This is a genomic window from Actinomadura spongiicola, from assembly GCF_003432485.1.
GTDB classification, from domain to species: domain Bacteria; phylum Actinomycetota; class Actinomycetes; order Streptosporangiales; family Streptosporangiaceae; genus Spirillospora; species Spirillospora spongiicola.
In genome coordinates, this window is sequence record NZ_QVNQ01000007.1 from 345544 (window position 1) to 401835 (window position 56292).

General features: G+C 71.6%; 52 protein-coding genes (2 of these 52 cut by a window edge). 30 read left to right on the forward strand and 22 right to left on the reverse strand.

Features of this window, described 5'->3' with window-relative positions; genetic code table 11:
* The 5 genes from ettA to D0T12_RS23590 form a co-directional block, all read left to right on the forward strand.
* Position 1: a 1-nt sliver of an energy-dependent translational throttle protein EttA gene (gene ettA / locus D0T12_RS23570; protein WP_117401842.1), read on the forward strand. It extends 1664 nt beyond the left edge of the window; a 1-nt sliver of its 1665-nt coding sequence is all that appears in the window; its start codon lies off the left edge, out of view; the stop codon is cut by the window's left edge — 1 of its three bases falls inside, at position 1.
* A 660-nt stretch (positions 2 to 661) separates the two neighbouring features.
* Positions 662 to 1099 carry an acyl-CoA thioesterase gene (locus D0T12_RS23575; RefSeq protein ID WP_117401843.1) on the forward strand — a complete coding sequence of 146 codons (438 nt, stop codon included), beginning with the start codon at positions 662 to 664 and terminating at the stop codon, positions 1097 to 1099.
* Entirely contained in the window at positions 1096 to 1707 is a 612-nt protein-coding gene (locus D0T12_RS23580; RefSeq protein ID WP_117401844.1) for a GNAT family N-acetyltransferase, read from the forward strand. The genes D0T12_RS23575 and D0T12_RS23580 overlap by 4 nt, the downstream gene beginning before the upstream one ends.
* Positions 1708 to 2101: 394 nt before the next feature.
* Positions 2102 to 2323, forward strand: coding sequence for a hypothetical protein (locus tag D0T12_RS23585; protein ID WP_117401845.1), 222 nt, complete (start codon positions 2102 to 2104; stop codon positions 2321 to 2323).
* A gap of 163 nt (positions 2324 to 2486) precedes the next feature.
* A complete protein-coding gene (locus tag D0T12_RS23590; protein ID WP_233526249.1) occupies positions 2487 to 3860 on the forward strand; it encodes a S28 family serine protease in 1374 nt (457 codons plus the stop codon).
* A gap of 74 nt (positions 3861 to 3934) precedes the next feature.
* Here the strand turns inward: D0T12_RS23590 and D0T12_RS23595 are convergent, their stop codons facing one another.
* From D0T12_RS23595 to D0T12_RS23610, 4 genes are all read right to left on the reverse strand, one after another.
* Complete coding sequence (locus D0T12_RS23595; RefSeq protein WP_117401847.1) at positions 3935 to 5506, reverse strand: glycoside hydrolase family 13 protein; 1572 nt, start codon at positions 5504 to 5506, stop codon at positions 3935 to 3937.
* Between the two features lie 18 nt (positions 5507 to 5524).
* Complete coding sequence (locus D0T12_RS23600; protein ID WP_117401848.1) at positions 5525 to 5908, reverse strand: globin; 384 nt, start codon at positions 5906 to 5908, stop codon at positions 5525 to 5527.
* A gap of 52 nt (positions 5909 to 5960) precedes the next feature.
* Positions 5961 to 6956: a mechanosensitive ion channel family protein gene (locus tag D0T12_RS23605; protein ID WP_117401849.1), complete on the reverse strand. Its 996-nt coding sequence runs from the start codon at positions 6954 to 6956 to the stop codon at positions 5961 to 5963.
* A gap of 306 nt (positions 6957 to 7262) precedes the next feature.
* Positions 7263 to 7544 carry a hypothetical protein gene (locus D0T12_RS23610; protein WP_117401850.1) on the reverse strand — a complete coding sequence of 94 codons (282 nt, stop codon included), beginning with the start codon at positions 7542 to 7544 and terminating at the stop codon, positions 7263 to 7265.
* 390 nt (positions 7545 to 7934) lie between these two features.
* On the opposite strand from D0T12_RS23610, the gene D0T12_RS23615 reads away from it, so the two are divergent.
* Positions 7935 to 9581, forward strand: a complete 1647-nt coding sequence (locus tag D0T12_RS23615) for an XRE family transcriptional regulator (protein WP_407642105.1) — start codon at positions 7935 to 7937, stop codon at positions 9579 to 9581.
* Between the two features lie 6 nt (positions 9582 to 9587).
* Complete coding sequence (locus D0T12_RS23620; protein WP_117401851.1) at positions 9588 to 10187, forward strand: GNAT family N-acetyltransferase; 600 nt, start codon at positions 9588 to 9590, stop codon at positions 10185 to 10187.
* Positions 10188 to 10266: 79 nt separating this feature from the next.
* Here D0T12_RS23620 and D0T12_RS23625 read toward each other — a convergent pair whose 3' ends face one another.
* Positions 10267 to 12357, reverse strand: a complete 2091-nt coding sequence (locus D0T12_RS23625; protein ID WP_117401852.1) for a prolyl oligopeptidase family serine peptidase — start codon at positions 12355 to 12357, stop codon at positions 10267 to 10269.
* A gap of 277 nt (positions 12358 to 12634) precedes the next feature.
* On the opposite strand from D0T12_RS23625, the gene D0T12_RS23630 reads away from it, so the two are divergent.
* Both D0T12_RS23630 and D0T12_RS23635 read left to right on the forward strand, forming a co-directional pair.
* The gene (locus D0T12_RS23630) at positions 12635 to 13144 is read left to right on the forward strand and encodes an HNH endonuclease (protein WP_117401853.1); all 510 of its coding nucleotides are present in this window, start codon (positions 12635 to 12637) and stop codon (positions 13142 to 13144) included.
* Positions 13145 to 13159: 15 nt separating this feature from the next.
* Complete coding sequence (locus D0T12_RS23635) at positions 13160 to 13375, forward strand: FmdB family zinc ribbon protein (RefSeq protein ID WP_117401854.1); 216 nt, start codon at positions 13160 to 13162, stop codon at positions 13373 to 13375.
* A 15-nt stretch (positions 13376 to 13390) separates the two neighbouring features.
* Here D0T12_RS23635 and D0T12_RS23640 read toward each other — a convergent pair whose 3' ends face one another.
* From D0T12_RS23640 to D0T12_RS23650, 3 genes are all read right to left on the reverse strand, one after another.
* Positions 13391 to 13747, reverse strand: a complete 357-nt coding sequence (locus D0T12_RS23640) for a DUF1330 domain-containing protein (protein ID WP_117401855.1) — start codon at positions 13745 to 13747, stop codon at positions 13391 to 13393.
* A gap of 79 nt (positions 13748 to 13826) precedes the next feature.
* Positions 13827 to 15689 (reverse strand): dihydroxy-acid dehydratase, encoded by a 1863-nt coding sequence (gene ilvD, locus D0T12_RS23645; protein WP_117401856.1) that lies wholly within the window; start codon positions 15687 to 15689, stop codon positions 13827 to 13829.
* Between the two features lie 363 nt (positions 15690 to 16052).
* Entirely contained in the window at positions 16053 to 16886 is an 834-nt protein-coding gene (locus tag D0T12_RS23650) for a nuclease-related domain-containing protein (protein ID WP_233526251.1), read from the reverse strand.
* A gap of 226 nt (positions 16887 to 17112) precedes the next feature.
* Here D0T12_RS23650 and D0T12_RS23655 point away from each other — a divergent pair, with 226 nt between their 5' ends.
* The gene (locus D0T12_RS23655) at positions 17113 to 18537 is read left to right on the forward strand and encodes an amidase (RefSeq protein ID WP_199487644.1); all 1425 of its coding nucleotides are present in this window, start codon (positions 17113 to 17115) and stop codon (positions 18535 to 18537) included.
* 31 nt (positions 18538 to 18568) lie between these two features.
* The gene (gene malQ / locus D0T12_RS23660) at positions 18569 to 20728 is read left to right on the forward strand and encodes a 4-alpha-glucanotransferase (RefSeq protein ID WP_117401990.1); all 2160 of its coding nucleotides are present in this window, start codon (positions 18569 to 18571) and stop codon (positions 20726 to 20728) included.
* On the opposite strand, the gene D0T12_RS23665 is transcribed toward malQ, so the two are convergent.
* Positions 20709 to 21719 carry a hypothetical protein gene (locus D0T12_RS23665; RefSeq protein ID WP_117401858.1) on the reverse strand — a complete coding sequence of 337 codons (1011 nt, stop codon included), beginning with the start codon at positions 21717 to 21719 and terminating at the stop codon, positions 20709 to 20711. The genes malQ and D0T12_RS23665 overlap by 20 nt on opposite strands.
* Positions 21720 to 21841: 122 nt before the next feature.
* Positions 21842 to 24379: an aminopeptidase N gene (pepN, locus tag D0T12_RS23670; protein ID WP_117401859.1), complete on the reverse strand. Its 2538-nt coding sequence runs from the start codon at positions 24377 to 24379 to the stop codon at positions 21842 to 21844.
* A gap of 167 nt (positions 24380 to 24546) precedes the next feature.
* Between pepN and D0T12_RS23675 the strand changes: the two genes are divergently transcribed.
* From D0T12_RS23675 to D0T12_RS23705, 8 genes are all read left to right on the forward strand, one after another.
* The gene (locus tag D0T12_RS23675) at positions 24547 to 25161 is read left to right on the forward strand and encodes a mycothiol-dependent nitroreductase Rv2466c family protein (RefSeq protein ID WP_117401860.1); all 615 of its coding nucleotides are present in this window, start codon (positions 24547 to 24549) and stop codon (positions 25159 to 25161) included.
* 214 nt (positions 25162 to 25375) lie between these two features.
* Positions 25376 to 26104 (forward strand): energy-coupling factor ABC transporter permease, encoded by a 729-nt coding sequence (locus tag D0T12_RS23680; protein WP_199487646.1) that lies wholly within the window; start codon positions 25376 to 25378, stop codon positions 26102 to 26104.
* Positions 26105 to 26117: 13 nt separating this feature from the next.
* Positions 26118 to 26468 carry a PDGLE domain-containing protein gene (locus D0T12_RS35965; RefSeq protein ID WP_199487647.1) on the forward strand — a complete coding sequence of 117 codons (351 nt, stop codon included), beginning with the start codon at positions 26118 to 26120 and terminating at the stop codon, positions 26466 to 26468.
* A complete protein-coding gene (cbiQ, locus tag D0T12_RS23685) occupies positions 26468 to 27244 on the forward strand; it encodes a cobalt ECF transporter T component CbiQ (protein WP_117401861.1) in 777 nt (258 codons plus the stop codon). Before D0T12_RS35965 ends, cbiQ begins: the two co-directional genes overlap by 1 nt.
* Positions 27241 to 28020, forward strand: a complete 780-nt coding sequence (locus D0T12_RS23690) for an energy-coupling factor ABC transporter ATP-binding protein (RefSeq protein ID WP_117401862.1) — start codon at positions 27241 to 27243, stop codon at positions 28018 to 28020. Before cbiQ ends, D0T12_RS23690 begins: the two co-directional genes overlap by 4 nt.
* A gap of 191 nt (positions 28021 to 28211) precedes the next feature.
* Entirely contained in the window at positions 28212 to 29159 is a 948-nt protein-coding gene (locus D0T12_RS23695) for an ATP-binding protein (protein ID WP_117401863.1), read from the forward strand.
* Positions 29160 to 29203: 44 nt separating this feature from the next.
* Positions 29204 to 30220 carry a hypothetical protein gene (locus D0T12_RS23700; RefSeq protein WP_117401864.1) on the forward strand — a complete coding sequence of 339 codons (1017 nt, stop codon included), beginning with the start codon at positions 29204 to 29206 and terminating at the stop codon, positions 30218 to 30220.
* A 43-nt stretch (positions 30221 to 30263) separates the two neighbouring features.
* A complete protein-coding gene (locus tag D0T12_RS23705) occupies positions 30264 to 30740 on the forward strand; it encodes a ribose-5-phosphate isomerase (RefSeq protein WP_117401865.1) in 477 nt (158 codons plus the stop codon).
* 211 nt (positions 30741 to 30951) lie between these two features.
* Here the strand turns inward: D0T12_RS23705 and D0T12_RS23710 are convergent, their stop codons facing one another.
* Entirely contained in the window at positions 30952 to 31197 is a 246-nt protein-coding gene (locus D0T12_RS23710) for a hypothetical protein (RefSeq protein WP_147339612.1), read from the reverse strand.
* A 123-nt stretch (positions 31198 to 31320) separates the two neighbouring features.
* Between D0T12_RS23710 and D0T12_RS23715 the strand changes: the two genes are divergently transcribed.
* Positions 31321 to 32439 carry a PP2C family protein-serine/threonine phosphatase gene (locus D0T12_RS23715; RefSeq protein WP_117401867.1) on the forward strand — a complete coding sequence of 373 codons (1119 nt, stop codon included), beginning with the start codon at positions 31321 to 31323 and terminating at the stop codon, positions 32437 to 32439.
* A gap of 16 nt (positions 32440 to 32455) precedes the next feature.
* Here the strand turns inward: D0T12_RS23715 and D0T12_RS23720 are convergent, their stop codons facing one another.
* Complete coding sequence (locus D0T12_RS23720; protein WP_158581612.1) at positions 32456 to 33511, reverse strand: serine/threonine-protein kinase; 1056 nt, start codon at positions 33509 to 33511, stop codon at positions 32456 to 32458.
* A 410-nt stretch (positions 33512 to 33921) separates the two neighbouring features.
* Between D0T12_RS23720 and D0T12_RS23725 the strand changes: the two genes are divergently transcribed.
* The gene (locus D0T12_RS23725; RefSeq protein ID WP_117401869.1) at positions 33922 to 35280 is read left to right on the forward strand and encodes a sensor histidine kinase; all 1359 of its coding nucleotides are present in this window, start codon (positions 33922 to 33924) and stop codon (positions 35278 to 35280) included.
* A 53-nt stretch (positions 35281 to 35333) separates the two neighbouring features.
* Here the strand turns inward: D0T12_RS23725 and D0T12_RS23730 are convergent, their stop codons facing one another.
* Positions 35334 to 36752, reverse strand: a complete 1419-nt coding sequence (locus tag D0T12_RS23730; RefSeq protein ID WP_117401870.1) for an amidase — start codon at positions 36750 to 36752, stop codon at positions 35334 to 35336.
* A gap of 81 nt (positions 36753 to 36833) precedes the next feature.
* Between D0T12_RS23730 and D0T12_RS23735 the strand changes: the two genes are divergently transcribed.
* Together D0T12_RS23735 and D0T12_RS23740 are read left to right on the forward strand one after the other, a co-directional pair.
* Positions 36834 to 38306, forward strand: a complete 1473-nt coding sequence (locus D0T12_RS23735) for an acetyl-CoA carboxylase carboxyltransferase subunit alpha/beta (protein WP_233526252.1) — start codon at positions 36834 to 36836, stop codon at positions 38304 to 38306.
* Positions 38303 to 38923: a class I SAM-dependent methyltransferase gene (locus D0T12_RS23740; protein WP_117401871.1), complete on the forward strand. Its 621-nt coding sequence runs from the start codon at positions 38303 to 38305 to the stop codon at positions 38921 to 38923. The genes D0T12_RS23735 and D0T12_RS23740 overlap by 4 nt, the downstream gene beginning before the upstream one ends.
* A 6-nt stretch (positions 38924 to 38929) precedes the next feature.
* On the opposite strand, the gene D0T12_RS23745 is transcribed toward D0T12_RS23740, so the two are convergent.
* Positions 38930 to 39244 carry a hypothetical protein gene (locus D0T12_RS23745; protein WP_117401872.1) on the reverse strand — a complete coding sequence of 105 codons (315 nt, stop codon included), beginning with the start codon at positions 39242 to 39244 and terminating at the stop codon, positions 38930 to 38932.
* A gap of 181 nt (positions 39245 to 39425) precedes the next feature.
* Between D0T12_RS23745 and D0T12_RS23750 the strand changes: the two genes are divergently transcribed.
* Positions 39426 to 40136, forward strand: a complete 711-nt coding sequence (locus tag D0T12_RS23750; protein WP_117401873.1) for a type 1 glutamine amidotransferase — start codon at positions 39426 to 39428, stop codon at positions 40134 to 40136.
* Here the strand turns inward: D0T12_RS23750 and D0T12_RS23755 are convergent.
* Entirely contained in the window at positions 40090 to 40815 is a 726-nt protein-coding gene (locus D0T12_RS23755) for a gamma-glutamyl-gamma-aminobutyrate hydrolase family protein (RefSeq protein WP_117401874.1), read from the reverse strand. The two genes, D0T12_RS23750 and D0T12_RS23755, sit on opposite strands and share 47 nt — an antisense overlap.
* Positions 40812 to 42281: an aldehyde dehydrogenase family protein gene (locus D0T12_RS23760; RefSeq protein ID WP_117401875.1), complete on the reverse strand. Its 1470-nt coding sequence runs from the start codon at positions 42279 to 42281 to the stop codon at positions 40812 to 40814. Before D0T12_RS23760 ends, D0T12_RS23755 begins: the two co-directional genes overlap by 4 nt.
* Positions 42282 to 42389: 108 nt before the next feature.
* Between D0T12_RS23760 and D0T12_RS23765 the strand changes: the two genes are divergently transcribed.
* From D0T12_RS23765 to D0T12_RS23775, 3 genes are read left to right on the forward strand one after another with little or no spacing between them, the layout of a single operon-like run.
* Positions 42390 to 43838, forward strand: a complete 1449-nt coding sequence (locus tag D0T12_RS23765; RefSeq protein WP_117401876.1) for an aldehyde dehydrogenase — start codon at positions 42390 to 42392, stop codon at positions 43836 to 43838.
* Entirely contained in the window at positions 43826 to 44728 is a 903-nt protein-coding gene (locus tag D0T12_RS23770; protein ID WP_117401877.1) for a 3,4-dihydroxyphenylacetate 2,3-dioxygenase, read from the forward strand. The genes D0T12_RS23765 and D0T12_RS23770 overlap by 13 nt, the downstream gene beginning before the upstream one ends.
* Positions 44729 to 45574, forward strand: a complete 846-nt coding sequence (locus D0T12_RS23775; RefSeq protein WP_117401878.1) for a fumarylacetoacetate hydrolase family protein — start codon at positions 44729 to 44731, stop codon at positions 45572 to 45574. It abuts the gene before it with no gap.
* 82 nt (positions 45575 to 45656) lie between these two features.
* Here D0T12_RS23775 and D0T12_RS23780 read toward each other — a convergent pair whose 3' ends face one another.
* The 3 genes from D0T12_RS23780 to D0T12_RS23790 all read right to left on the reverse strand — a co-directional run bounded on the left by D0T12_RS23780 (position 45657) and on the right by D0T12_RS23790 (position 48118).
* Entirely contained in the window at positions 45657 to 46589 is a 933-nt protein-coding gene (locus D0T12_RS23780; RefSeq protein ID WP_117401879.1) for a TIGR03619 family F420-dependent LLM class oxidoreductase, read from the reverse strand.
* A gap of 49 nt (positions 46590 to 46638) precedes the next feature.
* Positions 46639 to 47211 carry a MarR family winged helix-turn-helix transcriptional regulator gene (locus D0T12_RS23785; RefSeq protein ID WP_117401880.1) on the reverse strand — a complete coding sequence of 191 codons (573 nt, stop codon included), beginning with the start codon at positions 47209 to 47211 and terminating at the stop codon, positions 46639 to 46641.
* A 121-nt stretch (positions 47212 to 47332) separates the two neighbouring features.
* A complete protein-coding gene (locus D0T12_RS23790) occupies positions 47333 to 48118 on the reverse strand; it encodes an acetoacetate decarboxylase family protein (RefSeq protein WP_117401881.1) in 786 nt (261 codons plus the stop codon).
* A 162-nt stretch (positions 48119 to 48280) separates the two neighbouring features.
* Between D0T12_RS23790 and D0T12_RS23795 the strand changes: the two genes are divergently transcribed.
* Positions 48281 to 49621, forward strand: coding sequence for a glutamine synthetase family protein (locus D0T12_RS23795; RefSeq protein ID WP_199487648.1), 1341 nt, complete (start codon positions 48281 to 48283; stop codon positions 49619 to 49621).
* A gap of 64 nt (positions 49622 to 49685) precedes the next feature.
* A complete protein-coding gene (locus D0T12_RS23800; protein ID WP_233526253.1) occupies positions 49686 to 50939 on the forward strand; it encodes a cytochrome P450 in 1254 nt (417 codons plus the stop codon).
* 6 nt (positions 50940 to 50945) lie between these two features.
* Here D0T12_RS23800 and D0T12_RS23805 read toward each other — a convergent pair whose 3' ends face one another.
* On the reverse strand, positions 50946 to 51935 hold the full coding sequence (locus D0T12_RS23805) for a sigma-70 family RNA polymerase sigma factor (protein WP_117401882.1): 990 nt from the start codon (positions 51933 to 51935) through the stop codon (positions 50946 to 50948).
* Positions 51936 to 52058: 123 nt separating this feature from the next.
* Here D0T12_RS23805 and D0T12_RS23810 point away from each other — a divergent pair, with 123 nt between their 5' ends.
* Positions 52059 to 53504: an MFS transporter gene (locus D0T12_RS23810; protein WP_117401883.1), complete on the forward strand. Its 1446-nt coding sequence runs from the start codon at positions 52059 to 52061 to the stop codon at positions 53502 to 53504.
* 7 nt (positions 53505 to 53511) lie between these two features.
* On the opposite strand, the gene D0T12_RS23815 is transcribed toward D0T12_RS23810, so the two are convergent.
* Together D0T12_RS23815 and D0T12_RS23820 are read right to left on the reverse strand one after the other, a co-directional pair.
* Positions 53512 to 54939 (reverse strand): aldehyde dehydrogenase family protein, encoded by a 1428-nt coding sequence (locus D0T12_RS23815; RefSeq protein WP_117401884.1) that lies wholly within the window; start codon positions 54937 to 54939, stop codon positions 53512 to 53514.
* Positions 54940 to 54943: 4 nt separating this feature from the next.
* On the reverse strand, positions 54944 to 56292 hold the 3' portion of the coding sequence (locus tag D0T12_RS23820) for a PucR family transcriptional regulator (RefSeq protein ID WP_117401885.1). It continues 130 nt past the right edge of the window; 1349 of the gene's 1479 nt are visible here — the last part of the coding sequence; its start codon lies beyond the right edge, outside the window; its stop codon occupies positions 54944 to 54946.

Sequence of the window (56292 nt, forward strand, 5' to 3'; positions counted from 1 at the left end):
ACCCCGTCGGCCCGCCCCACCTTCCGGTCGGGCGGGCCACCGCCACCCAACCCCGACACGCACCACAGGCTTTTTCGCATACCGCCCAGCGGCCCGGCATGCCACACCGACGTGCGAACCCCCTTCGGCTGTCCGCTCGGGCAGCCGCCGCCTGCCCAGACGGCGTCATGCGCTGCAGGCTCGCCCGCGATTGACCGCCCGTTGGTCCGCCCCACCGCTCCGGTCGGTCGGGCCGCCGTGCGGTCGGCCCGCCGCCTGCCGGGACTGCGTCATACGCTGCGGGTTCGCCTGCGGCTGCCCCCGTCGGCCCGCGCCACCACCTCGTTCTGGCGGGCCGCCGCTCGCTCGGGCCGCGTCATGCGCTGCGGGTTCGCTCGCGGCTGACCGTCTGGTGGGGGTCGCGCTGTTCCAGTTCGGCATAGCGTCGTTTGGCCGTCTGGCTGCTCTGTGCTGGTGGGGTGGAGCGCTGGTCACTGTTTTGTGCTGTTTGGGTCGGTGTTCCGGTGTGTTGTTGCGGGCGGGGGGTTTGGTGGTCCGGCGTATCGTTTCGGGCTGGGGTGGCTTCCGTTCTGGTGGGGACGGGGGGGAGCGTGCCGGGGTGGTGTATCGGCGGCCGGTAACATCGGGCCGGACGGATCCCCGTACCCCCCCAGGCGAGGACATGCAGCAGACCGATCTGCCCGCGACCGACTACCGGCACGTCTACGAGTTCCATGTCCGGTTCGGCGACATCGACTCCCAGGGACACGTGAACAACGTCAAGTTCCTCGGCTACCTGGAGGACGCGCGGCTGGAGATGTTCCACGGCGACCCGGTCCGCAAGGGGGAGCAGCCCGTCCGGGGGATGGTGATCTCGCGGCATGAGATCGACTACCGGCGGCCGTTGCTTCCGACCGTCTACCCGATTCGGGTGGAGTCGTGGGTGACGGAGGCCCGTGCCGCCTCGTTCACGCTGGCCTACGAGGTGCGGGACGACGAGAACGTCTACGCCGAGGCCGTCTCGACGCTCGTCGCGTTCGACCCGGAGCGGAACCGGGCGCGCCGTTTCACGCCGGAGGAACGGAAGTTCATCAGGCGTTACACGGCCCCGACGGCATGACGGCGCTCGCCGGCCCGCCCTCCCCGCTGAACGATCGCCTCCAGCCGGGGGTGCGGCTTCGTGTCGTCCAGATGGCGGACGCGGAGGCGCTCGCCGCGCTCTGCGAGGCGAACCGTGACCATCTGCGTCCATGGGAGCCGGAACGCGACGACGCGTACTTCACCGTCGAGGGGCAGCGCGACAACCTTCATGCCCTGGTGGAGGCGTACGCGGTGGGGGAGATGTGGCCGGGCGTCATTCTGGTGGACGGTGACATCGCCGGACGGATCACGCTGAACAACGTGCTGCGTGGGCCACTGCAAAGTTGCTTTGTCGGCTATTGGGTGGCGCGGGCGCACACCGGGCGCGGTGTCGCGACCGAGGCGCTGCGGCAGGTGCTGGACGTGGCGTTCACCGACCTGGGGCTCCATCGTGTCGAGGCGTTCACCAGGGTCGACAACCATGCGTCCCAGCGCGTCCTGGAGCGGAACGGTTTCACGGCCGTGGGAACGGCTCGCCGGCACATCCACGTCGACGGGCGCTGGCACGACGAGCGACTCTTCGAACGCCTGGCCCCCTGGGACGACGGGATCGCACTCGCCCCGCCCTTCTCGAACCCGTCCGGCTGACGTCGTCCGCGACGACCACGCCTACTTCGTCGACGCGTTCCGCAACCACCCCGAATTGTAGAGACGGTCATCTTGGCGTTGCGGGGGCCGAGCGTGACTCTTGGTCTCGGCGAACTGCGACTCGTCCGGGGCGATGGCCTTCCCGGACGGGAGACCAGCACTTGTTGCCCGCGCCCCTGACATCCGCGCGTTTGTGGTCTGCGTGTTTGTGGTGGTTCGTGTTTGACGTGGTGGCCGTGGTTCGGTGCCTGTGGCTTGGGGGTTGTCATGACGCTCGCGGGCGTTCCAAGGGGCCGTCGTTTGGTGCGCGTGTGCTTGGGGCGGGAGTACTAGGGATCATTGTTTCCGGGTATTACCGGAAAGAATTGGTTCGTCCTCGTCAGGGAAACGGCGCATGTCCCCCTATCTCGCCGCATGGATTTTCTGGATCCTGATGTTCTTCGCCATTGAGCTGCCCGCCGTGTTCAACCGGCAGGCCGGTGACACGCTCTCCGAGCTCGTCTGGAACGTGTTCGCCATTCGCGGGAAGCCCGTCGGGTGGCAGGTGCGTCGGCTGGCCCTCGTGCTCGGGCTCGGGTGGCTGGTCGCCCATTTCCTCACCGGTGGTGCCGTCTGACCCGGATGCTGCCTGACTGTCCCGGTGACAACCGGGCTGTCACGGATAGGTAACAAGCGCAACAGCGATCCGTTTTCCGCCCACGTCTCGCTCTAGGGTCGCGACGCGAATGTGGAGATCCCACGTGGAAGGGGCACAAATGCGGCGCGTCTCACGAGGAGCGATGGCACTGCTGCTCGCCGCGGGTATGACCGGGACCGGCGCTCTCGCGGCGCAGGCGGGCACCGTGAACGGTGACATCCTTGAGCGGCTCAAGGCGATCCCCGGTATGGAGGTGACGGAGAAGACCTCGACACTGCCCGGCTACCGCTGGTTCTGGCTGGAGTACAAGCAGCCTGTCGATCACCGTAACCCGAAGGGGCAGTGGTTCGAGCAGCGCGTCATGCTGCAGCACAAGGCCACGGACCGGCCCATGGTGCTCTACACGAGCGGCTACAACACGCCGGAAGTGATGTTCACGTCCGAGCCGACCGCGCTCGTCGACGGCAACCAGATCTCGCTGGAATACCGGTACTTCACCCCGTCCCGTCCGGAACCGGCCGACTGGACGAAGGACACGATCTGGCAGGCCGCCACCGACGAGCACCGGCTCATCCGGGAACTGAAGAAGATCTACAGCACGAAGTGGATCTCGACGGGCGCGAGCAAGGGCGGCATGACCGCCGTCTACCACAAGCGGTTCTACCCGCATGACGTCGACGGCAGTGTCGTGTACGTGGCGCCGAACGACCACGACAACGATGACGATCGTGCCTACGACAAGTTCTTCAAGACGGTGGGTGACGATCCCAAGTGCCGCGCCCACCTCCAGGGGCTCGCGCGCAAGTTCCTCGAACGCCGCCCCGCGATGCTCGAACGGCTCAAGGCCGCCGCCGAGAAGGGCGGCTGGACGTTCGACATCCTCCGTTCGGAGGACCGCGCGTTCGAGAACTCGGTGATGGACTACGAGTGGGCGTTCTGGCAGTACAGCCTCCAGTCCGACTGCGCGAACCTTCCGGCGCTGGACGCCTCCGACGACGACCTTTACAAGTCGCTCGACACCATCGCCGGTCTGTCCTTCTACAGCGACCAGGGGCTCGCCCCGTACATCCCGTACTTCTACCAGGCGGGCACCGAGCTCGGTTGGCCGTCACCGAAGTTCAAGCACCTGCGCCCGCTGCTCCGGTACGAGGACAGTTACCAGCCGCGCACTTATGTGCCGCGTGACATCCGTATGCGGTTCGACCACGGCCGCGCCATGCGCGACATCGACCGCTGGGTGCGCCGGAACGCGCGTCAAATGCTGTTCGTGTACGGCGAGAACGACCCGTGGGGATCCGAGCCGTTCCGGCTGAGCAAGGGCAGCCGTGACTCGGCCGTCTACGTCGCGCCGGGCATGAACCACAGCGCTCGCCTCATCGACAAGCTGCCTCCCGAGGAGAAGGCCAAGTCGATCGCGTCCGTCAAGCGCTGGGCCGGTGTCGACCCCGACGCGCCGACGCTCAAGACCGCTCCGGCGGCCGACGACCCGCTCCAGTTGCAGCGTCCGCCGCTGTAACGACGGTGTAGCAAGACCCGCGGTGTGCCGGTCCGTGCGCTGACCCCTGCACGGCCGGTACACCGCTTCTTGATTCACGGGGTGGTGAGCCAGGCGGCGGCGTTGCCGGGAAGAGTGGCCCCGTGGAGTGGGGCGCTGGTCAGGATCGGGGTGCCGGACGGCAGGCGGAGCGGGTTCTCACCGCAGTTGAGGACGCAGATGAGCGGGCCGCGTCTGAAGGCGACCCCCGTGTCGGGGGAGTCGAGCCACTCCAGGTCGTCCGGGAGGTCGTCCAGTAGGCGGCGGCGCAGCGCCAAGGCCTTGCGGTAGAACGCCAGCATGGAGGACGGGTCGGACGACTGCGCCTCGACGGTCATGGGCGCCCACCGGTCCGGCATCGGCAGCCAGGGGCGGGCACCGTCGGGGGAGAAGCCGTAGGGCGCGGTGGTGCCCGACCAGGGGAGCGGCACCCGGCAGCCGTCCCGGCCTGGCAGTTCCCCGTTCGTGCGTTTCCAGATCGGGTCCTGCCGCGCCTCGTCGGGAAGGTCGGTCACTTCGGGGAGCCCGAGTTCCTCTCCCTGGTACAGGTAGGCCGATCCCGGCAGCGCCAGAAGCAGCAGTAGCGCCGCCTTGGCTCTCGCGTGGCCGACGCCCGGCCCGCCTTCCGGTTGCTCGTACCGGGTGACGTGCCGGACGGCGTCGTGGCTGGACAGTACCCAGGTCGGCGCGGCGCCGGTCGGTGTGACGGTTTCGAGCGCGGCCGTGATGACGTCGCGGAACGCGTCGGCCGACCAGGGAGCGAGTTGTAGGTCGAACTGGAACACCTGGTGGAGTTCGTCTGGACGCAGGTAGAGCGCGAGGTCTTCCGGCCCGTCCGTCCACACCTCGCCGATGGCCATGCGGTCGCCGTCGTACTCGTCGAGGATCTGCCGCCACCTTCGGTACACGTCGTGGACCTCCGGCTGGCCGTACATGGGGCCGTTCAGGATGTGGCGGCCCCCTTCGCCGAGGTCGCGGAACGACTCGTCCTTGAACAGGCCGGCCGCCACGTCGATGCGGAAACCGTCCACACCCCGGTCGAGCCAGAACCGCAGGATGTCCTCGAACTCGCGCTGGACCTCGGGGTTGCGCCAGTTGAAGTCCGGCTGCTCGGGGGCGTACAGATGGAGGTACCAGTCGCCGTCGTCCACACGCGTCCAGGCCGGGCCACCGAACGCGGACGGCCAGTCGTTCGGTGGGACCTCCGGGCCATAACGATCTCCTTCCCTGTCCGAGCGGAAGATGTAGCGGGAACGTTCGGGTGATCCGGGCGGTGCCGCCAGTGCCTTCTCGAACCAGGGATGCCGGTCGGACGAATGGTTCGGCACGATGTCGACGATCATGCGGAGTCCGTGGGCGTGCGCGTCCGCGAGCAGGGCGTCGAAGTCGTGGAGCGTGCCGAACCGCGGGTCGACGTCGCGGTGGTCGGCCACGTCGTACCCGCCGTCCGCCAGGGGCGAGGTGTAGAAGGGCGTCAGCCAGAGCGCGTCCACCCCCAGGTCGCGCAGATGACCGAGACGGGACCGGATCCCCCGGAGGTCGCCCTCACCGTTCCCGTCGGAGTCGGCGAAGCTGCGCACGTAGATCTCGTACACGACGGCGTTGCGCCACCACGGGATTCGCGTCATACAGGGCGAACTACCCGCTTACGTCGGGGCGTTCACCAGACTCTGGGCGGCCATCGTGAAGTAGTCCCAGAGCTGCTTCTCCAGAGGCTCCGGAAGCCCCAGCTCGTCCACCGCGACGCGCATGTGCCGCAGCCACGCGTCGCGCTCCGCCGAGCCGATGACGAAGGGGACGTGACGCATCCGCAGGCGGGGATGTCCGCGGCGCTGACTGTAGGTGGTCGGGCCGCCCCAGTACTGGATCAGGAACAGCCGCAGCCTCTCCTCGGCGGGACCGAGGTCCTCCTCGGGGTAGAGGGCGCGAAGGTCGGGGTCGTCCGCGACGCCCTGGTAGAAGCGGTGCACCAGCCGGTGGAAGGTCTCCTCGCCGCCGACCGCTTCGTAGAAGGTCACCTTTTCAGCCATAGCGTCCCCACCCTATGCGAGAGCCCGACGTCCGCGCGCCCGGCCCGATCCGCTACGGGGCGGGGGTGGCGACCGTCACACCCGCCTCGTCGAAGGCGTGCTTGACGCGTTCGCGCAGCTCGCGGGCGATGTCGCCCTGTTTGCCCGGGGCGGTCTTCAGCACGACGCGGATGACGAGGGCGTCCCCGGCGAGCGCCTGCACGCCCCACACCGACGGCGGTTCCAGGACGAAATCCTTCCAGCCTTCGTCGGCGGCCAGCACGTCCGCGGTGGACTGCAGGATGTCCTTGACCTTCTCGGTGTTCTCGTTGATGTCGACGGGAATGTCGAGGACGGCCCGGCCCCAGTTCTGCGACTCGTTGCCGACCTTCTTGATCTCGCCGTTCGGGACGTACCAGACGACGCCGTCGACGTCCCGCATCCGGGTGACCCGCAGCGTCACCGCCTCGACCGTCCCCTTGGCGGTGCCCACGTCGATGAAGTCACCGACGCCGTACTGGTCCTCCAGCAGCATGAACAGCCCGGCGAGGAGGTCCTTGACGATGTTCTGCGCGCCGAAGCCGACCGCGACGCCGATGACGCTCGCGCTGGCCAGGATCGGCGCGAGGTTCAGCCCGAGGGAGCCGAGGATGCTGAACGCCGCCGTCCCGAGGATCAGGACGGACGCGATGGAGCGCAGCACCGAGCCGAGCGTCTGGGCGCGCTGGGCCCGCCGCTTGTTCAGCACGGCGGGGGTGCCCTCGAAGACCGTCCGGGACCGTTCCCGGGCCCGTTCGGTCATCGTGCCCTCGGCCATCCGCACCGTCACATTGGTGATCATGCGGTGCGCGATCCGCCGCAGGATCATGGCGATCACGAACGTGATGACGACCAGGATGAGCGTGCTGATCGGCCGGTCGAGCCAGGTCGAGTAGAACCTGGTGAACCCCGTGTGCTGCGAGATGTTCCAGACGAGCCGGCACGACGTGCTGGGCGTGGGATCCCCGCAGACGGCCTCGGGGGTGCCCTCCTCTGCCCACGGCACGAACGCAGCGACGGCGAGCGACATGCGAGAAACCCTCCCCGGCCATTGAACCCTTTCACCCCGCCCGCCCGCAGCGGCATGGCGCGTGCGCGTCGGACGGGAATGAAACCGTTCACTGTGGCGCCCCGGCACCTCGCCGTGGACCTGCGGCGGGTTCGAGCCGATCGTAGGGGACGTGTCCGACCGGTTCGTACGACCGCCCGCGAGGTGCCGCGGCGCCGGCCGGGGAGGGCTGGTCCCGTGAGCGTGCCCCGCGTGCTCCGGAACCGCCGCGCCGGTTCCGGACCACGCGGGACACGCCCGGTTCGGGGGCGACCGCTCGGGGGCGCCTCAGCGGCGGAGCGGCTGGAGGACGTGCGCCAGTTTCAGCGCGGCGCCGCCGACGTCGTCCACGCGGTGCATGCGTTCCCCCCAGGACCACCAGAAGTAGTGGTCCGTGCTCTCGGGAGCCGGGGCGCACGTGACGTCCTCGGCGAGGCTCCCGGCCTCGGGGTTCACCACGCGCAGGAACGCCGGACCCGAGCGGGTCCTGACGACACGGGCCACGAGGCCCCGCGTGTCCAGTTCGTGCTCCAGTGCCTCCAGGTAGCCGACGCGTCTGTCGCTGACCACCTTCGCACCCCCTCCGTCGGCGAGTACTGGTCAACTGATACCGGTCAACTGACCAACTCTGTGCGTCCGTTCGGTCACTCGCGGCGAGACTCGCAACTCTCACGGTGCCGGGTCAAGTGACCGCCCGCCCACCGAAGAACCGGATTACCCCACCTCAGGGGAAGTCTTCACCCCTCCGGAGGAAGAATCTCTACCCGCGTTATGTGGGTCGCCCCCTGACCGCCTCTTCTTCTCCGGAATCGCTTGGCGGGCCATGTGACGAGGGTTACGCTGCGTGCGCAAGAGATTATCTGTCGTGGCCATGCCCCAACCAGCGGTCGCCGTGGCAGGGAGCGCCGTCCTTCCCCGGGGGACGGCGGCCCGGCCCGACGGTGAGGAGGCCGGAGTCCGATGTCGGATCCCCCCCGGAAAGAGACGGACGTGGCTCGCCGGATCCGCGCGGCCGGTCTGGCCCGGGGCCGCGCGCCCGTCGATATCGCACAGGAGATCTACGAACAGTGCGGCCCGCTGTTCGGCACCAGCCGGGTCAAGGCGCACAGGCTGGCCCACGGCGTCGCGCTGTCCGACATCGTCGCTCAGGTCAAGGCGCTCTACGAGGTGGACGGCAAACCGCCGCCCCGGCTCGGGGAGACGCTGCTGTCCGCCTACGAGAGCGGCTACAAGAGACCCGGCCCCGAATATCTGCACTATCTGTGCGCCGTGTACCGGGTGGAGCCGGACGCCCTCGACTACCAGAGCCCCTGTATCTGCGGGCGCGGCCATGCCGGCCGTCCCGCCGCCGGGGGCGTTCCGAAACCACGGCCGCCGGAGCGCGGAACCGTGACCGGCCCCGACGCGCTCGTGGGGGCGATCGTCCCCAGGTCCGACACACGGCCTCGGGCAACCGTCAACGACCCACGGGGCCCGGACCGCGCCGACGGCCCTCTGAACATTGATGTGGGAGAGGAGGACATCGTGCTTCGTAGGACCCTTCTGCAACTTCTGGCCGGAGCGGGCGTGGCGCTCGACGGCCAGTTCCTCGGTGCGGTCGACAACCTTCGCCGCAAGATGGACGACACGCTCGTCGGCGCGACCGTCTCGCCGACCATGCTCGACCAGTGGGAGGAGACCACCTACGGCTACGGCCGGCAGTACCAGGCGACACCCTCGCTCCGGATGCTGTGCGACGTCCTGTTGGACTTCAGCGAGGTGCGGCGCATGTGCGACAAGCGCCAGCCCATCGAACTCCAGGAACGGCTGTGCCGGATCGCCGCGCAGCTGTCCGGGCTGTCGGGTCTCATAATGATCAACCTTGGTGATCACCGGTTGGCCCGTTCGTTCTTCCGCACCGCGCGCACCGCCGCCGACGAGACCGGCGACCGGCAGTTGCGGGCCTGGGTGACCGTACGGGAATCACTGGTCCCGATGTACTACGGCGACCCCCGCGAGGCGCTGCACCTGGCCCGCAAGGCCCAGGACCTCGCCGGACGGACGCCCAGCGTCGCCGCGGCCATGGCGCCCGCGGTGGAGGCCCGCGCGCTCGGCATGCTCGCCCTGCGCGGACGCAGCGACGCCGCCCCCAGCGCCCGGCGCGCCCTCGTCCGCGGGCGCTCGGTGTTCGACCAGCTCTCCAAGACCGACACCGGCGACCTGGTGTACGGGTTCACCGACCGCCAGATGGCCTTCTACGAGGGCGACACCTTTACCAGCCTCGGCGACCACAAGCACGGCGACGAGGTGCTCAGCCACGCCCTGACCCTGTACTCGCCCACCGACCGCGTCGACCTGACCCTGGTGCGCCTCGACCGGGCGATGTGCAAGCTCCACGCCGGTCACCCGGACGCCGCGCTGGCCGCCGGACAGGAGGCCATCCACGACCTTCCGCCCGACCACCGATCCGACATCCTCGTGCACCGCGCCCGCCAGATCGGCGTGGCCGTCGCCGCCAAGCACGGCGAGATCTCGGGGCTCAAGGAGTTCAACGAGAACCTCGCCGGGCCGTGGGTGACGAGCCCCGCGCAGGAACGCCCGTCCGTGCCTCCGGCCGAGCAGGTCTGACCCGGCATGGGCGCCCCCTGGCAGGACCATCCCGCCCGTGCCCTCGTCCGCCTCCAGGACGAGCCCCCCGTGTGGCGCTTCGGCCATCTCCGGCTGCGCCGCTACCACGCCGCCGACCACGACACCGTCCTCGCCCTGCATCGCGAAGGCCTCGCGCAGGTCGGCCTTCGTCCCGGTGACGGCGTCTACTACGACCACGACTTCTTCCGCATGGAGGACATCTACCTCCGCAACGACGGCGAGTTCCTCGTCGGCGAACTCGACGGCCGGATCGTCGCGATGGGCGGCCTGCGCCGCGCCGACCTCGTCCCCGGCGGCCGGGCCCGCGCGTTCGGCGGCTACGCCCCCGGTGACCCCGCACTGGACGCCGCGGAGATGGTCCGGCTCCGCGTCGTGCCCGCCGCGCAGCGCCGCGGCTACGGCACCGCCGTCGTCCAGGCACTCGAAGAACGGGCCGTGGAGTACGGCTACCGCATCCTGCGCGCCGACACCACCGAACTCCAGGCACCCGCCCTCGCCCTCTACGGCAAGTTCGGGTGGCGGGAGACCCGCCGCGAGACCATCGGCGGCATCGTCAACATCTATATCGAGAAACCACTCCGCTGAAGACACCCGAGCCGCGGGAGCGTCCCGCCGGTGGCGCGGCCCGGCGAGACCCCCGCGGCTCGGGGCAGGACGTCCCCGGTCAGTCCGCGAGCAGCTCGCGCGGCCGGTCGTCGGAGAGCGACAGGCCCGTGTGCGCGGCCATGAACGCGAGGGTGTCGGCCATCAGGTCGGCGGAGCGGCTCACCGAGCGGGAGGAGTGGCCGACGTCCGACTCGTTGCGGAGCAGGACCGGCGCGTCCGACGCGGTGGCGTGCTGGAGCACGGCGCACATCTTCCGGGCGTGCAGGGGGTCGACGCGGGTGTCGCTGCCGAAGGTGGTGAACAGCACGGCCGGGTAGGCGGTGCCCGCGTGGACGTGATGGTACGGGGAGTAGCGGATCAACCAGCCGAACTCCTCCGGGTCGTCGGCGGTGCCGTACTCGTCGTTCCAGGTCTCGCCCAGCCCGAACCTCTCGTACCTGACCATGTCGAGCAGCGGCGCCGAGCACACGACCGCGCTGTACAGGTCGGGGCGCTGGGTCAGGGCCGCGCCGACCAGCAGGCCGCCGTTGGAGCCGCCGGAGATCGCCAGTTGCGCCGGGGTCGTCAGGCCGTCCGCGATGAGCCTCTCCGCGGCGGCGTGGAAGTCGTCGAACACGTTCTGTTTGCGGTCGCGCATCCCGGCGCGATGCCATTCCTCGCCCTCCTCCGACCCGCCGCGCAGGTTCGCGACCGCGTAGACGCCGCCCGCCTCCACCCACGCCAGGATGCTCGCCGAATAGGCCGGGGTGAGAGAGATGTTGAACCCGCCGTACCCGTACAGGATCGTGGGGCGGGGGCCGGTGAGGCCGGGACGCGACGCGACGAGCATCCGCACCTCGGTCCCGTCCCGGGACGTGTAGGTCACCTGGCGGGTCTCGATCTCCGGGACGTCGACCGTTCCCGGGGCGGACGCCCACGGCGTCGTCTCCCCGGTGCGGGTGTCGTAGCGCAGCACCGAGGACGGGGTGACGTTGTCGGTGTAGCCGAACCACGCCTCGTGGCCGCCCTCGGGCCGTTCGACGATTCCGCCGATCGACCCCAGCCCGGGGGTGGGCACGGTCCCGATCCGTTCTCCGGTCTTCAGGTCGTGGACGGTGATCTCGCTGATCGCGTGGCGCGTCCAACCGGCCAGGAGGACGTCGTCGAGAAGCGCGTAGTCGGTGAGGACGGCCTCCGGGTCCTCCGGGACGAGGTCTCGCCAGGTGTCGTAGGAGGGGGCGGCGGGATCGGTGACGCAGAGGCGGGAACGGGGCGCGTCGCGGTCGGTGAAGACGTAGGCGCGGCCGTCCCGCCCGATGTGCAGGCCGGTACTGGCGTCCACGCCCTCCTGGACGGCGCGGAGCCGGGGCGCCTCGGGCGACGACGCGGCCAGGTCGGCGATCCACAGGTCGTTGCGCGGCGCGGTGCCCTGCGACGCCGAGATCGTGAGCCAGCGCCCGTCCCGGCTGATCCCGACCCCGTAGTAGTTGGTCTTGTCCCGCCCGTCGCCGAAGATCAGCACGTCGTCGGTGTCGGGTTCGGTGCCGACGCGGTGCAGGTAGACGCGCCGGTGGTACTGCTCCTCGCCTTCCGGGACGTCCCGTGCCGCGAGGCGGCGGGTGTAGTAGTACGCGTCGCCGCCCGGTAGCCAGGCGATGGAGGAGTACCGCGCCCGGTCGATGGGGCCCTCCACCCGTTCGCCGGTCGCGACGTCGAGGACGTACAGGAGCGACTCCTCGTCCCCACCGGACGAGATCATGTACGCCAGCAGGCGGCCCTCCTTGTCGGGCTGCCAGCCGTCCAGCGTCGTCGTGGCGTCGGGGGCGAGGGCGATCGGGTCGAGGAGGACGCGCTCCGAACCGTCCGGATCCACCGTGTACAGCACCGGATGCTCCTGGTCGGCGGCGCGGCGCGTGAAGAACCGGCGCTCGCCCCGCCAGATCGGCGAACCGACGCTGCCGGCGCCGAGGAGTTCGCCGAGCCGCCGCCGCAGCCCGTCCCGGCCCGGCAGCGCGTCCATGACCTTGTGGTAAAGCCGGTCCTGTGCGGCGAGCCATTCCCGGGTGTCGTCGGTGTCGGCGTCCTCAAGCCAGCGGTACGGGTCGGCGACCCGGTGACCGTGCAGGTCCTCGACGATGTCCTGGCGCTGAGCAGGCGGATACGGCGTCATAGGTTGCACTGTATTGGCCGTTCCGGCCTGCCCGTCGCATACACTTCGAACCGCCGCGAACGGCTGTTTGCGTTCGATCGGCCGTCCGAGGGGGGATTATTGGGGGTAGCGGGCGGCCTCCCTCAGACGCCACACTGATCTGGGTCGGTTCGCCCCGGGGAGGTCCTCATGGCGAGTGCGCAGGTACCGGAGACAATAATCGGGCCTCGGTGCGAGGCGCGCCCAAGCGCGTCCACCGGGGCGAACGAACAACTGAAACCGGTGGAGGGCGTCTGAGATGCGGCAGGTCCTCCTCCTGAACGCGACGTACGAACCACTCACCACGCTCCCGCTGCGGCGGGCGGTCTGCCTCGTGCTTCGGGAGAAGGCCGAGATCGTCCACCATGACACCTCGGGCGCGGTCCTGCACTCGGCCACGGTGACGGTCGAGGTCCCGTCCGTGATCCGTCTTCGCCGGTACGTGCGCATCCCGTACCGCACCCGCGTCCCCCTCACCCGCGCCGCGCTGATGCGCCGCGACAACTTCCGCTGCGTCTACTGCGGCCGCCGCGCCGAGACGATCGACCATGTCCATCCGCGCAGCCGCGGCGGCAAGCACGTCTGGGAGAACTGCGTCGCGTCCTGCATGACCTGCAACCACCGCAAGGCCGACCGGCTCCTCGAAGAGCTCGGCTGGACGCTCAGTGTCACGCCCGGCGTCCCCCGGGGCGCCCACTGGCGCCTCATCGGCCTGATCCACGACGGCGACCCCCAGTGGGCCGCCTACGTGTCCGAACCGGCCGCGTGACCGTATCCTGGTTCCGTGCCTCGTTATGACTATCGTTGCCGCGCCTGCGGGTCGACCTTCGAGGTCTCCCGCTCGATGATCAACGCGTCGGATCCGGCGCCGTGCCCGGAGGGGCACGACGACACGGTCAAGCTGCTGTCCACGGTCGCCGTCACCGGCACGTCCCGGGGCGGCTCCCCGCGGCCTCCGGCGGGAGGCGGCGGCTGCTGCGGGGGCGGCTGCTGCTCCTGACCCCGGGCCGGGTGATCATCCGGCCTGCGCGTTCTGCGCCGCGCGCATGAGCGCGCCGGTCTGGGCGGGGTCGTAGTCCTCGGCGACGCCGTGCAGGAGGACGGCCGTGCCCGCCATGTTGTCGGTGCGCATCGGCAGGATCGCCTGGTAGCCGTCCGACGCGTACCAGGCGCGGGCCTTGTCGATGTCGGGGAACTCGATCAGGACGTAGGCGCCGTCGACCGGGCCCTCCATCACCTCGGGGAGGCTGCCGTGGACGAGGAAACGGCCGCCGAACGGGTCCAGGGTGGCCTGGATGCGCTCCATGTAGACGAAGACGTCGTCGTGGACCGTGGGCGGCGGGTTCAGGTGGGCCAGGGCGTAGGCGGTCATCGCGATCTCCTTCGGTCGATGTCGTGCCCCCACCCTGGCGCAGGAGGGGGAACGAAGGCGATTACCCGCCAGGTAATGCTCAGCCGTTGAGACGATCGAGCTGGGACACGTCCCGGGCGGCGCCGGTGGACGCCGAGGTGGCCATGGCGGCGTAGGCGCGCAGCGCGGCGCTGACGGGGCGGTGCCGGTCGCGGGGCCGGTAGCCGCCGAGGTCGGCGAGGAGCTTCTCGCGCCGGACGTCGAGCTCGTCGGACGGGACGTCGAGTTCGAGGATCCGGTTCGGGATGTCGATGACGACGCGGTCGCCGTCCTCGACGAGGGCGATGATGCCGCCGCCCGCGGCCTCGGGGGAGGCGTGCCCGATGGACAGCCCGGACGTGCCGCCGGAGAAGCGTCCATCGGTGATCAGCGCGCACGCCTTGCCGAGGCCGCGGCCCTTGAGGAAGCTCGTCGGGTACAGCATCTCCTGCATGCCGGGACCGCCCTTGGGGCCCTCGTAGCGGATCACGACGACGTCACCGGCCTTGACCTTGCCGCCGAGGATGCCCTCGACGGCGTCGTCCTGCGACTCGAAGACGACGGCGGGGCCGGTGAACGTCCACAGTTCCTCGTCCACCCCGGCGGTCTTGACGATGGCGCCGTCGGGGGCGATGTTGCCGCGCAGGACGGCGAGGCCGCCGTCGGCGGTGTAGGCGTGTTCGACGGAGCGGATGCAGCCGTTCTCGCGGTCGAGGTCGAGGGACTCCCAGCGGGCGCTCTGGCTGAACGCGGAGGTGCTGCGGACGCCGCCGGGCGCCGCGTGGAACAGCTCCACGGCCTCCGGCAGGACGTCGGGGGACCGGACGTCCCATTTGGCGACGAACTCGTCGACGGACGCGGCGTGGATGGAGTGCGCGGAGTCGTTGAGGAGCCCGGCGCGGTGCAGTTCGCCGAGGAGGGCGGGGATGCCGCCGGCGCGGTGGCAGTCCTCGATGTGGTACTTGCCGGTGGCGGGGGCGAGCTTGCAGACGCAGGGGACGCGCCTCGACACGGCGTCGATCTCGGACAGGCCGAAGTCGACGCCCGCCTCGGTGGCGGCGGCGAGCAGGTGCAGGATCGTGTTGGTGGAGCCGCCCATCGCCACGTCCAGGGTCATGGCGTTCTCGAACGCGTCGCGGGTGGCGATGCTCAGCGGCAGGACGGACGCGTCGTCCTCGTCGTAGTAGCGGCGGGCGACGTCCACGACGGTGCGGCCCGCGTCCTCGTACAGGCGGCGGCGGGCGGTGTGGGTGGCGAGGACGGTGCCGTTGCCGGGCAGCGCCAGCCCGAGCGCCTCGGTGAGGCAGTTCATCGAGTTGGCCGTGAACATGCCGGAGCAGGACCCGCAGGTGGGGCAGGCGCTCTCCTCCATTTCGAGGAGCTTGGCGTCGGAGAGCGACGCGTCGGCGGACGCGATGATCGGGTCGATCAGGTCGAGCTTGTTGCCGTTCAGCACGCCCTCGACGGGCTTGCCCGCCTCCATGGGGCCGCCGGACACGAACACGGTGGGAATGTTGAGCCGCAGCGCCGCCAGCAGCATCCCGGGCGTGATCTTGTCGCAGTTGGACACGCAGACCAGGGCGTCGGCGCAGTGCGCGTTGACCATGTACTCGATGGCGTCGGCGATCACCTCGCGGGACGGCAGCGAGTACAGCATGCCGTCGTGGCCCATGGCGATGCCGTCGTCCACGGCGATCGTGTTGAACTCGCGGGGCACTCCGCCCGCCTCCCGCACGGCCCCGGCGACGACCTTGCCGACCTCGTCGAGGTGGACGTGCCCGGGGACGAACTGGGTGAAGCTGTTGGCCACCGCGACGATCGGCTTGCCGAAGTCCTCGCGTTCGACGCCGCTGGCCCGCATGAGCGCGCGGGCGCCCGCCATGTTCCTGCCATGGGTGACGGTGCGTGACCTGAGCGGTGGCATGTGGGTGACCTCTCCAGATGGGGTGTGCCGTGACGGCGTGACGGGGCGGCATCGCCGACCCGCGCACGGTCCGGCGCGACGGCGGACGAGACGCTTCGCGAGTGGATGCAGCGGCGGATCGCGGCGCTGCCGTCGGCTCAGCGGAGGTCGCGCGTGTGCCGGCCGGTGTCCCTCGATGCTACCAACCGCACGGGACCATGGCGGAAAGCCGGGACGTGAGGTCCGGTGACGTCCCGGCTTCCGTGCGGCCGACCGGTTCGCCCTTCTACCGGTGTGCGGGGCGTACACCGGTCCGGGGCTCGTCGGTGAGCCGTGGGCGACCCGGGGAAGGAGGGCCGCCCAGGTGTTCAGGTGATCGGGTGCTCAGTCGGGGTACTTCGGCGGCAGCACCTCCTGGGCCGCCTGGAAGATGCGCTCGACGTCGCTCTCCGTCAGGATCTTCGGACGGCGGCGCAGGTAGGCGCGCGCCCGGTTGCCCGCGTAGACGTCGACGTCCCGCACCCGCATGACCTTCCACGGGATGGACGGCCCGTAGATCGCCACGGAGGGCTGTACGGGGACGTCGAAGCCGACCTGTTCGGCGAGGATGATGCTCGCCATCTGGGCCTCCCAGCGCGCCTCGTCCAGGCGGTCCTTCTTGTTGAAGGGGCCGTGGAAGAGCTTGAGGTGGGACATGGTGCGCACGGGGAGGCGCTTGTCCCACTTCTCGGAGTCGATGGCGTAGACGCCGCTCGGCCCGATCACCAGGTGATCGATCCGCCCGTCGCTGACGCCCTCGTCGTCACGCGGGACGGCCCGCGCGTGCAGGACGAGGTAGCCGTTGCGCTGGAGGGACCTCAGCTGCTTCTCGGTGCGCCGTTCCGCCGCCGAGGACTTCTGCCAGGCGGTGACGGTGGAGTCCTTTCGGGACCGGCGGACGATGTCCACGACGACCGCCAGGACCGCTGCGGCGAGCCCGATGCGCCAGCCGGCCAGGATCCAGAACACGACGCCGGCGGCGACCCCGGCGCCCGCGCGCCACAGCAGGCGGCGGGTCTTGGGATCGTCGAGCAGCGCCGCGGCGGTGCCCTCACCGGGTCGCTCCTTCACCGGGGACTGGTGATGGTGCTCACGCGCTTCCTCCGACTCCGTAGCGTTCGACTCGTCCTGGGGTTGGCCCCTGGCTCCTTGCGTGTTGCCCCGCTCCATGATCGCCATAGGTGACGCTCCGTATTCCTTTCCCATCGGGGGCATGATCCTCCGTGCGCAGAGTAATCATCCATGGGGTGGGCGACTAGTCATGCCGGGTTAATAGTTTTGTCGCCTTCCGTGGGTGATTCACTGCCGTTCTGGGTGGGTACGTAAGTATTCTTCTCCCCTTCTGCGGCTCCGAACCGCCTGCCCGCTTTGAGGGTCGCGCACACGGCGTCTAGCGTTCGGTTTCGTGACACGAACCCATGACCTCAGCGCCACGCGGATGGCGGCGGCCGTGCGCACCGGGGAAGTATCCCCGGTCGAGCTCACCGAGCACTACCTGACCCGGATCGAGCGGCTGGACGAGCAGGTCGGCGCCTACGTGACGGTCACCGCCGAGCGTGCTCTCGAAGAGGCGCGGCGGGCGGAGAAGGCCGTGCAGGACGCCGCGGACCCGGCGGAGCTGCCGCCCCTGCACGGGGTTCCGGTCGCCGTCAAGGACCTGAACATGGTGGACGGCGTCCGCACCACCTACGGCACGGCCGTCTACGCCGACCTGGTCGGGTTCGCGGACGACAGCGTGGTCGCCCAGTTGAGGAAGGCGGGGACGGTGCTGCTCGGCAAGACCGCGGCGCCCGAGTTCGGCCTCGCGTGCTACACCGAGGGTGACGTCTCGCCGCCCGCCCGGACGCCCTGGGACCTGACACGGTCGGCGGGCGGTTCCAGCGGCGGCGCGGCGGCGGCGGTCGCGTCCGGGCTGGCCCCGGTCGCGCAGGGCAGCGACGGCGGCGGCTCGATCCGGATTCCGAGCAGCGTGTGCGGGCTCTTCGGGATCAAGCCGACGCGCGGGCGGATCTCGCAGGGGCCGCTCCTCCCCGACCTGTTCGGGCTGTCCACCAACGGGCCCATCGCCCGCACGGTGGGCGACGCGGCGCTCCTGCTGGACCTGATGGCGGGCCGCATGCCCGGCGACGTGTACGCGGCGCCGCCCGTCGATGGAACGTTCGCCTCGTACGCCGAACGGCCGCCCGGCAGGCTACGGATCGCGCGGAACAGGGAGCCCGCCGTGCCCGACGCCGTCGTGCATCCCGACTGCGTCGCCGCCTACGACGCGGCGTCCGAACTGCTGGAGGAACTGGGCCACGAGGTCGTGGAGATGCCCCGGCTGTTCGGCCCCGACCTCCTCGACCATTTCGTCACGCTCTGGGGGGCGATGTCGACGTTCACGCCGATCGCCGAGGAGAGCGAGCCCCTGCTCCAGCCGCTGACCCGCTGGCTCCGGGCGCGCGGCGAGTCCACGACCGCGGCGCGGCTCCTCCGGGCGCACTCCGCGTTGCAGGGAGCCCTGCGGTCGGCGTTCCCGGTGATGGACGAGTTCGACGCGATCCTGCATCCGACGCTGGCCGAGCCGCCCGTCCCCGTCGGGTACTTCCACGACCAGGAGCCCGCCGAGAACTTCGAGCGGCAGAAGCGCTTCACCCCGTTCTGCGCGATGTACAACATCTCCGGGCAGCCCGCGGTGAACGTCCCGCTGCACTGGAACGAGGAGGGTCTGCCGATCGGGGTCATGCTCGCGGGGCGGCTCGGCGGCGAGGGCACGCTGATCTCGCTGTCCGCGCAGCTTGAGGCGGCCCGTCCCTGGATCGACCGCAAGCCGGACATCTGGACGGCGTGAGCCCGGCCCGAACGGGGGCATGGGCAGGGTCATGGGCAGGGGCACAAGCAGGGGCACTGGCAGGGTCACGAGCAGGGGGAACACCGATGAGGACCTGACCGCGCTCGCGGAGCTGCACGGGGTCGCGACCCGGTACGCCGACTGGCGTGGACGCGAGGTGCGGGTCTCCCGCGACACCGTGATCGCGGTTCTGGAGGCGCTCGCCGTGGACGCGTCGTCCTCCGCCGCGATCCGTGCCGAGCTGGAGCGGTACCGGGAGCGGCGGGACGGTCGGCCACCCGTCGTGATCGTCCGCCTGGCGGGAAAGGGCTCGCGCGGCGCCGCCGTGCTCGATCAGATCCTCGCCTCCCTCCGGAACCATCTGCGACCGGCGGGTGACCTTGAGGTGGACATCGAGGTCGGTGCCGAGGAGGTCCTTGAGCGGCCGTCCACGTCGTCGTTCCGGCCGCTGGCCGGGGCGGGGGAGCCGCCGCCGCTCGGCTGGCACCGGTTGCGCGTCCGCTGGGACGGCGCGGAGGCCTTCACGGCGCTGCTGGTGGCCCCGGAGTCGCTGCCCCTCCCGCCCCGGACCTGGGGTTTCGCGGCTCAGCTGTACTCGGTGCGCTCCCGCGGGTCGTGGGGGCTCGGCGATCTGCGCGATCTGGCGGACCTCGCGGACTGGAGCGGCCGTGCCCTGGGCGCGGGCTTCGTCCTGGTCAATCCGATGCACGCCACGGAGCCGGTTCCGCCGGTCGGGCCGTCCCCGTACGCGCCGATGAGCCGTCGTTTCCCCTCGCCGATCTACCTGCGGGTCGAGGACATGCCGGAGTACGCGGCGCTGCCCGCCGAGGAGAGGGAACGGTTCGCCGCCCTCGCCGCCGATCTGCGGGCGCGGTCCGGCGTCCTGGACAGGGACGCGGTGTGGACGGCCAAACTCGCGGCGTTCGACGCGATGTACCGGCTGTGCGGCGACCGCCGGGAACCGGGCCTCGACGCCTTCCGCGAACGTGAGGGCGAGGCGGTGGAGCTGTTCACCGCGTGGTGCGCCATCGCCGAGGAGCAGGGCACCGCCGACTGGCGGCGCTGGCCGTCCCGGCTGCGCGTCCCCGGCGGCCGCACCGTCGCGGAGGACGTGCACCACCGCGCCCGCGCCCGGTTCTACGCGTGGCTGCTGTGGCGGCTGGACGAGCAGCTCACCGCGGCGCAGCGGACGGCCAGGGACGCCGGTATGCCGGTCGGGATCGTCCACGATCTGGCGGTCGGGGTGCCGCACGGCAGCGCGGACGCCTGGATGTTCGGCGGCGAGCTCGCGCCCGGCATGAGCATCGGCGCGCCGCCCGACGAGTTCAACCAGCGCGGCCAGGACTGGGGGCTGCGACCGTGGCGTCCCCGTGATCCCGCCGTCGAGGACCACCGGCGGTTCCGGGAGACGGCGGCCGCCGCGCTCCGGTACGGCGGCGGCATCCGGCTCGACCACGCGATGCAGGTGTCGCGGCTCTGGTGGATCCCGGACGGCGGCTCCCCGGCCGACGGCACCTACGTCCGGCAGGACCGCGACGCCCTCCTGGCGTGCCTGACCTGGGAGGCGACACGTTTCGACGGCGTCCTCGTCGGCGAGGACCTCGGCACCGTCGAGCCGGACCTGCGGGACGCGCTGGCCGATCACGGCGTCCTCGGCACGTCCCTCCTCTGGTTCGAACTCGACCCGGACGGACGTCCCAAGCCCGCGGAACGGTGGCGCGAACGGTCGCTCGCCACGGTCGGCACCCACGACATGCCGCCGATCACCGGGTTCGTCCACGGCGACCACATCGCGCTCCGCGACCGCCTCGGCCTCCTCACCCGTCCCCGCGCCGACGAGGAGGACGAGCACCGGGCGCGCCTGGCCGACTGGCTGGACGTGCTGCGCGCCGAGGGCCTCCTCACCGTCCCACCGTCCGAGATCATGGCGGCGCTGGCGGACGGGTCCACCGCCTACGACGAGCAGATCGTGACGGCCCTGCACGACTTCCTGACACGCACCCCGGCCCGCCTCGTCGGCATCTCCCTCGCCGACGCGGTGGGCGAGCGCCGGACCCAGAACCAGCCCGGCACCGTCGACGAGTACCCGAACTGGCGGGTGCCGCTCGGGAACGCCGACGGCGATCCCGTCCTGCTGGAGGACCTGCGGGACGCCGACGCCCTGCGGCTCTTCAGCCGAGGGCCGAGATGACGCGCCGCGTCACGTCGAGGAGGAGGGTGTCGGGACGCAGGTCCACGGCCGCGACCGCCGAGAACAGCCCGGGCAGGCCCGGGAGCGGGTAGGGGTCGTCGTCGGCGCTCGCCAGGGCCGCCTTGCCGAGCGGCTGGTGCGCGAGCGACCTGCGGGCACGGGCCCACGCCGACTGCACCTCCTCCTGGGAAGGCACCCCGAAGCCGTGGCCGACCGGGGCGGCGTGCCGGAGTTTGACGAGGGCGCCGGCGGCGAAGTCGGCGGCGAGCCTGCACCGCTCGGTCAGGTCGGCGCGGACGAGATCGTCCAGGCGGGTCACGACCGTGCACGGGTTCCGGCAGCGCGACGCGCAGTCGCCGAGCGCCGCCGCGACCTCGCTGTGGTGGCGGTCCAGGTAGGCGCGCCACCCGCGCGGCGGCTCCGTGGCGACGCGCAGCGCCCGCTCGCAGGCGGAACGCTTCGGGCGCGTGTGGTCGCAGGTCCGTGGCGCTCCCGGCTCGACCGGGACCCCGAACCGGCTGCCCTCGCCCGCGACCGACGCGCCGATCAGGGCCGGGTCCCCGGCGTGTCCGAGGACCGGCTCCCAGGCCAGCATCGGCAGATACTCGCCCGCGATGTGGACGGCGGCGACGAGCGCGGCCATGTCACGCCGGTACCAGCGGACCGCGATGACCTCCAGCAGGAGGGAGTAGGCGGGCCGGAGGCTGGCGAGCGCGCCGCGCGGCTGTTCCCTCGGCGCCTGCGGCATGCGGCTGGCGAGGGCGCGGTCGAGCAGATCCCGCGGGACGTCACCGGCCGCCTCCGGCATCCCGAAGTCCTCGGCGTCCAGGTCGAGGACGCGCTGCCCGAACGCGCACAGGGCCGCGACGGCGCCGGAACGGTCGTCGGGGACGGCCGTTCCGGCGCCGTCGCCCCGGGTGACCAGCGCCTCCAGGTCCGCGAAGGCGTAGCGCCGTGCCAGTGCCCTGAGCACGTCCCTCGCCGTCTCCACTCCGACTCCTCCCCGTGACCATGCAACGATCGCACGGTCACGGGGCTCGTGCACAGGTCTCCACAGGGTCAGGAGAACGGACCCGACCGGGCTCAGAAGGACTCGGCCCGATACGGCGGGACTCAGCCGGACGCGGCGTCCTTGGCGCGGGCGCGCAGCGCGCGGGCGACGCCGTCCCGCCCCTCCGACAGCAGCCGCGCCAGCGCGGGCGGGGGCCGCTCGTCGGCCAGGTACGCCTCGGTGCGGTCGATCGTCGACTGCTCGATCACCAGGAAGGGGTAGGCGACCTCGGCGAACGTCTGGGACATGTCGCTGGTCCACTCCTTCCAGATCCGGCCGACCTCGGCGAAGTACCGGTCGACGTACGGCACCAGCAGTTCGGCGTGGTCGGGTTCGACGAAACCGCCGAGCGTGGCCCGGTACACGGCGTTCGGCAGGTCACCGGACACGATCCGCTCCCACGCCGCGGCCTTCGCCTCGGCGGACGGGATCGCGGCCTTGCAGGCGGCGGCGTGCCGTTCGCCCGCGGCGGTGCGGTCGCGCTCGTGCTCGGCGTCGATCTCCGCCTCGCCCGCCCGGCCGGTGACGACGAGGCGGCGCAGCAGCGACCACCGCAGGTCGGTGTCGACGGTGAGGCCGACGAGCGTCTGCGAGCCGTCCAGCAGGCCCTGGACGAAATCCAGGTGCTCGTCGGACACGGCGGCCGCGGTGAACGCCTGCGTGTAGGCGAGTTGGAGGTCCGAGCCGGGCTCGGCCTCGCGGGCCAGGTCGGCCAGGGTGTCGGCGAGCAGCGCCAGCCCCTCCTCGCGCCAGGCCGGGTCGGCGTACTGCTGGACGGCGGTGCGCGCCTGCCGCAGCAGCGTCTGCGTCACCGAGATGTCGGTGACGCCGCGGACGCCCTTGGCGACGAGCCGGACGTAGTCGCGGGTCGCCATCTCGGCGTCGCGGGTCATGTCCCACGCCGCCGACCAGCACAGGGCCCGGGGGAGGCTGTCGCGGACGTCGCCGATGTGCTCGATCAGCGTCCGCAGCGAGTGCTCCTCCAGCCGGATCTTGGCGTAGGTGAGGTCGTCGTCGTTGAGCAGCACGAGATCGGGACGCTTGCGGCCGGCGAGCTGCGGCACCTCGGTCCTGGCGCCGACCACGTCCAGCTCGACCCGTTCCCGCCGGACGATGCCCTCGGGCGTCCGGTCATATAGACCGATGGCGAGACGGTGCGACCTGAGCGTCGGGTAGTCGGCCTTGGCCTCCTGCAGGACGGCGAACGACGTGAAGTTCCCGTCGCCGTCCACCTCGTACTCGGGCCGCATGGTGTTGACACCGGCGGTCTCCAGCCACTCCCGCGACCACGCGGCCAGGTCACGTCCCGACGTCTCCTCCAGCGCGCCGAGCAGGTCCGTCAGGACCGTGTTCCCCCAGGCGTGCCGGTCGAAGTAGCCCCGCACCCCCTCCAGGAAGTTGTCGAGCCCGACATAGGCGACGAGCTGCTTCAGAACGGACGCACCCTTGGCGTACGTGATCCCGTCGAAGTTCACCTCCACCGCCCGGATGTCGGGAATGTCGGCGGCGATCGGGTGGGTGGACGGCAACTGGTCCTGCCGGTACGCCCACGCCTTCTCCAGGTTCGCGAAAGTCGTCCACGAACCCGTCCACTTCGTGGCCTCGGCCTGGCACAGCACGCTCATGTACGTGGCGAACGACTCGTTCAGCCACAGATCGTCCCACCAGCGCATGGTGACGAGGTCGCCGAACCACATGTGGGCCATCTCGTGCAGGATCGTCTCCGCGCGCCGCTCGTAGGCCGCGTCGGTGACCCGCGACCTGAAGACGTAGTCCTCCAGGAACGTGACGGCGCCCGCGTTCTCCATCGCCCCCGCGTTGAACTCGGGGACGAACAGCTGGTCGTACTTGGCGAACGGGTACGGACGGCCGAAGACCTTCTCGAAGTAGGCGAACCCCTGGCGCGTCACGTCCACGATCGCGGGCGCGTCCAAATGCTCGGCCAGCGACGCGCGGCAATACACACCGAGGGGGATGACGGTGCCGTCGTCGCGGCGGTACTCGTCCCGGACGACGTGGTACGGCCCCGCGATGAGCGCGGTGATGTACGTGGAGATCTGCGGGGTCGGTAGGAAATGCCACGTCCCGCCCCCGGCCGACTCGGCGGCCTCGTTCGTGACGACCTCCCAGTTCTCCGGCGCCTTGACGGTCAGCTCGAAGGTCGCCTTGAGGTCGGGCTGGTCGAAGCAGGCGTACATCCGGTGCGCGTCGGCCGTCTCGAACTGCGTGTACAGGTACACGCCGTCGTCGACCGGGTCCACGAACCGATGCAGGCCCTCACCCGAACGCGAGTAGGCGCAGTCGGCCTCGATCCGGAGTTCGTTCCGCGCGGCCAGACCGGGCAGCGGCATCCGTCCCGCCTCCGCGTCGTAGGACGCCGCGTCCAGTGCCTTCCCGTTCAGCGTCACGGCGCGCACGTCGGCGCCGTGCAGGTCGATGAACGTGGACGCGCCGGGCTCGGCGCACCCGAAACGCACCACTGTGGTGGAACCGAAGCGCGTTTCCTCACCCGTCGTCAGATCAAGCTCGACCATGTACGACTCGACGGTGAGGAGCCGGGCCCGTTCCCGCGCTTCGTCGCGCGTGAGGTTGCCTGCCACATGAACTCCTTGGTCGGTTAATCGTCTGCCGCCCCCATGTCTACCAACCGGACGCCCGTACGGCCCGTCCGCCACGACCTTCGGCACCTTCCCGCCCGTGGGGAATCAAGCCGGGCGGCCCCCGGTTGTCGCGTGGGATACCCCCATGACGTGTCGAGGAGGCAACGTTGGCCGACAACGCTCTCACACCGGTGGACTTCTGGTTCGACCCTTTGTGCCCTTGGGCGTGGATCACCTCCCGCTGGATTCTGGAGGTGGAGAAACAACGCCCGATCGAGGTGTGCTGGCACGTCATGAGCCTCAGTGTGCTGAACGAGGACAAGGACATCCCGGAGGACTACCGGCAGGGCCTGAAGGACGCCTGGGGTCCGGTACGGGTGTGCGTCGCCGCCGAGCAGAAGTACGGTTCCGGTGTTCTCGGCCGGCTTTACACCGAGATGGGCACGCGCCGCCACCATGAGCGACAGAAGTTCGACCGCGCCTTCTTCGAGGCGTCGTTGACCGCGGCCGGTCTCGACCCGGCGCTCGCGGACGCCGCCGAGACCACCGACTTCGACGAGGCGGTCCGCGCGTCACACAAGGACGGCATCGACCGGGTCGGTCAGGAGGTCGGCACCCCGGTGATCGAGGTCGAGGGCAGCGCCTTCTTCGGCCCGGTCGTGACGCCCATCCCGCGCGGCGAGGCCGCCGTGAAGCTGTGGGACGGCGTGGTCGCCGTCGCGAGCACGCCCGGATTCTTCGAGCTCAAGCGCACCCGCACGGAGGAGCCGAGCTTCGACTGAAGGTTCGGCCGAGACGGACGCGCCGTCCGATCGGCGACTTCACCGATGATCACCCCCGCGCACGGCGAGGCGGGCAAGTGAGTCCTTGCCCCTAAGCTAGTTCTCTATTGCTATTGCGAAAATATTGCAATTGCAGTACCTGTGCCGACAGACTGGATCCTGCCAGCTACACACGGGTTCCCGCTGGCTGCAGAGAGGTAGGGGTGATCCGGTCGTGCACGTACCGGACGGTTTCATCAATGCGCCGGTGTCCGTGGCGGCGGGGGTGGTCGCGGTGGCCGGGGTCGGGGTCGCGTTGCGCGGCGCCCGGCGCGAACTGGACGACCGGACCGCGCCGCTCGCGGGACTCACGGCCGCGTTCGTGTTCGCCGCGCAGATGCTGAACTTCCCGGTGGCGTCCGGGACGAGCGGGCATCTGCTCGGGGGCACGTTGGCGGCGATCCTCGTCGGGCCCTACACAGGAGTCCTGTGCGTCTCGGTCGTCCTGCTCGTCCAGGCCCTCCTGTTCGCCGACGGCGGCCTCTCCGCCCTCGGCGTCAACATCACCGTCATGGCACTGGTGACGGTGGTGGTCGGGTACGGCCTGTTCCAGCTGGTGCTGCGCCTGCTGCCGAAGAACCGGTCGTCGGTCGGCGCGGCGGCGTTCGTCGCGGCCGTCGTCTCGGTGCCCGCCTCGGCCCTCGCGTTCACGGGGTTGTACGCCGTCGGCGGGACGACGGACGTGTCGATCGGGAAGGTCGCCGCCGCGATGGTCGGCGTGCACGTGCTGATCGGCATCGGGGAGGCGCTGATCACCGCCGTGACGGTGTCCAGCGTGCTCGCCGTCCGGCCCGACCTGGTGCACGGGGCGCGCGGGCTGATCAAGCCGCCGCGGCTGCGCACCGTCGAGGCGTCCGAGCCGAAGGCGGGCCCCGGCGGGCCCGCGGAGCCGTCCAGGGCCTGAGGAGGAGCACGACATGACCACCAAACGGTTCTTCATCGGGTTTCTGCTCGTCTCGCTCATCCTGGCGGGAATCGTCAGTTACTACGCCAGCGCCAATCCCGACGGCCTGGAGAAGGTCGCCAATGACAAGGGCTTCAACGCCGAGGAGAAGGACCACGGTCTGAAGGACTCCCCGCTCGGCGACTACGGCGTCAAGGGCGTCGACAACGCGCGACTGTCCGGCGGGTTGTCCGGCGTGATCGGCGTCGGCGTCGTCCTGCTCGTCGGCGGCGGGCTGTTCTGGTTCGTCCGGCGGCGCGGCTCCTCCGACCCGGCTTCCCGGCGTGAGGAGAACGTGGCCTCCGAGGCGTCCGGGACGGGCTGATGGGCGCGGGCCACGCCGCCGGGGCGGCGCACCGGCTGTACGTACCGGGCGCCTCACCCGTGCACCGCCTCCCACCGCAGTGCAAGCTCGTCGCCGTCCTCGCGTTCGTGCTGCTGGTCGTCGCCACGCCACGCGAACGATTCTGGGCGTTCGGCGTGTACGCGCTGCTCCTGGCGGCCGTGGCGGCGACCGCGCGGATCCCGTTCGGCACGGTCGCGCGGCGGGTCGTCATCGAGGTCCCGTTCGTGGCGTTCGCGTTCCTCATGCCGTTCGTCGCGAGCGGCGAGAAGGTCACCGTGCTGGGGCTGGAGCTGAGCGAGAACGGGCTGTGGGGCGCGTGGAACATCCTCGCCAAGGGGACGCTCGGCGTCGTCACCTCGATCCTGCTGGCGGCCACCACCGAGCCCCGGCTGCTGCTGCTCGGCATCGACCGGCTGCGGATGCCGCAGCTCCTCACGCAGATCGCCACGTTCATGCTCAGATACGGGGACGTGGTCGCGGCGGAACTCGGCCGGATGAAGGTGGCGCGGGCGTCCCGCGGCTTCGAGGGCCGCGACCTGCGCGCCACCCGCGTCCTCGCCAAATCGATCGGGGCGCTCTTCCTGCGCTCGTACGAACGGGGTGAGCGGGTGCACCTGGCGATGCTGAGCCGCGGCTACGACGGGCGCATGCCCGTCGTGCACGACGTGAGCGCGACCGCCGCGCAGTGGACGGCCGCCGCGGCCCTGCCGCTGGCCGCCGCGTTCGTGACGCTGGCCGCCTGGACGATGCCATGACCGCGGACCTGGGGGAGGCCCCCACCGTGCCGTCCCTCGACGTCCGGGGCCTGGCCTACGCCTACCCGGACGGCACGCAGGCCCTCTACGGCGTCGACCTCACGATCGACCGGGGCGAGCGGGTCGCGCTGCTCGGGCCGAACGGCGCGGGGAAGACCACGCTCGTGCTGCACCTGAACGGCATCCTGCACGGCGGCCTAGGCGAGGTCAGGGTCGGGGGTCTCGCCGTCGACCCGAAGGACAAGCGGACGCTGCGCGAGATCCGCCGGCGCGTCGGCATCGTGTTCCAGGACCCCGACGACCAGCTCTTCATGCCGACCGTCCGCGAGGACGTCGCGTTCGGGCCCGCCAACCTCGGGATCCGCGGCGCCGAACTGGACCTCCGGGTCCGGGACGCGCTGGACCGGGTCGGCATGCTGGCCGTGGCCGACCGTCCGCCGCAGCACCTCAGCTTCGGGCAGCGCCGCCGCGTCGCGGTCGCCACCGTCCTGGCGATGGAGCCGGAGATCCTGGTGCTGGACGAGCCGTCCTCCAACCTCGACCCGGCGAGCCGCCGCGAGCTGGCCGAGATCCTTTTGAGCCTGGACGTGACGGTCCTGATGGTCACGCACGACCTCCCGTACGCGGCGGAGCTCTGCCCGCGCTCGGTGATCCTCTCGGGCGGGGTCATCGCCGCGGACGCGTCGACCCGCGACGTCCTGATGGACGGCGACCTTCTCACGTCCCACCGCCTGGAACTGCCCTTCGGGTTCGACCCGGCCGCCACGGCGCGCTGAGACACCGACCCGACCGGCCCGGTCAGGTTCTGTTAACAGGCTCGGTCGCGATCGGGTGGATGTTCACGGCGAATGCTCGCGTGCGGTGAATTTTCGGTTCGGGGTTTCAGGTTGCACCCGTGTCATCGTCTTGCCAGACTCGGGGAGACCACCAGTAATGGTAACGGTTTTCATTCCGAAATGGGGCAAACGTGAAGGTTGCGTTCGTTGGCAAGGGCGGCAGCGGCAAGACCACCCTCTCGGCGCTCTTCGCCCGCCATCTGGCGGGGCGCGGGCTGCCGGTGGTGGCCATCGACGCCGACATCAACCAGCATCTCGGCGTGGCGCTCGGCCTGGACGAGGCCCGTGCCGCCAAGGTTCCGGCGCTGGGCGACCGGCTCACCGAGATCAAGGAGTACCTGCGCGGGGACAACCCCCGGATCTCCTCGGCGGCCGCGATGGTGAAGACGACCCCACCCGGTTCCGGCTCGCGGCTCCTGCGGTTCCGCGGGGACGACCCCTTCCACGAGACCGGCCACGACGTCGACGGGATCACCCTCCTCGCCACCGGCCCGTTCAACGACGACGACCTCGGTGTCGCCTGCTACCACTCCAAGACCGGCGCGGTCGAGCTCTACCTCAACCACCTCATGGACGCGCCCGGAGAGTACGTCGTGGTCGACATGACGGCCGGGGCCGACACGTTCGCGTCCGGGCTGTTCACCCGGTTCGACGTGATGTTCCTGGTCGCCGAACCCACCCGCAAGGGCGTCAGCGTCTACCGGCAGTACACCGAGTACGCCCGCAACTACGACGTCGCCATCCGCGTCGTCGGGAACAAGGTGCAGATCGACGAGGACGTGGCCTACCTGCGCGAACACGTCGGCGACGACCTGCTGACCTGGGTCGGGCAGTCCGCCGCCGTTCGCGCCTTCGAACAGGGCCGCCACGGCGTTTCCCTGGAGGACGGCAACGCCGCCGCACTCGACCGAATGCGCGCCGAAGTGGACTCCCACGTCCCGGACTGGGACAAATTCCAACGCCAGGCCGTGGAGTTCCACGTCAAGAACGCGCGGAGTTGGGCGAACAAGGCGACGGGCGAACGCCTGGAGGAACAGGTGGACCCGGAATTCCGTTTCCCGGCCGCCTACGCCGGGTGAACGGACGTCTATCGGCGGACGGAGATCAGCACTAACCTTCCGGCATGACGATGCGGCGGATGCTCATGATGGCGGGCGGCGCGGTGCTTCCGGTCGCCGTGCTCACCCTGCTTCTCAACAACCAGTGGGTCGTCGACGCCATCAGGGAAAGCGACTTCCAGTTCGACGAGGGGATCGGCCCCCTTGTGCTGTGGTCGCATTCGCTCGCCTGGCGGTTCAACCCGCAACCCGGGGTCGACTGGAGCACCGTCCTCATCGCGGACTTCACCGTGGTGCTGTTCTTCGTTCTGCTGGCGCTGTTCGTCGTGGGAGCCGGCCGGACCATCGACCAGAACCGCGGCCCGCTCGGCGCGCTCATCGTCGGATGGTGGGCCGCGATCCTCGCGGGCGGGGCCACCGGGCTCGTGTACGGCGTCCTGGCCCACTGGACGGACGACTTCCTTCCGACGACCCTGTCGCAGGCCGTCTTCACCGGCCTCGCCCGGGGCGCGGCGGCCGGCCTCGCGTTCGGCTGGCTGCCCGGCCTCGGCGCGGTGGGCGGCTTCGTCTTCGGCCGTCCCCGCGCGGCGACGACGCAGCAGCCCTACGGGGGCCAGCAGTACCCGCGGCAGCAGGCCTACGCTCCCCAGCAACACGGCATGCAGATGCAGCCCCACCCGATGCAGCAGATGCCGCCCCAGCAGCACATGCAGCAGCCGCCGATGCAGCCGCACCCGTCCGCCGTTCCGTACGTCCCGCCGCAGGGACAGCCGCAACAACAACCGTGGGGCGCCGCGCCGGCCCAACAGCCGCCCGGCGTGCCCGCGCAGCAGCCGGGCGCCCACGTCCCGCAGCAACCGGGCCCGCCGGTGCCGCAGCAGTTCGGCGCCCCGCCCACCCCGCCGCAACAGCCCGCCCCACCGCAACAACCTGAGGCGCCGCAACAGCCTCAGGCCGGGCCCAAGGCGGACACTCCGGAGCCGGACGAGGCCGCGCAGGAGCCGCCCGCGGACTCCTCGGACGGCGACGACCTGGATCTCGCCGACCGGACGGTCATCGACCGGCGGCGCGACGAGGAGTAGGCCGCCGCGCGGGCGACGTCCCGGTCCTGCGAGAATCGACCTCATGCGCGTTTTTCTTGGGACCGACCATGCCGGCTTCGAGTTGAAGGAGCACCTGGTCTCCTGGCTGAAGGAGAACGGGCACGAGGCCGTCGACTGCGGCGCGTTCGCCTACGACGCCGTAGACGACTACCCGCCGTTCGTCCTGCGCGCCGCCGAGCGCACGGCCGCCGAGCCGGGAACGCTGGGCATCGTGATCGGCGGTTCCGGGAACGGCGAGGCGATGGCGGCGAACAAGGTCAAGGGCGTCCGGGCGGCCCTGGTCTGGAACGAGGACACCGCCAGGCTCGCCCGCGAGCACAACGACGCGAACGTCATCAGCCTCGGCGCCCGCCAGCACGACCCGGAGACCGCGACCCGGTTCGTCGAACTGTTCATCGAGACGGCCTACTCGGGTGAGCAGCGCCACACCCGCCGAATCACCATGCTCAGCGACTACGAGACCACCGGCGAACTCCCACCACTCCCGCCCGAGCGCTGACCCGGCCGGATCCCGGAGCGAAGCGGCTTCTCCGCGTTCGGTCAGAACGGTGAGCCGCCGGGGAGCGCCTTCCGGGGTGGGATCGCGGAGGCATGGTGTGGCCGCCGGATCGCCTTGCTCGGCGACTAGGAGAACACGAGGACCTTCCGTCGTCGCCGCTTGAGCGATGGCCCGGCCGGGTGGTGGGGTGAAGCCGCTTTCCGTGTTTCGGTCAGGGTTGGGAGTCGTCGGGGGAGCGCTTTCGGGGCGGGATGGCGGAGGGCGTTGTGCGGCCGCCGCGTTTGCCGAGGCGGCGGCGCTCGTTCTTGGCGGCCTTCGTCCGCTTGGCGGGCTCGCTCGAACTCCGGCCCGGTGTCGGGTCGTTCGCTGTTTCCCGTTCGCCGTCCGGGAGCGGACGGGAGACGTCGCGCGCCCGCATCGCCGCGTCCACCGTGATCCGCATGCTCGGCTGTCCCATATGCCCACCACTCCTCTCAACATCCCCCGTACCCGGATATTACGGAGCTGGACCGGTACAACGGGGCGTCACTGGTGCGGATACCGACGTGCGGCGGTGAATGCTCGGTACAGTGCCGGAGACATGCTTCAACGACTGGTCCAGCTGCTTCCACCGCGACTGCGCGCCGTGCTGCGCAGGATCCCGCTGCTCGTGGTGCTGTACCGCTGGCTCCGGCGGGGGAAGCTGACCCGGGAACGGTACGTGTTCGCGGCGCTGGCGGTCCTCGCGGTGGCGGTCGGGTTGGCCACGGCCAGCGACACGCGCGGCCTGGCGCCGTCCGGGGTGCTGGTGCTGATCGTGCTCGGCGGCGGGCTGCTGCTGAAGGTGCGGACCCTGGTCGTGTTGCTCGGCGTCGTCGTGGCGATGGTGGCCTACAACGCCTGGCACGACGTTCCCGCGATCGGCGTCGGGATGGTCGCCACGCTGACGATCACCGCGGTGCTCGCGCTCACCCTCGCGCGGACGCGGCAGAAACTCGGCGTGCAGGGGCTGCGCGGCGACTCGATGCTGCTGGAGCTGCGCGAGCGGCTGCGGCGCCAGGGTGAGATGCCCGTGCTGCCGGACGGCTGGCGTACGCAGGTCGTGCTGGTGCAGGCCGGGGGGTCGTCGTTCGGCGGCGACTTCGTCGTGTCGTCCTCCGACGGCGACGTCCTGGAGGTCGCGCTGGTGGACGTGTCGGGGAAGGGCACCGACGCGGGCACCCGGGCGTTGATGCTGTCGGGTGCCTTCGGGGGGCTCCTTGGATCGGTCCAGCCTGATCGTTTCCTGCCCGCCTGCAACGCCTATCTGCAACGCCAGCGGTGGGACGAGGGGTTCGTCACCGCCGTGCACGTCGTCGTCGACCTCCGCACGGGCGAGTACACCGTGGAGTCGGCGGGCCATCCACCGGCGGTCCAGTTCGACGCGAGCAGCGGCGAGTGGCGGGTCAGTTCGGCCAAGGGCGTGGTGCTCGGCGTCGTCCCGGACCTGAAGTGCGTCCCGGAGCGTGGAACGCTGCGGTCGGGTGACGCGCTGCTCCTCTACACCGACGGTCTGGTGGAGTCCCCGGGCAGTGACCTGGACGCCGGCATCGACCGGCTGCTCGGCGAGGCGGAGCGTCTCGTCCCGCAGGGGTTCGAGAGCGGCGCGAAGGAACTGGTGGCGACGATGGCCGCGGCGCGCGACGACGACTGCGCGCTCGTCGTGATCTCCCGCGTCTGACCGCGTCGAGCGGCGCTCAGCGGCGCCTGTTCCTGTTCTTCGGCTCCTCGTACGCCAGCCCGGCGAGAACGGCGCCGATGAGGACGGTGCCCGCGGCGACGCCGGCGACGGCCAGCAGCCGGGCGCGAGTGGACGGCGCGGTCTCCACGACCCCGGTCGGGGTGAACGCCCTGGTGTCGGCCTCCACCCGGGCGGGCGCGGCGGCGGTGAGCCGGGGCGGGACGGCGGCGGGCGGCCAGGCGTCGGTCGGCGGCTGCTCGACGAGGGCCAGCAGCAGGTCCGACGCGGTCGGACGGTCCGCCGGGTCCGTCGCCAGGGCCGACCGCACCGCCGGGACGAGCGCTTTCGGCAGCCCGGACATGTCGGCCGTCTCGGCCGCCGTGCGGAGGGTCGCCGGGTCGCCGCCGATGGGCATCCGTCCCGTGCCCGCGTGCGCGATGAGGCAGCCCCAGGCGAACACGTCGGCCGCCGGGGTCGCGGGCCCGCCGACGAGGACCTCCGGGGCCATCCAGCCGGGGGTGCCGAGGACCGCGCCGGACGCCGAGCCGCCGAAGCGACCCGGGCCCGTCGAGTCCTGGCTGCGCGCGATGCCGAAGTCGATGACGCGGCAGCCGGACAGGGTGAGCATCACGTTGGCGGGTTTGAGGTCGCGGTGCACGAGACCGGCCGCGTGGATCGCGGCGAGCGCCGACGCGACCCCGACGGCGACGCCGTGCAGGTCGGCCGCCGGGAGCGGGCCGTCGTGGACGAGCCGGTCGTGCAGCGAGACGCCGCCCACGTACTCGGTGACGAGGTAGGGGCGACCGTTCTCCTCACCGTGCGCGAGGACCCGCGCCGTGCAGAAGGAGGCGACGCGACCGGCGAGGTACGCCTCGTCCCGAAAGCGTTTCCGGTACGTCGGGTCGCCGGCGAGGTGCGGGTGGATGGTCTTCACCGCGACCCGCCCGCCGGACACCGGGTCGGCGCCGAGGTAGACCGTGCCCATGCCGCCCGAGCCGAGCCGGCCGAGCAGCATATGCCCGCCGACCTCACGCGGGTCGGCGGGTTCGAGCGGTCTGATGTCTGCGTCCATACGATCTTCCCGGGTCTCTCTCCCCGCTTCGTGTCCGTCCATCCCCGTTCGGCGGCGGAATATCTCGCGTCACACCAGGAAGTGCGGAAACGCGTTCGTCACGTCGATGTGGTCTTCCGTGCACCTGGCGATGGCAGAGTGGGCGGCGGTTCGGCGGCAGAGCCCGCGTCCCGGCGTCATTCCTCCTCGGTGCACGGGTGGCGGCCGCGCCGACGGTGATGCCGCGTGGACGGCTCCCCTGGGGGTGGGAGGCGCCGTCCACGCGGGTATCCGTCCGGTATGTGGTGATGTTTCGCAGAGCAATGGTCCGGTAACAACCTGTTCTGCGTTCACCCCCCAGGCGCTGGGACGTCGCGCGGGGCCCCGGAGCCGCGTGGGAGCCGGAAAGGGGGAGGGGCGCCGGGGTGCGGATGTTCGGGGGAAGGCCGTCGCCGTCGGGCTGGTCGCTGCGGGCCCGGGTGAGCGCGGCCGTGGCCCTCGTCGTCTTCGTCCTGCTGGCGCTCGGCGCCGCCCTCTTCTACCTGGTCCTCCGCGGCGTCGTGTTCGAGGACCTGCGTGACCGCGCCGACTTCGTGATCAACGACCTGACCGTGTACGTGCGCGTCGCCGACCCGCACGACACGTTGCCCGTCCGGGACGCCGACTTCACGCTCCTCCAGGTGGTGAACGTTGAGGGCCGTGTGGTCGCCTCCAGCGAGTCGCTGCGCGGTCGTGCGGCGCTCGACGTGCCGCTGCCGGGCGAACCGGGACGGCCCGTCCACCGCACCGTCACCATCCCGGGCGAGGGCAGGGTCTATCTCGTCTCCGAAAGCGTCCTGACCCGGCACGGCGTGGAGATCGTGCACGCCGGCGCCCCCATCATCGTGTTCAGCCGGTACCGGGGCCTGTTCATCGGCCTGCTCGTGGGCTCGGTGCTGCTCGGCACCGCCGTGGTCGCCTGGGTGGTGGCGGTGGCGGTGCGGCGGGCGCTGCGCCCGGTCCGGGCGATGTCCGGCGAGCTCGCCGAGATCACCGGCCGGGGCGCGGGCCGCCGGGTGACCGTCCCCGGCCCGCACGACGAGCTGGCCGAGCTGGCCGAGTCGGTGAACGTGACGCTGAGCCGGCTGGAGGCCGTCCTGTCCCGGCAGCGCGGCTTCGTCGCGGACGTGTCGCACGAGCTGCGCAGCCCGCTCACCGGCCTGCGCGCCCAGTTGGAGGTCGCGCTGGAGCATCCCGAGGACGAGGACTGGCCCGCCGTCGCCAGGGCCGCGCTCGCCGACGCCGACCGGTTGCAGGGCATCGTCAGCGACCTGCTGATCCTCGCCAAGCTCGGCGCGGGCGTGCACGTCGCGCGGGAGCGGGTCGACCTCGGCGAGCTGGTCCGCTCGGAGACGGCGCGGCGTCCCCGGCGGGTTCCGATCGAGGTCCACACGGAGGAGGGGATCATGGTGGGGGTCACCGCGCACCACATCGTCAGGCTGCTGACGAACCTGCTCGACAACGCCGAGCGGCACGCCGCGTCGCGGGTGTGGGTGACCGTGGCCGCGGACGGCCCGGACGCCGTCCTGGAGGTCGTGGACGACGGCGCCGGAATCGCGCCCGAGGACCGCGAGCGCGTCTTCTGGCGGTTCCAGCGGCTCGCCGAGGGCCGGGAACGCGACCGCGGCGGCACCGGGCTCGGCCTGACGATCTCCCGGGACATCGCCCGCGCGCACGGCGGGACGCTCGTCGCCGCGGACAGCGACAAGGGCGCGCGGCTCGTCCTGCGCCTCCCGCTCGACCGGCGTTAGACGCCGCGTGTTCAGGCCCGCGTGTTCAGGCCCGCGTGTTCAGGCCCGCGTGTTCAGGCGATGGGCGGGCGCCGGGTGCCGTGCCGGGTGGCCTGCTCGAACGCGTGCCCGATCCGCAGGACGGACAGGTCGGCGTGATGCGGTCCGACGATCTGCAACCCGACGGGTAGCCCGGCGCCGGTGAATCCGGCGGGCACCGACAGCGCGGGAGACCCGGTCGCCGAGACGAGGAAGCACGACCGCATCCATTCCAGGTAGTCGGGCATGGGCTGCCCGGCGACCTCGTCCGGGTACTCGATCTCGGCGTCGAACGGCGGCACCTGGCTGACCGGCAGGAGCAGCGCGTCGTAGCGTTCGAAGAACTTCCGGACCCGGTGGAAGAGGGCCGTGTGCAGTGTCTCGGCCCGTCCGAGGTCGGCGCCGGTGAGGACGCGTCCCGCTTCGATGTTCTCGGCGAGGGAGGTCTTGATGTCGGCGCGGCGCTCGTCCAGGAGCGGGCCGTGGGTGGTGTCCCACTGCCAGGCGCGCAGCGTCCGGAAGACCTCGTCCGCGCCGGACAGGTCGGGGCACGCCTCGTCCACCGTGCAGCCGAGATCCTCGAACGTCATCACCGCCGGTGCGAGGACGCCGGCGACCGCCGGGTCGACGGGCACCTTCCCGCCGAGGTCGGGCGACCAGGCGATCCGCAGCCCGGCGACGTCCCGGTCGAGTGGACCCGCGAACACGTGCCCGGGAGTCTCCAGGGCGATGGGGCTGCGCGGGTCGGGTCCCGCGAGGACCGACAGCAGCAGCGCCGCGTCCGCGACCTCGCGACCCATCGGCCCCTGCACCCCCATCGTCGCCCAGCCCGCCGCCACCGGCCACGACGGCACCCTGCCCGGCGACGGACGGAACCCGACGACGTTGCAGAACGACGCGGGGTTGCGCAGCGAGCCGCCCATGTCGCTGCCGTCCGCGATCGGGTGCATGCCGCACGCCAGCGCGGCCGCCGCGCCGCCGCTGCTGCCGCCCGCCGACCGCGACGGGTCGTAGGGGTTGCGGGTGACGCCGAACACCGGGTTGAACGTGTGCGACCCGGCGGCGAACTCCGGCACGTTCGTCTTGCCGATCGTGATGGCGCCGGCGGCGCGGATCCGCTCGACGACCAGGTCGTCGGTGAGCGGCACATGGTCGGCGAAGATCGGCGAACCGAAGGTGGTGCGGATCCCGGCCGTGGCATGGGTGTCCTTGTGCGCGACCGGCAGCCCGTGCAGCGGCCCGGTCTCCCGCCCGGCGGCGAGCCGGTCGTCGGCGTCGCGCGCCTGCGCCAGCGCCCGTTCCGCGACCAGCGTCACGATGGCGTTGACCCGCGGGTTCGTTCGCTCGATCTGGTCGAGATGGGCCTGGACGACCTCCCGCGCCGACAGCTCCCGCGCCCGGACCCGGCGGACGAGGTCCCGTGCGGACGCGAAATGGATCTCTTCGGACACCATGGTCTCCTTCTCTTTCGGTCGCGCTCCCAGTGTCCGCCCCCGGAACACCGCGTGACCTGCCCGGGTGGTCATGATGGTCGGGTGGAGGAACGTGCCGGTGCCCGCGAACTACTGCGCCGCGTCCTGGACCCGGACGGCTGGACGCCCTGGGATGCTCCGGCGCCGGACATGGACCCGTCCACCCCGTACGGCGCGGACCTCGCCGCCGCCCGTGAGCGCAGTGGTGGCGACGAGGCCGTCCGCACCGGCGAGGGCCGTCTGCGCGGCCGTCGCGTCGCGTTCGTCGTGTCGGAGTTCCGCTTCCTGGCCGGGTCGATCGGCGTCGCCACCGCCGACCGGATCGTCGCCGCCGTGGAACGCGCCACCGCGTCGCGCCTGCCGCTGCTCGCCGCGCCGTCCTCCGGCGGCACCCGCATGCAGGAGGGGACGGCCGCGTTCGTCCAGATGGCCCGCATCACGGCCGCCGTCGTCGCGCACCGCGCGGCCGGGCTTCCCTACCTCGTCTACCTGCGGCATCCCACCACCGGCGGGGTCTTCGCGTCGTGGGGGTCGCTCGGCCATGTGACGGCCGCCGAACCGGGCGCGCTCATCGGGTTCCTGGGGCCGCGCGTGTACGAGGGGCTGTACGGCGAACCGTTCCCGCCCGGCGTGCAGGTCGCCGAGAACCTCGCGGCCCGGGGACTCCTGGACGCCGTGATCGGCGTCGACGAACTGGCCGGGACGGCGTCCCGGGCGCTGAACGTCCTGTGCGGGCGACCACCGGCGGCCGCGCGGCCCCGCCCGTCCGCCGGTGCCGTGCCCGACACGCCGGCGTGGGAGTCGATCGGACGGTCCCGGCGCCCCGACCGTCCGGGCGTCCGCGAGCTGCTCCGCCACGGCGCGACGGACGTGACCCCGCTCTCCGGCACCGGCGAGGGCGAGGCCGACCGGGGACTGCTGCTGGCCCTGGCCCGCTTCGGCGCGGCGCCCTGCGTGCTCGTCGCGCAGGACCGGCACGGTCAGCGCACCGGATCCCCGCTCGGCCCGGCCGGGCTCCGGGTCGCGCGCCGCGGCATGCGGCTCGCCGCCGAACTGGGCCTGCCCCTGGTCACCGTCGTCGACACGCCCGGCGCCGAGTTGTCGCGGGACGCGGAGGAGGGCGGGCTCGCCGGGGAGATCGCCCGCTGTCTCGCCGACCTCGTGACGCTGCCCGCGCCGACGCTCTGCCTGCTGCTCGGCGAGGGCGCGGGCGGCGCGGCGCTCGCCCTCCTGCCCGCCGACCGCGTGCTGGTCGCCCGGCACGCCTGGCTCTCCCCGCTCCCGCCCGAGGGCGCCTCGCTGATCGTCCACCGGACTCCGGACCGGGCGGACGAGGTGGCGGCGGCGCAGCGGATCCGCTCGGCGGACCTGCTGCGCGACGGCCTGGCCGACGCTCTCGTGGACGAGCGTCCCGACGCCGCCGACGAGCCGGTCGCGTTCTGCGTCAGGGCCGCGGCCGCCGTCGAACGGGAACTGTCCGGGCTCGTCCCGGGCACTCCCGCGGACCGCCAGGCCCGCTACCGTCTTCCCGCATGACCGAATCCGCGACCCGCGCCGCCTACGACTCCGTGGCCGTCCTCTACGCCGACACCTTCCGCGACGTCATGGACGACCTGCCCTTGGACCGCGCGATGGTCGCCGCGTTCGCCGAACTCGTACGGGGGGACCTTCCGGTCGCCGACCTGGGCTGCGGCCCCGGGTACCTCACCGCTCACCTGGCGTCCCTCGGCCTCTCCGCGTTCGGTGTCGACCTGTCGCCGGGAATGCTGGCGCAGGCCCGCGAGGAACACCCGGACCTGCGGTTCGACGAGGGCACGATGACGTCCCTCGACCTCGCCGACGAGAGCCTGGGCGGCATCCTCGCCTGGTACTCGATCATCCACAAGGCCCCGGACGAGCTGCCCCCGATCCTCGCCGAGTTCCACCGCGTCCTCGCCCCGGGCGGCCACGTGCTGGTCGGCTTCCAGACCTGTGAGAAGGACACGCCCGAACCCTTCGACCACAAGGTCGCGCTCGCCTACCGCTGGCCGCCGGGCGGGCTGTCCGCCGTGTTCCGCCGCGCCGGGCTGATCGAGACGGCCCGGCTCGTCCGGCAACCCACCTCGATCCACGAACGGACCCCGGCGGGAATTCTCCTGCTCCGCAAGCCTTGACCGCCGTCAGGCCCGCTGCGGCGCCCACGCTTCCAGGCCGTCCTCGGCCCCGGACTGCCGCCCGCTGTCTTGCCGGGTGCGGGGCGCCGGTGCCGCGCTCCGGACACGCCGCCAGGGCCGTTGCCGCGGGATCCTGCGGGTGCCGCGCCGGCCCCGGCCGCGGGGAAGGAGCGAGACGAGCGCGCCGGCGGCGGCGACGCCGACGAGGGCGGCGAGGGCCCACACCATGATCTTGAGCCCCGGGCATCCCGCCGGGCCCGTCCGGTTCGGCGTGCTCGGGACGACCAGCTGCTTGTCGCCCGCCGCGGTCCTGTCCGCCATCTCGTTCGCTTTCTCGTCCCGGGGCCGACCTTTAATGGTGTAACAGCATGTCATGAAACGACACCGCTCACTGTGTGGCAACCCTTATAGCACGACATGCCTGACCGCACCGGTGAGCCCGCGAGTGGTGAGGAGGTCGTTTGGGGGCTTACGATCTGGGGAGTCGTAGGGAGGGGACGCCGTGCGAGCGCTGATCGTGCAGCATGACCATGTTTCGCCGTCCGGACCGGTGGGGGAACGGCTGGTGGCCCGGGGGTTCGAGATCACCGAGATGGTCGTCGTGCCCGAGGAGCGGCATCACACCCCGAACGTCCGGTGCGACTTCCCCGACCCGCGGGAATGGGACCTGATCGTTCCCATGGGGGCGCCCTGGTCCGTCGACGACCCGAAGGTCGCGTCGTGGGTCAAGCCCGAACTGGCGATGCTCGCGGAGGCGCATGACGCGGGGGTTCCGGTTCTCGGGATCTGCTTCGGCGGGCAGGCGCTCGCCGCCGCGCTCGGCGGCGGGGTGGAACGGGCCCCGCGCGCCGAGATGGGCTGGGTGGAGATCGAGACCGACGATCCGGAGCTCGTCGCGCCCGGACCGTGGTTCCACTTCCACTACGACCGGTGGATCCTCCCGCCGGGAGCGGTGGAGGTCGCACGAGACGAGGTCTGCTCGCAGGCGTTCGTGCTCGGCCGGTCGATGGGCGTCCAGTTCCATCCCGAGATCACGCCCGAGGAGTTTCGGCTCTGGATGGCGCAGGGCGGAGACCCCCACATGCGGGCGGAGGGCGTCGACCCCGACGAGCTGATGGTGGAGATCAAGCGGACGGAGTCCGAGTCCGCCCGGCGCACCCACGCGCTCATCGACGCGTTTCTGGACCGCGTGGCCTGGCGGACGCCTCGATGAGGGCGTCGAAGAGGGCCTGATGGGCGGGGTCGTCGGCGGCCGTGTCCTCCGGGTGCCACTGGACGGCCAGGAACCAGGCGCCGTCCCCGGTCCTCTCGGCGTCCGTCAGTTCGGCGGCCTCGATCGTGCCGTCGGCGCCATGGGCCGTCGCCGTCAAGGACGGCGCCAGGGTCTCGACTGACTGGTGGTGGTAGCAGGACGCGGTGATCTCCTGCGCGTCCAGCGTCTTGGCCAGAAGCGTCCCGGGCTTGACCGTCACGGGATGGACGACGTGCCGGTGCTCCCGCGTCATGTGCTGGTTGAGGGTGCCGCCCAGGACGGTGTTCACGACCTGCAACCCGCGGCAGACGGCCAGGGTGGGCAGGCCCGTCCGCACGGCGTGGGCCGCCACGGCCAGGTCGAAGTCGTCCTGCTCGTCGTGGACGTCGTAGAGGGCCTCGTGCTCGGTGTCCGCGCCGTAGTGGCGGGGGTGGAGGTCGCCGCCGCCGGGCAGGAGGAGACCGTCGCAGCGGTCCAGGCGGGACGGGTCGAACGGCGTCGCCGGGTGCATGACGAACGGCTCGCCGCCCGCGCGGAAGACGGCCTCGACCAGGGCCTGGGCGGCCACCTCGGCACGGTAGCGGAGGGCGGAGGCCGACTCGGAGAAGCGCGCCGGCAGCGCGATCAGGGGGCGGGTCACAGCTCGATCCAGGTGGTCTTGAGGTCGGTGTACTTGTCGAGGGCGTGCAGGGACTTGTCGCGGCCGTGGCCCGACTGCTTGACACCGCCGAAGGGGACGCTCATGTCGCCCTCCTCGTAGCAGTTCACCCAGACCGTCCCCGCGCGGAGGGCGCGGGAGACCTTGTGCGCCGTGGACAGGTCGGACGTCCAGACGGCGGCGGCGAGGCCGTACTCGGTGTCGTTGGCCAGCGCGATCGCCTCGTCGAGGTCGTCGAACTCCAGGACGGCCAGGACGGGGCCGAAGACCTCCTCGCGGGCGATCCTCATGTCCGGCTTGACCTGGTCGAAGACCGTGGGGGAGAGGAACCGGCCGGCCGCTCGACCACCCGCGCGCAGGCGGGCGCCGTCCGCCTTCGCGGCCTCGACGTGCTCCAGGACGCGGGCGTGGTGCCGCGCGGAGACCAGGGGGCCCATCTCGGTGGCCGGGTCCAGCGGGTCGCCCGTCCGGAGGGACTCGGCGCGGGCCACGACGCGGTCGACGACCCGGGACGCGATCGAGCGATGCACCAGCAGCCGGGACGGCGCCGTGCACATCTCGCCCGCGTTGAAGAAGATCCCCCACGCGGAGGTGTCGGCGGCGGCGTCCAGGTCCGGGGCGTCGGGAAGGATGATGTTGGGCGACTTTCCGCCGAGTTCCAACCAGACGCGCTTGAGGTTGGAACCCGCGGCGTACCGCAGGAAGTGACGTCCGACCTCGGTGGAGCCGGTGAAGGCCAGCACGTCCACGTCCGGGTGCTCGCCGAGGGCCCGCCCGGCGACCTCGCCGGGCCCGTTGACGACGTTGAACACCCCGGGCGGCAGCCCGGCCTCGGTGGCCAGCGCGGCCAGGTGCAGCGCGGACAGCGGGGACTCCTCGGCCGGCTTGAGCACGGCCGTGCAGCCGGACGCCAGGGCCGGGGCGATCTTCCAGGCGGCCATGGTCAGCGGGAAGTTCCACGGGACGACGGCCGCGACCACGCCCACGGGCTCGCGGGTGACCAGGGCCAGCGACGAGGCGGACGTGCGGGGCGACTCGTCCAGCTGCTTGTCGGCGGCCTCGGCGTACCAGCGGAGGCAGTTGATGACGGCGCGCAGCTCGATGCCGTTCGCCTCGGTGACCGGCTTGCCCATCTCCAGGCTGATGAGGAGGGCGAGCGTCGCACGGTCGCGCTCGACCAGGTCGGCCCAGCGCAGGAGGGCCGCCTTGCGCTCGGCGGGGGACAGGCGCGGCCAGGGGCCGGTGTCGAAGGCGCGGCGGGCGGCGGCGACGGCCGCGTCGACCTCGGCCGTTCCGGCGGACGCGATCTCGGCGACCGTCGCGCCGTCGCGGGGGGCGATGACGGGGGTCGAGCCGGTGCCGGTGAACTCGCCGTCGATGTGGTGGCCGGTGTGCGGGACGAGCCCGGCGGCACGGGCGCGCCATTCCTCGTACGAGAGGTCGGTCACGAGCCCTCCTCCAAGTGTCGTTTGATCCCGAACAGTATCGCTGACATCTTGACCGATGCCATCCCCGCTTCTAGATTATTTGGGATCAAACGATATGGAGGTGGAGCGATGGCAACCGTCGCGGGCGTCGCCGTCGAGCCCGGGCACTGGATCGGCGGAGAGCGCACCGGCTCCCACGCGACTTTTTCCAGCGTCTCGCCGATCGACGAGCGACCGATCGCCGAGATCGCGCGGGGTGGGGCTGACGAGGTGAACGCGGCCGTGGACGCCGCGCGTCGTGCCTTCCCCGCCTGGGCCGCCACGAGCCGCGAGGAGCGGGCGCGGCTGCTGCACGCCATCGCCGACGGCGTGGAGAAGCGGATCGAGGAGCTCGCCCAGGTCGAGACCGCCGACAACGGAGCGCTCATCCGCTCCCACCGGCGCGGTGTCATGCCGCGGGTCGCGCACAACTTCCGGTTCTTCGCCGACTGGCTGCTCAAGCTCGGCCACGACGACTTCGAGACCCGGGGCCACACCAACCACGTGAGCTGGGACCCGGCGGGCGTCGCCGCGCTCATCACCCCGTGGAACGCGCCGCTGATGCTCGCCACGTGGAAGATCGCCCCGGCGCTGGCGGCCGGGAACACCGTCGTGCTGAAGCCGGCCGAGTGGACGCCGCTCACCGCGTCGCTGCTGGCCGACATCACCGCCGAGGCCGGGCTGCCGGCCGGCGTGTTCAACGTCGTCCAGGGCTACGGCGCGGAGGTCGGCGGGCCGCTCACCGCGCACCCCGACGTCAAGCGGATCAGCTTCACCGGGTCGGTGCCCACCGCCCGGACCATCGCGGCCGCGGCGGCCCCCAACCTGACGCCGCTGTCGCTGGAGCTGGGCGGCAAGTCGCCGCTGCTGGTCTTCGCCGACGCCGACCTCGACCTCGCCGTCGACCTCGCCGTCGAGCAGTACGACAACGCCGGGCAGGTCTGCCTCGCGGCGACGCGGCTGCTCGTCGAGTCGTCCATCGCCGAGGAGTTCACGGCGCGTTTCGTGGAGAAGGCGTCACGGCTCACGCAGGGCGACCCGCGCGACGAGGCCACCGACATCGGGCCGCAGATCCACCGCCGCCACCTGGAGCGCGTGGACGGGTTCGTCCAGCGCGCCAAGGAGGCAGGGGCGCGTGCGCTGATCGGCGGCGGACCGAACGAGGAGCTCGGCGGCCTCTACTACCGGCCCACCCTCTTCACCGACGCCCCCGAAGGCGCCGAGATCCTCACCGAGGAGGTCTTCGGGCCGGTCCTGACGCTCCAGACCTTCGACAGCGAGGAGCAGGCCGTCGCGATGGCCAACGGCACCAGGTTCGGGCTCGCCGCCACCGTCGCGACCGGCGACCCGGAGCGCGCCCGGCGCGTCACCGAGCGGCTCGTCGCCGGAACGGTCTGGGTCAACTGCTTCTTCGTCCGCGACCTGAAGGCGCCGTTCGGCGGCTCCGGCCAGTCCGGCGTCGGACGCGAGGGCGGCGACTGGAGCTTCGACTTCTACTGCGACCTGAAGAACACGGTGACGGCGCCATGGGCGAAGTAGTCGGCGCGGGGCTCCTCGCGCACGTTCCCACGATCGTCCTGCCCGAGGTCACCCGGCGTGAGCTGAACGGCGGGCCGGACACCACGCTGGTCCCCGGCCTGCAAAAACTGCGTGCGGACGTCTTCGAGAAGGACGACTACGACACCGTCGTCGTCCTCGACTCGCACTGGGCCACGACGGTCGAGTTCGTCACGACCGCGCACGACCGCCGCGCCGGACTGTTCACGTCCGAGGAACTGCCGCGCGGCATGTGCCGGATGCCGTACGACTTCCCCGGCGACCCGGAACTGGCCCACGCCGTCGCGCGCTACGCCGACAAGCACGGGACGTGGATCACCCCGATCGACGACCCGTACCTGCCGATCTTCTACGCCACCGTCAACCTGTGGACGCATCTCGGCGTCCGCGACGACCCGTACCTCGGCGACCCGGGCAAGCGGTGGATGTCGATCGGCGTGTGCCAGACCGCCGACACCGAGGACTTCCTGCGCCTCGGCCGCGCCCTCGGCGACGCGATCGCCGCGACCGACCGGCGTGTGCTGCTGATCGCGTCGGGCGCGATGTCGCACACGTTCTGGCCGCTGCGGGAGATCCGCGACCACGAGGCGTCCGACCCCGTGCACATCTTCTCGCCCGAGGCCCGCGCCGCGGACGAGGAGCGCATCGGCTGGCTCGAGGACGGCGACCACGCCCGGATGCTCGACACCATGCCGGAGTTCCTCAAGTTCAAGCCCGAGGCCCGCTTCGGCCACTATCTGATGATGATCGGCGCCCTGGGGGAACATGCCTGCAAGGCCCCGGGACGCCTCTACAGCGAGTACGAGAACTCGGTCGGAACGGGTCAGGTGCACATCTGGTTCGACCGCCCTGAGAACGGATGGACCGCATAAATGCCTGAATACCGACGGATCCTGCTGGACGGCGCCGCCACCCAGGTCATCCGGGACGGCGACGACCTCGTCAGCGCGGACGGCCGCACGGTGCGCGCGGACGAGGCCGTCCACCTGCCGCCGTGCGAGCCGTCCAAGGTCGTCGCGGTGCACCTCAACCACCGCAGCCGCGTCGAGGAGTTCCAGACGACGCTGCCGCCCGCGCCCACGTACTTCCACAAGCCGATCTCCGCGCTGAACGCGCACGGCGGCGCGGTCGTCCGGCCCGAGCGGTGCAAGTACCTCAACTACGAGGGCGAGATCGCGATCGTCATCGGGCGGACGGCCCGCAACGTCTCCCCGAAGGAGGCCGGCGACTTCATCGCGGGCTACACGGTCGCCAACGACTACGGCCTGCACGACTTCCGCGACACCGACGCCGGGTCGATGCTGCGCGTGAAGGGCTCCGACACCCTCTGCCCGCTCGGCCCCGGCCTCGTCACCGACTGGGACTTCCACGGCAAGTACCTGCGGACGTACGTGAACGGCGAGCTGGTGCAGGACGGCAGCACCGACGAGATGGAGTGGGACATGCACTACCTCGTCGCCGACATCGCCCGCACCATCACGCTGTACCCGGGTGACGTGCTGCTGTCCGGGACGCCCGCGAACTCGCGTCCCGTCCAGCCGGGCGACGTCGTGGAGGTCGAGGCGGAGGGCCTCGGCCGGCTCCGCAACCACATCGTCGCCGGGCCCGTGCCGATCCGGGACGACTGCGGCGCGCAGCCGACCGAGTCGGAGGAGGTCATCTCCACCACGTTCGGCGGAGACTGGGAGTTCCGCGGCATCCGGGCCCCGCGCAGGTAGGCGCTCGGAACGACCCCCTCAGGCCCTCATGTCCCAGGCCCACCGGCCAGGACATGAGGGCCTTGTCGTTATGAAGGGGTCGTCAGGACATGAGGGCTTCGCCGCGCTTGACCACCTCGCGGCAGAAGGCGCCGACGCCGTCCGGGTCGTCGGTGAACTGGGACGGCTTGATGCAGAACGTGGTGAACCCTGCCTCGACCTGCTCCGGAATGCTCTCCAGGGCCGGTTCGAGCGGCGACACCGAGTCGTCGTCGGGGAACACGGGACGGCAGCCGCCGATCATCTCCAGGTCGGCGGCGTCGCGCCCGGCCTCGGCCATGGCGGCGCGCAGCCGCTCCATCTCCTCGGGCGTCGGACGGCCCAGCGGGTGGAACCCGTGCCCGTACTTCACGATCCGGTCGAGCAGCCGCCGGTGCAGGTGCTGCCCGCCGAGCCACATGCGCGGCCCCTCCGGACGGTACGCGCGGGGCTCGAAGTAGACGTCGTCGAAGGAGAAGTGCGTCCCGTGGTAGGAGACGGGGGAGCCGCGCCACAGCAGCTCCCAGATCTCCAGCTGCTCGTCCAGGATCTTGCCGCGCTTCTCGAACGGCACGCCCAGCGCCGCGTACTCGTCCCGGCTCCAGCTCACGGTCGGCTGGACGACGAGGCGCCCCTCCGAGACCAGGTCGAGCGTGCCGATGTCGCGGGCCAGGGCCAGCGGGTGCCGCAGCGGCGCGAGGACGGCCGCGGCGGCGAGCCGGATCCGTGTCGTCACCGAGGCGATCGCGCCGAGCAACATCAGCGAACTGGGCCACGGGGTGAACGGGTCCTGGTTGCCGGGGTAGGCGTAGTCCCGCGGGTTGCCCATCACGCCGTTGGCGCCCGCGTCCGGGCCGAGCACGATGTGCTCGCTGATCATGACGGCGTCGAACCCGGCGTCCTCGGCCTCCCGCGCCCAGCGGACGAGGGTCGGCAGGTCGCGGCCGGTGGTCAGGGTCCAGTTCTCGCTCAGCACGAGCACGAAGCGTGGCGTCATCCCGTTATCGTATGGGTCCAAACGATCGCGGACAAGGGGTGGGCGGAGGTCAGCCGCGGGAACGGCGCCCCGACCGGCGGGGCGGGGGCGGCGACGCGGCCCGCTGCGTGGCGCGGCGGTCGTCGCCGAACTCCTCCAGATGTTCGATGATCGACCGCAGCGTCTCCGCCAGGCTCCGGTTGTCGGCCTCTTCGAGCCGCTCCACCACGAACGCCTCCTCGGCGTTGAACGCCGGGAACAGCTCCCGCATCAGGTCCTGTCCCTTGTCGGTGAGCCGCAGCAGGACGAGCCGTCCGTCCGTCGCGTGAGAGCCGCGCTCGATCAGGCCGCGTCCCTCCAGAGTCTTGGCGACGCCGGTGAGCGTGCCCTTGGAGATCCCCGCCTCCTCGGCGACGTGGCGCGTCTCCATCTCGTCCCAGATCCACACGACCCAGAGCACGACGAACGCCGTCCAGGTCAGGTCGGCGCCGCGCAGCACCGAGCTCTCGAAGTGCTGCCGGATCGCGGCGGCGGCCCGGTAGATGTTGGAGACCGCCATCATCGCGTCGTGCCGCAGCGGCACGTCGCCGAGCCGCCGCTGGATTGCCTGCTCGGTCTCTTGCAGTGTGTGGTGACCCGTCACGTGCGTCCTTCTTCCAGGAACCCGGCGCTGACGGCCCTTTCGGGGGCCGGAAGGCGAATCTATCGCCGCCTCGGCCCCCGCCGACCCTGGTTCGGCATCGCTCGGTTCCCGAAAGCCGAGGTCAGGCGAGACGACGGCCGCCGTTCCAGACCACGCCGACCTGACGGTAGTAGGCGCCGATCGGCTCCTCGATGGTCAGCAGCGACATCTCCTCGGTGGGAGCGTCGAGGAGCGTCAGTTCCGCCTCGCCCTTCCAGGCCTGTCCCGCCTCGAAGCCGGCGGCGCCCGCCTCGACGAGCTCGTTGAGGGCCGGGGCCTGACCGGGTTCGATGGACGGCAGGAACCGGTGGTGCGCCATCGGGTGACCGTTGACGAACCCGTTCGTCTCGGACGGCTCCCGCAGCGTCACCACGGCCTCGGCGAGGCGGCGGTCGGCGGCGGCCAGGGTGGCACCGAAACGGGCGCCGGGCTCCAGGCGCGGCGCGGGACCGTAGGGGTGGGGACGGGTCTGGTGGATGGAGCCGAGCTTCTTCGGGTAACCCTGGTGCAGGCCCCGGCCGATGGCGAAGTCCTTGTCGACCCAGATGTAGACGCAGCGTGAGTACGTCCGCCCCTCGAAGGAGCAGCGGACGACGACGAAGCACTCCTTGTACTGGGCCCGGACCGGGTCGAGAAGCTCCTCGCGGGACTCCGAGCAGGACTGCCAGTCGGCCCAGATGATCGCGACCGCGCCGGGGTCCTCGGGCGCGGGCGACAGCGGCTCGGGGAGCAGTTCGGCGACGCGTGCGGGGTCGGTGCGATACTCGACCGTGAGCAGGTCACCCGAGTAGTGCCACGGTGGGCTCGGGATCAGCGACGAACGCCCCGTCGCGGTCTGGGGATACAGGAAACCTCGCACGGTCGCCACCACATTCCTCCCGGGAATATCGTTTGGGTCCGTACGATAGTTCCTTTCGCCCGTGTCCGCCACCTCGGGCCTGGTGGAACGAGGGGAGCGTTCGGACGGGTCTCTTGTCAGAAACGTTCGTCCACCATATGGTTTGACCCCAAATGACTTGAGGGAGTGCGTGTGAGCCGACCGGTCGAAGACGTGGTGAGGGAACTGACCGCCGACGGGATCGACGTGGTCCGGGTGTCCTATCCCGACCTCATCGGCATCGAACGGGCCCGGGACGTCCTCGTCGAGCGGCTGCCGGGGGCCGTCGGCCACGGGCTGTCGTTCTGCCGGGCCGTCTACCACACCACCCCGCAGGGCGACACCGTCGAGGTGCCCGGCGGGATGGACGCGGGCCTCCCCGACATCCGCGTCCGCCCCGACCTGTCGACCGTCGCGAAGATCCCGTGGGAGGAGGGCGTCGCGTCCTGCCTGGGCGAGGCGTACGAGCCGTCCGGCGACGACCTGTGTCCCGAAGGGCCCCGGGAGGTGCTGCGGCGCGCCCTGGCCAAGCTCGGCGAGCTGGGGCTGAACGTGGTCGCCGGACCGGAGTTCGAGTACTACCTCTGCGAGCCCGACCCGGCCTCGCCCACCGGCTGGCGCCCGTACGCCGACGCGCCCGGCAACGTCTACACCTCCAGCCGCAAGGGCGACCCGGACGGGCACGTCCTGCGCGTCCTGCGGCATCTGCGCGACTTCGGCCTCGACGTGACCATGGGCAACCACGAGTTCGGCGGTGGCCAGTTCGAGATCAACCTCCACCACTCCGACGCGCTCGACGCCGCCGACCGGGCGTTCCGGTTCAAGACCGCCGTCCAGGAGATCGCCCGGACGGAGGGACGGCTCGCCACCTTCATGGCCAAGCCGTTCAACGACCAGGACGGCTCCGGCTTCCACGTCCACCTGTCCTGCCTCGACGCCGACGGGCGCAACGTCTTCGAGGGCTCCCAGGGGGACGGCCTCTCCGAGACCGCCCACCACGCCATCGGCGGGGTGCTGGAGCACGCGCCCGCCCTCGCCGCGCTGCTCAACCCCACCATCAACTCCTACAAGCGGTTCGGCCCCGACAGCCTCGCCCCCTGGCTGATCGACTGGGGCCTGGACAACCGCAGCTCCATGGTCCGCATCCCGCCCGAGCGCGGCGCCGCGACCCGGATGGAGGTCCGGCTCGGGGACGCCTCCGCCAACCCGTACCTGGGCATCGCGGGCCTGGTCGCCGCCGTCTACCTGGGCGTCCGTGACAAGGCGTCCACGCCGCCGCCGTTGGAGGGCTACGGCTACGACGCCGCCAAGTCCCCGGCCCTGCCCCGCGACCTGTCCGCCGCCCTCGACGCCCTCGCCGCCGACGAGGCCCTCGTCGAGGTGCTCGGCGAGCAGTTCGTCACCGCCTTCCTCACCTACAAGCGGGACGAGGTCAGGCGCTTCAGCCGCCACGTCACCGACTGGGAGTTCCGCGAGTACTCGTACCACCTCTGAGCGCCCCACCTCTGAGCGCCCCACCTCTGAGCGTCGCCTCGGAGCACCGCCGAAGGGAGACCCGGTGCCGCACGAGACCCTGGCCGTCGATCTCGCCGACCTCGACAACTTCATGGACGACGAGACCCCGTGGCGGATGTTCGAGGCGCTGCGCCGCACCGAACCCGTCCACTGGAACCCCGAGCACGACGGCGGCCGAGGGTTCTGGTCGCTCACCCGGCACGCCGACATCGTGGCCGCCGACCGCGACTCCGGCACCTTCACGTCCGAGAAGTTCGTCAACCTCGAAGAGGTGGACGAACGCCAGGCCGCGATCCGCCGCTCCATGCTGGAGACCGACGGGCCGCGTCACATGGCGCTGCGCCGCATCATGCAGCGCGAGTTCACGCCCCGCGCCATCGCGGGCTACGCCACGTTCCTGCGCGGACTCACCGGCCGCACCCTCGACGCGGCCCTCGCCAAGGGCACGTTCGACTTCGTCGCGGAGATCGCCGCCGACTTCCCCATCAACGTGCTGGCGCGCATGCTGGACGTCCCGGACGACGACACCCGGCGCCTCATCGACTGGGGCAACCGGATCATCGCCAACACCGACCCCGAGTACGCCGACGTCCTGCTGCACAGCGCGGAGAGCGAGCGGTACCGCGACCTGCCGTTCCGCAGCCCCGCGTCGCTGGAGGTCTTCGAGTACGGCCGCGAACTGGCCGCCCGGCGCCGTGGCGGCGCGGGCACCGACCTCATCAGCCGCCTGGTCAACCAGACCCCGATGGACGGCGAACCCCTCTCCGACCGCGACTTCGACAACTACTTCCTGCTGCTCGTCGTCGCGGGCAACGAGACCACCCGGCACGCCATCACCCACGCGATGCGCGCCCTGATCGACCATCCCGAGCAGGCCGAGCGCCTCCGCGCCGATCCGGACCTCATGCCCACCGCCGTCGAGGAGTTCCTCCGCTGGGCGTCGCCGGTGTACCACTTCCGCCGCACCGCGACCCGCGACACGGAACTGAACGGAACGCCGATCCGGGAGGGCGACAAGGTCGTGCTGTGGTTCGCGTCCGGCAACCGCGACGAGTCCGTCTTCACCGACCCGGACCGCTTCGACGTCACCCGCGCCCCGAACGACCACATCACGTTCGGGAAGGGCGGCCCGCACTACTGCATGGGCGCCGCCCTCGCCCGACTGGAGATGCGGATCATGTTCGAGGAGCTGCTGCCGCGCCTGTCCGACATCCGCGTCTCCGGCGACGTCCGCCGCGTCCGCTCCAACTTCGTCAACGGCATCAAGCACATGCCCGTGACCGTCACCCTCGCCTGAGCCTGCTCAGTCAAAGGTGTTGGGAAGGCCGAACTGAGCGAACAGGGTCTCGTCGATGAAGCTGGCGATGTGGACGATGCCGGAACTGGTGACGGTGAGGACCTGAATGGAGTGCGCGTGCAGGTGCCCGTCGTCGCGTCGCAGGTACATGGCGAAGGCCGGCTGACCGTTCGCGTGGGTGGGAACGAGCCGGTTGTAGCCGGGGCCGCGTGACAACCGCGCGGCGAGCAGACGGGCGATGGCGTCCCGTCCGGCGAACCACTGCGGGACGGGCGGCATCTCCCAGGTCGCCTGCTCGGTCAGCAGCCGGGTGATCGCGGGGATGTCCACCGCCTCGAAGGCCCTGGCGTAGCGGTCGAGGAGTTCCCGCTGCGCCGGCTCGTCCGGTTCGGTGATCTCGTCGCTGGCCGGAACGAGCCGCTCCAGGCGGGCCCGGGCGCGCAGCAGCGTGCTGTTCACCCCCGTGCTGGTCATCTCCAGCAGCTCGGCGACCTCGGCCGCCGGCCAGGCCAGCACATCGCGCAGGATCACCACGGCCCGCTGCCTGCCCGGCAGGTACTGCAACGCGGCGATCAGCGCCAGCCGCAGCCCGGCCCGGGACGCGACGATCGCGGCCGGGTCCTCCGGGACCCGGCCGATCAGCCGTTCGGAGAGGGGTTCGAGCCAGCTCACCTCCGGGGCGCGCGTCCCGGGCGGCGGCGGAATCTCCGTGGGTTCGGCGAGCCCCGAGGGCATGACCCGCCGGCTGCTGTGCGCCAGGGCGTTGAGGCACGCGTTCGTGGTGATCCGGTACAGCCACGTCCGCAGGGACGCCTTGCCGTCGAACTCGGCGTACGCGCGCCACGCGCGCAGGTAGACCTCCTGGACGAGGTCCTCCGCGTCATGGATCGAACCGAGCATCCGGTAGGCGTAGGCCAGCAGTTCGCGCCGGTACGGGTCGGTCAGCCGCGCGAACTCCTCGGTGCCCGTCTCATCGGTCTTCTCATTGGTCTTCATAGGACATACCTCCCCATGTACTGACAGCGCGCGATGGCCGAAGTCGTCGGCTGCCGTCCGGTGAATTTCGGAGCCGGCCCGGTTTGTACAGGTGAACACACCTGACATCCGGAGGGAACGCGCATGGCGCGAGGAACGAACGGCTGGCTGCTCGGCCTGACCGCGGCGGCGTCGCTGATGGTGGCGCTGGACGCGACGGTGGTGACGACGGCGCTGACCAGGATCCGGCTGGACCTGTCCGCCACCCTGGAGCAGCTCGAATGGACGGTGAACGCCTACAACCTGACCTTCGCCGCGCTGCTGATGACCGGGGCCGCCCTCGGCGACCGGTTCGGCCGCAGACGGATGTTCGCCGGTGGACTCGGACTGTTCACGGCGGCCTCGGCGGCGTGCGCGCTCGCCCCCGGAATCGGCTGGTTGATCGCCGCCCGCGCCGTCCAGGGAGCCGGCGCGGCGCTGATCATGCCGCTGGCGATGGCGCTGCTGAGCAACGGGTTCCCGCCCGAACGGCGCGCCAAGGCCCTGGGGATCTTCGCCGGGCTGACCGGGCTGGCCGTCGTGGCCGGGCCGGTGGTCGGCGGGATCGTCACCGAGGGGCTGGCCTGGCAGTGGATCTTCTGGCTCAACGTGCCGATCGGGCTGGTCGTCATCCCGCTGGTGCTGCGGCGCGTCCCGGAGAGCCGGGGGGCCGGTGCAGCCTTCGACCTCGGCGGCGTCGTGCTGGTGACCGGCGGGGCGCTGGGACTGGTCTGGGGCCTGATCCGCGCGGGCGCCGTCGGCTGGGACGCGTTCGAGGTGGTCGGGGCGCTCGCGGCAGGAGCGGCGCTGTTGGCGGCGTTCGTCGCGTGGGAGCTGCGCGTCCGGCAGCCGATGGTGCCGATGCGGCTGCTGCGCTCGCGGGGCTTCTCCGCGGGCAATGCCGCCGGGCTCTTCATGTACGCGTCGCTGTACGGGTCGTTGTTCTTCATGGCCCAGTTCATCCAGTCGGGCCTCGGACACGGGCCGATGGCCACCGGGTTGCGCCTGGTGCCCTGGACGGCGACGGTGACCGTCGTGGCGCCCCTGGCGGGGACGCTGGTGAACCGCGTGGGCTCGCGCACGCTCACCGCCGCGGGGCTGACCATGCAGGCCGCCGGGATGGGGTGGATCGGGCTCGTCGCCGAACCGTCGATGGCGTACGCGCAGCTGATCGCGCCGATGGTCCTCGCGGGCGCCGGTGTCAGCATGGCCATGCCCGCCGCGCAGACCTCGGTCATCAACGCCGTCGCGCCGCAGGAGATCGGCAAGGCGTCGGGCGTCTTCAACACGCTGCGGCAGTTCGCCGCCGTGTTCGGCGTGGCGATCCTCGCGGTGGTGTTCACCGCGCGGGGCGGCTACGGCACCGCGCAGACCTTCACCGACGGCTTCGCCGCGACCGTCGCCGCCAGCGGCGCCCTGTCCCTGGCCGGGGCGCTCGCGAGCCTGGCCATTCCCCGGCGGAGCCGGACGGTCCCGGCGCGGGCGACCGCCGCCGTCGCCGCCAGGGCCCCGCGCACCGAACCGTACGCGGGGCCCCGGAGCCGTGGCTGACGGCGGGTCAGAGCGGCAGACCCGTGAGGATCATGACCTTCTCCTCGGTGTAGTCGGCCATCGCCGAGCGCAGGCCCTCGCGGCCGACACCGGAGTCCTTCACGCCGCCGTACGGCATCTGGTCGGCGCGGTAGGACGGGACGTCGCCGATCACGACGCCGCCGACGTCGAGCTCGCGGTGCGCCCGGAACGCGATGTCGAGGTTCCGGGTGAACACGCCCGCCTGGAGTCCGAACGCGGAGTCGTTGACGAGGGCGAACGCCTCGTCCACGCCGTCGACCGGCTGGACGAACATGACCGGCCCGAAGACCTCCTCGCGGGACACCTTCGCGTCGGCGGGCACATCGGCGAGGACGGTCGGCGCGTACGCGGCGCCCTCCCGGGTGCCACCGGTGAGGATCTTCGCGCCCGTTGCGACGGCCTCGTCCACCCACGCCTCGACGCGCTCGGCGGCCTCCTGGCTGACGAGCGGGCCGACCTGGGTCTTGTCGTCCCACGGGTCGCCGGTGACGAGGGCGCCGACCGTGTCAACCAGCTTCGGCGTGAACTCCTCGTAGACGGAGCGGTCGACGTAGACGCGCTGGACGGCGATGCAGCTCTGCCCGGCCTGGTAGTTGGAGAACAGGCCGATCCGCTTGGCGGCCCAGTCCAGGTCGGCGTCCGGCAGGACCACGGCCGCGCCGTTGCCGCCGAGCTCCAGCGTGACGTGCTTGCGCGGCGCCCGGTCGTTGATGGCCCAGCCGACCGGCACGGAACCGGTGAACGACACGATCGGCAGACGCGGGTCGTCGACGAGCGCGGACGCCCGGTCGTTCGGCACCGGCAGGACGGAGAACATCCCGGCGGGCAGGTCGGTCTCGGCGAGCAGTTCGCCGAGCAGCAGCGCCGACAGCGGCGTGGCGGGCGCGGGTTTGAGGACGATCGGGGCGCCCACCGCGATCGCCGGGGCGACCTTGTGGGCGGCGAGGTTCAACGGGAAGTTGAACGGCGAGATGCCGAGCACCGGGCCCTTCGGCACGCGGGTGATGTAGGCCATCCGGCCCTCGGCGGCGGGGTCGGTGTCGAGCCGCTGCGTGGTGGCGCTGAAGCGGCGGGCCTCCTCGGCGGCGAACCGGAACGTGGAGATCGCGCGGGTCACCTCGCCGCGCGCCCACAGCAGCGGCTTGCCGTTCTCACCGGTGATCAGCCGGGCGACCTCCTCGGACCGCTCGGCGAGCCGCGCGGACACGTGCGCGAGCGCCTCGGCCCGCACGTGCAGGGGCAGCGCGGCGGCCCGAGCGCGGACGGCGTCCGCGGCGGCGACGGCCTCCTCCACCTGCTCGGGCGTCGGCACGGCCGCCGTCCCGACCACGCGGCCGTCATAAGGATGCGTAACGGTCAGCTCACCGTCACCGGTTTCGGGCCGGCCGGCCAGCCAGAATGGGGTCACGTTCATACAGTCACGCTATCCCCGGCGGGCGCGATTGCGAGTCTCCATGATGTCCAATCCGGTCGCCCTCCCTGGACGTGATGGAGAGCGCGATCCACAGTTCGGCGCGGACGGCCGGGTCGTCGAGGTCACGGCCGAGGACCTCGGCGGCCTTGCGGGTCCGCGCCCGCAACGTGTGCCGGTGGACGCCGAGGGCCCGCGCCGCCGCCTCACCCTGCCCGTTGGCCGCGACATACGCCCGCACCGTCTCGACCAGACCCTCCTCCTGGAGCGGTTCGAGCAGCGTGGCGGCGAAGGCGCGGGCGGCACCCGGGTCCAGCAGGCGCAGGACGCCCTGCCCGGGGAGCGCGGAGTAGTGCAGGACGTCCCGCCGCGCTCGGACGGCCGCCGCCAGCGCGTCCTCGGCCTGCCGCAACGCGCCCGCGAGGTCGTCCGTGGCCGGGTCGCTGACACCGACCGGGCCGGTCGCCGCGAGCGAAGCCTCCACCGTGTCGGCGGCCTCGGCCGGGACGATCACGGCGGCGTGCCCGCCGAGCGGCAACGTCAGGCAGCGCTCCCCGACCGGATCGGACTCCAGCACGTCCAGCACCGCGGCCCCGCCCGCGCAGGCCAGCACGCGGACCGGGCCGCGCGGCGCGGACGGCGCGTCACCGGGCCGTCCGAGCAGCAGCGCGGCCAGCGAGGCGCGCAGGTCGCGGCCGGCGCGCGGGGCCTCCGACTGGAGCGTGAGCAGCGCGACCGCCGCGCCGACGATCGTGTGCGCGGCGTGCGGGAGCGGCGCCCGCGTGCCGACGGCGAGGAACGCGGGCGGACGCCCGCCGATCCCGATCCGCTGCACGACGATGTGGTCGTCCGGGACGGCCAGCGCCACGCTCGCGGTCGCCCCGCCCTCCGCCGGGCGGCGCCGCAGCCGGGCCAGCTCCGGGGCGAGCGTCTCGGCGCGGCCGCGGGCGGCGGCGGGCTCGGCGTGCCGGACGGCCCCGGACGGGTCGAGCAGCAGCGCCCACCCGCCGAGCAGCCGCGCCAGCCGGGTGACGAGCGCGCCGGGCCCGGTCAGCGCGGCCCGGGTCAGCTCCCGCTGCGCCTGGAACGCGCGGGTGACGTCCTCGTACCACTCGGCGGCCAGCATCCGGGACACGGCCTTCCCGATGGAGATGAACGGGGTCGGGCGCGGCACCTCCAGCAGGACGAGGCCCTGCTCCCGCGCCGCCGTGACCAGCTCGGCCGGAACGACCTCGTGGATGACGCCGACCGCGAACCCGAGCCCGGCGACGCCCCGTCCGACCAGCCGGGACACGTAACGCGCCGCGTTCGCCCCGGTCAGCCGCATCCCGGTGGTGAGGACGAGCTCGCCGCCCT

Excerpts from the sequence above, each read along its gene's own strand:
- D0T12_RS23590 (WP_233526249.1), top strand. The coding sequence starts at position 2,487 with ATGGCACTGCTGCTCGCCGCGGGTATGACCGGGACCGGCGCTCTCGCG.
- D0T12_RS23620 (WP_117401851.1), top strand. The coding sequence starts at position 9,588 with ATGGGCGCCCCCTGGCAGGACCATCCCGCCCGTGCCCTCGTCCGCCTC.
- D0T12_RS23595 (WP_117401847.1), bottom strand. The coding sequence starts at position 5,506 with ATGACGCGAATCCCGTGGTGGCGCAACGCCGTCGTGTACGAGATCTAC.
- D0T12_RS23600 (WP_117401848.1), bottom strand. The coding sequence starts at position 5,908 with ATGGCTGAAAAGGTGACCTTCTACGAAGCGGTCGGCGGCGAGGAGACC.
- D0T12_RS23765 (WP_117401876.1), top strand. The coding sequence starts at position 42,390 with ATGGCAACCGTCGCGGGCGTCGCCGTCGAGCCCGGGCACTGGATCGGC.
- D0T12_RS23720 (WP_158581612.1), bottom strand. The coding sequence starts at position 33,511 with ATGGACGCAGACATCAGACCGCTCGAACCCGCCGACCCGCGTGAGGTC.
- malQ (WP_117401990.1), top strand. The coding sequence starts at position 18,569 with ATGGGCAGGGGCACAAGCAGGGGCACTGGCAGGGTCACGAGCAGGGGG.
- D0T12_RS23580 (WP_117401844.1), top strand. The coding sequence starts at position 1,096 with ATGACGGCGCTCGCCGGCCCGCCCTCCCCGCTGAACGATCGCCTCCAG.
- D0T12_RS23625 (WP_117401852.1), bottom strand. The coding sequence starts at position 12,357 with ATGACGCCGTATCCGCCTGCTCAGCGCCAGGACATCGTCGAGGACCTG.
- D0T12_RS23815 (WP_117401884.1), bottom strand. The coding sequence starts at position 54,939 with ATGAACGTGACCCCATTCTGGCTGGCCGGCCGGCCCGAAACCGGTGAC.
- ilvD (WP_117401856.1), bottom strand. The coding sequence starts at position 15,689 with ATGCCACCGCTCAGGTCACGCACCGTCACCCATGGCAGGAACATGGCG.
- D0T12_RS23640 (WP_117401855.1), bottom strand. The coding sequence starts at position 13,747 with ATGACCGCCTACGCCCTGGCCCACCTGAACCCGCCGCCCACGGTCCAC.
- D0T12_RS23730 (WP_117401870.1), bottom strand. The coding sequence starts at position 36,752 with ATGGTGTCCGAAGAGATCCATTTCGCGTCCGCACGGGACCTCGTCCGC.
- D0T12_RS23805 (WP_117401882.1), bottom strand. The coding sequence starts at position 51,935 with ATGAAGACCAATGAGAAGACCGATGAGACGGGCACCGAGGAGTTCGCG.
- D0T12_RS23700 (WP_117401864.1), top strand. The coding sequence starts at position 29,204 with ATGACGATGCGGCGGATGCTCATGATGGCGGGCGGCGCGGTGCTTCCG.
- D0T12_RS23770 (WP_117401877.1), top strand. The coding sequence starts at position 43,826 with ATGGGCGAAGTAGTCGGCGCGGGGCTCCTCGCGCACGTTCCCACGATC.
- D0T12_RS23725 (WP_117401869.1), top strand. The coding sequence starts at position 33,922 with ATGTTCGGGGGAAGGCCGTCGCCGTCGGGCTGGTCGCTGCGGGCCCGG.
- D0T12_RS23775 (WP_117401878.1), top strand. The coding sequence starts at position 44,729 with ATGCCTGAATACCGACGGATCCTGCTGGACGGCGCCGCCACCCAGGTC.
- D0T12_RS23630 (WP_117401853.1), top strand. The coding sequence starts at position 12,635 with ATGCGGCAGGTCCTCCTCCTGAACGCGACGTACGAACCACTCACCACG.
- D0T12_RS23740 (WP_117401871.1), top strand. The coding sequence starts at position 38,303 with ATGACCGAATCCGCGACCCGCGCCGCCTACGACTCCGTGGCCGTCCTC.
- D0T12_RS23615 (WP_407642105.1), top strand. The coding sequence starts at position 7,935 with ATGTCGGATCCCCCCCGGAAAGAGACGGACGTGGCTCGCCGGATCCGC.
- D0T12_RS23690 (WP_117401862.1), top strand. The coding sequence starts at position 27,241 with ATGACCGCGGACCTGGGGGAGGCCCCCACCGTGCCGTCCCTCGACGTC.
- D0T12_RS23710 (WP_147339612.1), bottom strand. The coding sequence starts at position 31,197 with ATGGGACAGCCGAGCATGCGGATCACGGTGGACGCGGCGATGCGGGCG.
- D0T12_RS23715 (WP_117401867.1), top strand. The coding sequence starts at position 31,321 with ATGCTTCAACGACTGGTCCAGCTGCTTCCACCGCGACTGCGCGCCGTG.
- D0T12_RS23810 (WP_117401883.1), top strand. The coding sequence starts at position 52,059 with ATGGCGCGAGGAACGAACGGCTGGCTGCTCGGCCTGACCGCGGCGGCG.
- D0T12_RS23650 (WP_233526251.1), bottom strand. The coding sequence starts at position 16,886 with ATGGCGATCATGGAGCGGGGCAACACGCAAGGAGCCAGGGGCCAACCC.
- cbiQ (WP_117401861.1), top strand. The coding sequence starts at position 26,468 with ATGGGCGCGGGCCACGCCGCCGGGGCGGCGCACCGGCTGTACGTACCG.
- D0T12_RS23575 (WP_117401843.1), top strand. The coding sequence starts at position 662 with ATGCAGCAGACCGATCTGCCCGCGACCGACTACCGGCACGTCTACGAG.
- D0T12_RS23605 (WP_117401849.1), bottom strand. The coding sequence starts at position 6,956 with ATGTCGCTCGCCGTCGCTGCGTTCGTGCCGTGGGCAGAGGAGGGCACC.
- D0T12_RS23745 (WP_117401872.1), bottom strand. The coding sequence starts at position 39,244 with ATGGCGGACAGGACCGCGGCGGGCGACAAGCAGCTGGTCGTCCCGAGC.
- D0T12_RS35965 (WP_199487647.1), top strand. The coding sequence starts at position 26,118 with ATGACCACCAAACGGTTCTTCATCGGGTTTCTGCTCGTCTCGCTCATC.
- D0T12_RS23705 (WP_117401865.1), top strand. The coding sequence starts at position 30,264 with ATGCGCGTTTTTCTTGGGACCGACCATGCCGGCTTCGAGTTGAAGGAG.
- D0T12_RS23585 (WP_117401845.1), top strand. The coding sequence starts at position 2,102 with ATGTCCCCCTATCTCGCCGCATGGATTTTCTGGATCCTGATGTTCTTC.
- D0T12_RS23780 (WP_117401879.1), bottom strand. The coding sequence starts at position 46,589 with ATGACGCCACGCTTCGTGCTCGTGCTGAGCGAGAACTGGACCCTGACC.